50 protein-coding genes and 2 pseudogenes (1 of these 52 cut by a window edge) are annotated in these 57,487 nt (G+C 69.0%); 32 read left to right on the top strand and 20 right to left on the bottom strand.

Annotated elements, in window-relative coordinates:
• The 4 genes from purH to AB0F44_RS20765 all read left to right on the top strand — a co-directional run.
• Window positions 1-26, top strand: the 3' portion of a protein-coding gene (gene purH / locus AB0F44_RS20780; protein WP_357358596.1) for a bifunctional phosphoribosylaminoimidazolecarboxamide formyltransferase/IMP cyclohydrolase. Its footprint begins 1,552 nt before the window's first position; only the last 26 of its 1,578 coding nucleotides appear in the window; its start codon lies beyond the left edge, outside the window; the stop codon is at window positions 24-26.
• Between the two features lie 174 nt (window positions 27-200).
• A complete protein-coding gene (locus AB0F44_RS20775) occupies window positions 201-998 on the top strand; it encodes a calcium-binding protein (protein ID WP_357358594.1) in 798 nt (265 codons plus the stop codon).
• A 51-nt stretch (window positions 999-1,049) separates the two neighbouring features.
• Complete coding sequence (locus AB0F44_RS20770; RefSeq protein ID WP_357358592.1) at window positions 1,050-1,901, top strand: bifunctional methylenetetrahydrofolate dehydrogenase/methenyltetrahydrofolate cyclohydrolase; 852 nt, start codon at window positions 1,050-1,052, stop codon at window positions 1,899-1,901.
• Between the two features lie 4 nt (window positions 1,902-1,905).
• Window positions 1,906-2,268 carry a DUF3017 domain-containing protein gene (locus AB0F44_RS20765; protein ID WP_357358590.1) on the top strand — a complete coding sequence of 121 codons (363 nt, stop codon included), beginning with the start codon at window positions 1,906-1,908 and terminating at the stop codon, window positions 2,266-2,268.
• 57 nt (window positions 2,269-2,325) lie between these two features.
• Here the strand turns inward: AB0F44_RS20765 and AB0F44_RS20760 are convergent, their stop codons facing one another.
• Window positions 2,326-3,417, bottom strand: a complete 1,092-nt coding sequence (locus AB0F44_RS20760) for an MIP family channel protein (protein ID WP_357358589.1) — start codon at window positions 3,415-3,417, stop codon at window positions 2,326-2,328.
• 261 nt (window positions 3,418-3,678) lie between these two features.
• Between AB0F44_RS20760 and AB0F44_RS20755 the strand changes: the two genes are divergently transcribed.
• Together AB0F44_RS20755 and AB0F44_RS20750 are read left to right on the top strand one after the other, a co-directional pair.
• The gene (locus AB0F44_RS20755) at window positions 3,679-5,871 is read left to right on the top strand and encodes an NADP-dependent isocitrate dehydrogenase (protein ID WP_357358587.1); all 2,193 of its coding nucleotides are present in this window, start codon (window positions 3,679-3,681) and stop codon (window positions 5,869-5,871) included.
• A gap of 198 nt (window positions 5,872-6,069) precedes the next feature.
• On the top strand, window positions 6,070-9,630 hold the full coding sequence (locus AB0F44_RS20750) for an ABC transporter ATP-binding protein (RefSeq protein ID WP_357358585.1): 3,561 nt from the start codon (window positions 6,070-6,072) through the stop codon (window positions 9,628-9,630).
• A 61-nt stretch (window positions 9,631-9,691) separates the two neighbouring features.
• Here the strand turns inward: AB0F44_RS20750 and AB0F44_RS20745 are convergent.
• The 3 genes and pseudogenes from AB0F44_RS20745 to AB0F44_RS20735 all read right to left on the bottom strand — a co-directional run.
• Window positions 9,692-9,979 (bottom strand): annotated as a pseudogene (locus AB0F44_RS20745) (Clp protease N-terminal domain-containing protein); the annotation flags it as partial.
• 36 nt (window positions 9,980-10,015) lie between these two features.
• Window positions 10,016-10,201, bottom strand: a pseudogene (locus tag AB0F44_RS20740) (Clp protease N-terminal domain-containing protein); the annotation flags it as partial.
• Window positions 10,201-10,413: a helix-turn-helix domain-containing protein gene (locus tag AB0F44_RS20735; protein WP_141802873.1), complete on the bottom strand. Its 213-nt coding sequence runs from the start codon at window positions 10,411-10,413 to the stop codon at window positions 10,201-10,203. The pseudogene AB0F44_RS20740 and the gene AB0F44_RS20735, both read right to left, overlap by 1 nt.
• A gap of 121 nt (window positions 10,414-10,534) precedes the next feature.
• Here AB0F44_RS20735 and AB0F44_RS20730 point away from each other — a divergent pair, with 121 nt between their 5' ends.
• Window positions 10,535-11,737, top strand: coding sequence for an MFS transporter (locus AB0F44_RS20730; protein WP_357358583.1), 1,203 nt, complete (start codon window positions 10,535-10,537; stop codon window positions 11,735-11,737).
• Here the strand turns inward: AB0F44_RS20730 and ggpS are convergent.
• Entirely contained in the window at window positions 11,734-14,016 is a 2,283-nt protein-coding gene (gene ggpS, locus AB0F44_RS20725; protein ID WP_357358581.1) for a glucosylglycerol-phosphate synthase, read from the bottom strand. The genes AB0F44_RS20730 and ggpS overlap by 4 nt on opposite strands.
• A 441-nt stretch (window positions 14,017-14,457) precedes the next feature.
• Here ggpS and trpS point away from each other — a divergent pair, with 441 nt between their 5' ends.
• The 5 genes from trpS to AB0F44_RS20700 are packed head-to-tail and all read left to right on the top strand — an operon-like array spanning window position 14,458 to window position 18,120.
• Window positions 14,458-15,495: a tryptophan--tRNA ligase gene (gene trpS / locus AB0F44_RS20720; RefSeq protein ID WP_357358579.1), complete on the top strand. Its 1,038-nt coding sequence runs from the start codon at window positions 14,458-14,460 to the stop codon at window positions 15,493-15,495.
• 12 nt (window positions 15,496-15,507) lie between these two features.
• Window positions 15,508-16,032, top strand: a complete 525-nt coding sequence (locus AB0F44_RS20715; RefSeq protein WP_350665729.1) for a 2'-5' RNA ligase family protein — start codon at window positions 15,508-15,510, stop codon at window positions 16,030-16,032.
• Window positions 16,033-16,076: 44 nt separating this feature from the next.
• Window positions 16,077-16,955, top strand: a complete 879-nt coding sequence (locus AB0F44_RS20710) for a YihY/virulence factor BrkB family protein (RefSeq protein ID WP_357358577.1) — start codon at window positions 16,077-16,079, stop codon at window positions 16,953-16,955.
• Window positions 16,955-17,857 (top strand): phosphotransferase, encoded by a 903-nt coding sequence (locus AB0F44_RS20705; protein WP_357358575.1) that lies wholly within the window; start codon window positions 16,955-16,957, stop codon window positions 17,855-17,857. Before AB0F44_RS20710 ends, AB0F44_RS20705 begins: the two co-directional genes overlap by 1 nt.
• Window positions 17,858-17,895: 38 nt before the next feature.
• Window positions 17,896-18,120, top strand: a complete 225-nt coding sequence (locus AB0F44_RS20700) for an SCO4848 family membrane protein (RefSeq protein ID WP_091052819.1) — start codon at window positions 17,896-17,898, stop codon at window positions 18,118-18,120.
• Window positions 18,121-18,123: 3 nt separating this feature from the next.
• Here the strand turns inward: AB0F44_RS20700 and AB0F44_RS20695 are convergent, their stop codons facing one another.
• Window positions 18,124-18,579: a MarR family transcriptional regulator gene (locus AB0F44_RS20695; protein ID WP_357358573.1), complete on the bottom strand. Its 456-nt coding sequence runs from the start codon at window positions 18,577-18,579 to the stop codon at window positions 18,124-18,126.
• Window positions 18,580-18,633: 54 nt separating this feature from the next.
• On the opposite strand from AB0F44_RS20695, the gene AB0F44_RS20690 reads away from it, so the two are divergent.
• On the top strand, window positions 18,634-19,050 hold the full coding sequence (locus AB0F44_RS20690) for an organic hydroperoxide resistance protein (RefSeq protein ID WP_355019696.1): 417 nt from the start codon (window positions 18,634-18,636) through the stop codon (window positions 19,048-19,050).
• Between the two features lie 210 nt (window positions 19,051-19,260).
• Window positions 19,261-19,809, top strand: coding sequence for a hypothetical protein (locus AB0F44_RS20685; RefSeq protein WP_357358571.1), 549 nt, complete (start codon window positions 19,261-19,263; stop codon window positions 19,807-19,809).
• An 80-nt stretch (window positions 19,810-19,889) separates the two neighbouring features.
• On the opposite strand, the gene AB0F44_RS20680 is transcribed toward AB0F44_RS20685, so the two are convergent.
• The 4 genes from AB0F44_RS20680 to AB0F44_RS20665 all read right to left on the bottom strand — a co-directional run bounded on the left by AB0F44_RS20680 (window position 19,890) and on the right by AB0F44_RS20665 (window position 24,626).
• Window positions 19,890-20,630, bottom strand: a complete 741-nt coding sequence (locus AB0F44_RS20680; protein WP_350665740.1) for a succinate dehydrogenase/fumarate reductase iron-sulfur subunit — start codon at window positions 20,628-20,630, stop codon at window positions 19,890-19,892.
• Entirely contained in the window at window positions 20,627-22,681 is a 2,055-nt protein-coding gene (locus tag AB0F44_RS20675) for a fumarate reductase/succinate dehydrogenase flavoprotein subunit (RefSeq protein WP_357358569.1), read from the bottom strand. Before AB0F44_RS20675 ends, AB0F44_RS20680 begins: the two co-directional genes overlap by 4 nt.
• 13 nt (window positions 22,682-22,694) lie before the next feature.
• Entirely contained in the window at window positions 22,695-23,414 is a 720-nt protein-coding gene (locus AB0F44_RS20670) for a succinate dehydrogenase cytochrome b subunit (RefSeq protein ID WP_357358567.1), read from the bottom strand.
• A 108-nt stretch (window positions 23,415-23,522) separates the two neighbouring features.
• Window positions 23,523-24,626 carry a glycosyltransferase gene (locus tag AB0F44_RS20665; protein ID WP_357358565.1) on the bottom strand — a complete coding sequence of 368 codons (1,104 nt, stop codon included), beginning with the start codon at window positions 24,624-24,626 and terminating at the stop codon, window positions 23,523-23,525.
• Between the two features lie 104 nt (window positions 24,627-24,730).
• Here AB0F44_RS20665 and AB0F44_RS20660 point away from each other — a divergent pair, with 104 nt between their 5' ends.
• The 6 genes from AB0F44_RS20660 to AB0F44_RS20635 all read left to right on the top strand — a co-directional run bounded on the left by AB0F44_RS20660 (window position 24,731) and on the right by AB0F44_RS20635 (window position 32,972).
• On the top strand, window positions 24,731-26,314 hold the full coding sequence (locus AB0F44_RS20660) for a sulfatase-like hydrolase/transferase (protein WP_357358563.1): 1,584 nt from the start codon (window positions 24,731-24,733) through the stop codon (window positions 26,312-26,314).
• 231 nt (window positions 26,315-26,545) lie between these two features.
• Window positions 26,546-28,891 carry a hypothetical protein gene (locus tag AB0F44_RS20655; protein ID WP_357358561.1) on the top strand — a complete coding sequence of 782 codons (2,346 nt, stop codon included), beginning with the start codon at window positions 26,546-26,548 and terminating at the stop codon, window positions 28,889-28,891.
• Window positions 28,892-28,958: 67 nt separating this feature from the next.
• Complete coding sequence (locus AB0F44_RS20650; RefSeq protein ID WP_357358560.1) at window positions 28,959-30,278, top strand: HupE/UreJ family protein; 1,320 nt, start codon at window positions 28,959-28,961, stop codon at window positions 30,276-30,278.
• Window positions 30,279-30,300: 22 nt separating this feature from the next.
• Complete coding sequence (locus tag AB0F44_RS20645) at window positions 30,301-31,062, top strand: GntR family transcriptional regulator (RefSeq protein ID WP_357358558.1); 762 nt, start codon at window positions 30,301-30,303, stop codon at window positions 31,060-31,062.
• A gap of 30 nt (window positions 31,063-31,092) precedes the next feature.
• A complete protein-coding gene (locus tag AB0F44_RS20640; RefSeq protein ID WP_357358556.1) occupies window positions 31,093-32,637 on the top strand; it encodes a sulfatase-like hydrolase/transferase in 1,545 nt (514 codons plus the stop codon).
• Window positions 32,634-32,972, top strand: coding sequence for a DUF1707 domain-containing protein (locus AB0F44_RS20635; RefSeq protein WP_357358555.1), 339 nt, complete (start codon window positions 32,634-32,636; stop codon window positions 32,970-32,972). The genes AB0F44_RS20640 and AB0F44_RS20635 overlap by 4 nt, the downstream gene beginning before the upstream one ends.
• Here the strand turns inward: AB0F44_RS20635 and AB0F44_RS20630 are convergent.
• Window positions 32,969-33,400, bottom strand: a complete 432-nt coding sequence (locus AB0F44_RS20630) for a hypothetical protein (protein WP_357358553.1) — start codon at window positions 33,398-33,400, stop codon at window positions 32,969-32,971. The two genes, AB0F44_RS20635 and AB0F44_RS20630, sit on opposite strands and share 4 nt — an antisense overlap.
• An 89-nt stretch (window positions 33,401-33,489) precedes the next feature.
• On the opposite strand from AB0F44_RS20630, the gene AB0F44_RS20625 reads away from it, so the two are divergent.
• From AB0F44_RS20625 to AB0F44_RS20615, 3 genes are read left to right on the top strand one after another with little or no spacing between them, the layout of a single operon-like run.
• A complete protein-coding gene (locus tag AB0F44_RS20625) occupies window positions 33,490-35,280 on the top strand; it encodes a methylmalonyl-CoA mutase family protein (RefSeq protein ID WP_357358551.1) in 1,791 nt (596 codons plus the stop codon).
• Window positions 35,277-37,454 (top strand): methylmalonyl-CoA mutase, encoded by a 2,178-nt coding sequence (gene scpA / locus AB0F44_RS20620; RefSeq protein ID WP_357358549.1) that lies wholly within the window; start codon window positions 35,277-35,279, stop codon window positions 37,452-37,454. Before AB0F44_RS20625 ends, scpA begins: the two co-directional genes overlap by 4 nt.
• Window positions 37,455-37,514: 60 nt before the next feature.
• Entirely contained in the window at window positions 37,515-39,221 is a 1,707-nt protein-coding gene (locus tag AB0F44_RS20615) for a serine/threonine-protein kinase (protein ID WP_357358547.1), read from the top strand.
• A gap of 93 nt (window positions 39,222-39,314) precedes the next feature.
• On the opposite strand, the gene AB0F44_RS20610 is transcribed toward AB0F44_RS20615, so the two are convergent.
• Window positions 39,315-40,148 (bottom strand): SDR family oxidoreductase, encoded by an 834-nt coding sequence (locus AB0F44_RS20610; RefSeq protein WP_357358546.1) that lies wholly within the window; start codon window positions 40,146-40,148, stop codon window positions 39,315-39,317.
• On the opposite strand from AB0F44_RS20610, the gene meaB reads away from it, so the two are divergent.
• Window positions 40,147-41,151, top strand: a complete 1,005-nt coding sequence (meaB, locus tag AB0F44_RS20605) for a methylmalonyl Co-A mutase-associated GTPase MeaB (RefSeq protein ID WP_357358544.1) — start codon at window positions 40,147-40,149, stop codon at window positions 41,149-41,151. The genes AB0F44_RS20610 and meaB overlap by 2 nt on opposite strands.
• 12 nt (window positions 41,152-41,163) lie before the next feature.
• On the top strand, window positions 41,164-42,348 hold the full coding sequence (locus AB0F44_RS20600; RefSeq protein ID WP_357358542.1) for an amidohydrolase: 1,185 nt from the start codon (window positions 41,164-41,166) through the stop codon (window positions 42,346-42,348).
• 7 nt (window positions 42,349-42,355) lie between these two features.
• On the opposite strand, the gene AB0F44_RS20595 is transcribed toward AB0F44_RS20600, so the two are convergent.
• The 4 genes from AB0F44_RS20595 to AB0F44_RS20580 all read right to left on the bottom strand — a co-directional run bounded on the left by AB0F44_RS20595 (window position 42,356) and on the right by AB0F44_RS20580 (window position 47,639).
• Window positions 42,356-43,639, bottom strand: coding sequence for an ABC transporter permease (locus AB0F44_RS20595; RefSeq protein ID WP_357358540.1), 1,284 nt, complete (start codon window positions 43,637-43,639; stop codon window positions 42,356-42,358).
• Between the two features lie 2 nt (window positions 43,640-43,641).
• The gene (locus AB0F44_RS20590) at window positions 43,642-44,925 is read right to left on the bottom strand and encodes an ABC transporter permease (protein ID WP_357358538.1); all 1,284 of its coding nucleotides are present in this window, start codon (window positions 44,923-44,925) and stop codon (window positions 43,642-43,644) included.
• Window positions 44,922-46,436, bottom strand: a complete 1,515-nt coding sequence (locus AB0F44_RS20585) for an ABC transporter ATP-binding protein (RefSeq protein WP_357358537.1) — start codon at window positions 46,434-46,436, stop codon at window positions 44,922-44,924. Before AB0F44_RS20585 ends, AB0F44_RS20590 begins: the two co-directional genes overlap by 4 nt.
• A gap of 114 nt (window positions 46,437-46,550) precedes the next feature.
• Window positions 46,551-47,639 (bottom strand): BMP family ABC transporter substrate-binding protein, encoded by a 1,089-nt coding sequence (locus tag AB0F44_RS20580; RefSeq protein WP_357358535.1) that lies wholly within the window; start codon window positions 47,637-47,639, stop codon window positions 46,551-46,553.
• 179 nt (window positions 47,640-47,818) lie between these two features.
• Between AB0F44_RS20580 and AB0F44_RS20575 the strand changes: the two genes are divergently transcribed.
• The 5 genes from AB0F44_RS20575 to AB0F44_RS20555 all read left to right on the top strand — a co-directional run bounded on the left by AB0F44_RS20575 (window position 47,819) and on the right by AB0F44_RS20555 (window position 52,189).
• Complete coding sequence (locus tag AB0F44_RS20575; protein ID WP_350666577.1) at window positions 47,819-48,232, top strand: cytidine deaminase; 414 nt, start codon at window positions 47,819-47,821, stop codon at window positions 48,230-48,232.
• A gap of 48 nt (window positions 48,233-48,280) precedes the next feature.
• Window positions 48,281-48,901 (top strand): hypothetical protein, encoded by a 621-nt coding sequence (locus AB0F44_RS20570; RefSeq protein ID WP_357358533.1) that lies wholly within the window; start codon window positions 48,281-48,283, stop codon window positions 48,899-48,901.
• Window positions 48,898-49,536: a hypothetical protein gene (locus tag AB0F44_RS20565; RefSeq protein WP_357358531.1), complete on the top strand. Its 639-nt coding sequence runs from the start codon at window positions 48,898-48,900 to the stop codon at window positions 49,534-49,536. The genes AB0F44_RS20570 and AB0F44_RS20565 overlap by 4 nt, the downstream gene beginning before the upstream one ends.
• A 138-nt stretch (window positions 49,537-49,674) precedes the next feature.
• A complete protein-coding gene (locus AB0F44_RS20560; protein WP_357358529.1) occupies window positions 49,675-50,958 on the top strand; it encodes a thymidine phosphorylase in 1,284 nt (427 codons plus the stop codon).
• A gap of 187 nt (window positions 50,959-51,145) precedes the next feature.
• Complete coding sequence (locus tag AB0F44_RS20555; RefSeq protein WP_357358528.1) at window positions 51,146-52,189, top strand: S66 peptidase family protein; 1,044 nt, start codon at window positions 51,146-51,148, stop codon at window positions 52,187-52,189.
• A 7-nt stretch (window positions 52,190-52,196) separates the two neighbouring features.
• On the opposite strand, the gene AB0F44_RS20550 is transcribed toward AB0F44_RS20555, so the two are convergent.
• The gene (locus AB0F44_RS20550) at window positions 52,197-52,652 is read right to left on the bottom strand and encodes a MaoC family dehydratase (protein ID WP_357358526.1); all 456 of its coding nucleotides are present in this window, start codon (window positions 52,650-52,652) and stop codon (window positions 52,197-52,199) included.
• 35 nt (window positions 52,653-52,687) lie between these two features.
• Between AB0F44_RS20550 and AB0F44_RS20545 the strand changes: the two genes are divergently transcribed.
• A complete protein-coding gene (locus AB0F44_RS20545; protein ID WP_357358524.1) occupies window positions 52,688-53,767 on the top strand; it encodes an adenosine deaminase in 1,080 nt (359 codons plus the stop codon).
• On the opposite strand, the gene AB0F44_RS20540 is transcribed toward AB0F44_RS20545, so the two are convergent.
• Window positions 53,742-54,353, bottom strand: coding sequence for an ATP-binding protein (locus AB0F44_RS20540; protein ID WP_357358522.1), 612 nt, complete (start codon window positions 54,351-54,353; stop codon window positions 53,742-53,744). The genes AB0F44_RS20545 and AB0F44_RS20540 overlap by 26 nt on opposite strands.
• Before the next feature lie 30 nt (window positions 54,354-54,383).
• Complete coding sequence (gene deoC / locus AB0F44_RS20535; protein WP_357358520.1) at window positions 54,384-55,058, bottom strand: deoxyribose-phosphate aldolase; 675 nt, start codon at window positions 55,056-55,058, stop codon at window positions 54,384-54,386.
• A 45-nt stretch (window positions 55,059-55,103) separates the two neighbouring features.
• Here deoC and AB0F44_RS20530 point away from each other — a divergent pair, with 45 nt between their 5' ends.
• On the top strand, window positions 55,104-55,673 hold the full coding sequence (locus AB0F44_RS20530) for a hypothetical protein (RefSeq protein ID WP_357358518.1): 570 nt from the start codon (window positions 55,104-55,106) through the stop codon (window positions 55,671-55,673).
• Window positions 55,674-55,693: 20 nt separating this feature from the next.
• Here AB0F44_RS20530 and AB0F44_RS20525 read toward each other — a convergent pair whose 3' ends face one another.
• Window positions 55,694-57,343, bottom strand: coding sequence for a phospho-sugar mutase (locus AB0F44_RS20525; protein WP_357358516.1), 1,650 nt, complete (start codon window positions 57,341-57,343; stop codon window positions 55,694-55,696).
• Window positions 57,344-57,487 lie beyond the last annotated feature (144 nt).

The raw sequence follows: 57,487 nt of genomic DNA, 5'->3' as shown, positions 1-57,487 counted from the left end.
CCGGTACGCGTCATTTCTTCCACTGATCATCGCTACGCAGCCGATCCCGTAACCGCCGAGTAACACGGCACGGGATCGGCTGCGTGCATACACCCCCGGGTTTACTGTCGGGCCTGCCTCAGACTTCTGAAAGAGAGACCCGACGAATGATCCGCCGTGCCGCCGTAGTCGTCACCCTCGCAGCCGCGACCGCCATCCCCGTGGGCTTCGCGCTCAATTCGGCGAGTGCCGCCGCGACCTGCGACGGGAAGGTCGCCACCATCGTCGGAACCAGTTCCGCGGACAGACTGGTCGGCACCTCTGGGGTGGACGTGATCGTCGGTGGCGCCGGCAACGACGTCATTCTCGGCAAAGCTGGCAATGACATTGTGTGTGGTGGTTCAGGCGACGACACGATCAGCGGAAACCTCGGCAAGGATCGGATCTTCGGCGGACTCGGGGCAGACAAGATCGACGACGCGAGGGGCCACGAGGGCGTCGACCGCCTCTTTGGTGGTCCGGGTGACGACACGGTGTTCGGCCAGACGGTGGGCGATGTCGTCTATGGCGGCGACGGCCGTGACTGGATCCATCTGTGGGGCGGCGTCGGCCACGGTGGTCCGGGTGCTGATGGGATCGGTGTCGCAAAGGGGACGGGCTACGGCGACGGGGGCAACGACATCCTCTCGCCCTACGGTGACGGCATTCGAATGGTCGGCGGCACGGGAGCGGACAAGCTCGCCCTCGGCGGCGCGGATACCGGTGGTGCTCGCGTCGATCTCGCCGCCGGCACCGGGCGCACACTGGTGATGCCCGGAACGACCGAATACGGCGCGTACGACTTCACCTTCACCGGCATCGAGAACTTCAACGGCACGGTCTACCGCGACATCGTCTACGGGACGGCCGGCGGCAACGTGCTCGACGGCGGCGGTGGCCGGGACACGGTCTACGGGCGCGCGGGCACCGACGCCTGCCGGGCCGAGGTCAAGTACGGCTGCGAGCGGCTGATCCCCTGACGCGCGTGGGCCTTCGCAAGCCTTGACTCGGGCGAGCCTAGGATGGTCACTGTGACTGCACAGAAGCTGGATGGCACCGCCACCCTCAAGACGATCAAGGCCGAGCTGGCCGACCGGGTGGAGAAGCTGAAGGCCTCGGGCGTGACGCCCGGCCTCGGCACCGTGCTGGTCGGCGACGACCCCGGCTCGCGGTGGTACGTCAACGCCAAGCACAAGGACTGCGCCGAGATCGGCATCGAGTCGATCCGGGTGGACCTGCCGGGGACGTCGACCCAGGAAGAGGTCGAGGCGGAGATCGACCGCCTCAACGCCGACCCGGCGTGCACGGGGTTCCTGGTGCAGCAGCCGACGGGACTGGACGAGTTCGCGCTGCTCTCCCGGGTCGCTCCGGAGAAGGACGTCGACGGGCTGCACCCCTACAACCTCGGCAAGCTGGTCCTCGGTGAGGACGGGCCGTTGCCGTGCACCCCGGTGGGCTGCATCGAGCTGCTGCGTCGCCACGGTGTCGAGATCAAGGGCGCCGAGGTGGTCGTGGTCGGCCGTGGGCTGACCGTCGGGCGTCCGCTGGGCCTGCTGTTCACCCGCCGTAGCGAGAACGCCACGGTCACCCTGTGCCACACCGGCACCCGCGACCTGGCCGCCCACACCCGCAACGCCGACATCGTGGTGGCCGCCGCGGGCGTGCCCGGGATCATCACCAAGGACATGGTCAAGCCCGGCGCGGCGCTGCTGGACGTCGGTGTCTCCCGGGTCGACGGTAAGATCGCAGGAGACCTGGCCGAGGACGTATGGGACGTGGCTGGCTGGGTGTCGCCGAACCCGGGTGGGGTGGGTCCGATGACACGCGCCATGCTGCTCTCCAATATCGTCCTCAGCGCCGAGAAGGCTCTCGAAAGGCTCTGAAATGGTGTCCGTCCACCCCCCGCTCAGCCCCACACCGGAGGCTCCCGCCCCGGTGGTGGCGACACCTGAGCTCGAGAAGACGGACCCCCAGGACGTACGCAGCTTCCCCTCGACCATCGGCGGCTTCGTCTACCTCGGGGTGCTGACGGCGGCGCTCGTCGGTCTCGGGCTGGTCGGCTTCGGCCACTGGCGGGTGGGGATCATCGTCCTCGCCGCCGGGGTGGGGGCCGCGTCGCTGGGGCGTGCGGTGCTGCGTACGAAGGATGCCGGGATGCTGGCGGTGCGCAGCCGCTGGTTCGACGTGGCCCTGCTGGCGCTGACCGCGGGCGCGCTGTGGATCCTCGCGGTGACCGTTCCAGGCGAATAGAAGACGTACAGACAGAACGAAGGCCGCCCCGAGGGGCGGCCTTCGTGCTTCTCGAGACTACTGCTCGATCGGGACCCATTCCTGCTTGGCGTAGTCCCAGCGCCAGCCGTCCTGCTCGTAGACCGGCAGGTCGCCCTCGGCGGCCGGGGTCGGCTGCTGCCACGCCGGCTGGCCGCCGCCGCCGGAGACGATGGTGCGGTCGCCGGTCTCCGCAGCCGGAGGTGTCGGGTTGGCAGCGGGGGCGGCGGGCGCCGCCTGCGCCGCCGCCGCGGGAGCCGCCGGAGCAACGGCCGCGGATGCCGCCGGGGCGACAGCCTGGGAGTCCCAGGCCGGGGCGCTCTGGGCCGGGCTCAGGTTGTCGCCGCCGAAGGCGAGGCCGGCGCCCGCAATCTCGGAGCCGTCCTTCTCGAAGAGCAGCGGGTAGACGAAACCGGCGACCGCACCGCCGAGAGCCGGGACGATCAGGAAGACCGGGAGGTTGGCCAGTGCGTCGGTGCCCGAGAAGAGAGCGGGGCCGAACGATCGGGCGGGGTTGACCGAGGTGCCGGTCAGCGGGATGCCGACGAAGTGGATCGCGGCCAGCGCGAGGCCGATGGCGAGCGGCGCAGCGGTGGCGTTGGTGCCGGCCCGAACGTCGGTGACGCCGAGGATGATGAAGACGAAGATGAAGGTGAGGACCAGCTCGACCAGGATCGCGCCGATGAGGCCGGTGCCGGCTCCGTCGCCGAAGCGGTTGGCGCCGAGGCCGCCGTCGTTCCACGAGTTGTAGTCCGAGGAGAGCGCGACGAGGAACAGCACGATCGCACCGATGGTGGCGCCGACGAACTGTGCGCCGATGTAGGCGCCGGCGTCCTTCCAGCTGATCCGGCCGGCAGTGGCCACACCGAGCGTCACCGCCGGGTTGAAGTGGCCGCCGGAGATGCGGCCGAAGGTGTAGGCGCCGATCACGACGGCGATACCGAACGCCAGGCCGACAGCGGCGACCTCGAGGCCCCAGACCGCATTCTCGGGGCCAGCGTGGGTGGCGCCGGCGACGATTGCGACGACCGAGCCGCACCCGATGAACACCAGGATGAATGTCCCGATGACCTCGGCTGCGAGTTTCTGGATGAAGGTCGGCTCAGCCGCCGACAGTGATTCCTCAGTCATGTCCCCTTAACCCTTCAATGTCTGTTGACGTCGGTCAGACCCATCGACACCCGAGAAGCACTCAGGTATCAGCAGTCACCTGAACAACATGAGGTGTTGACACACAGTAACTCTTTTGCGACGGCACATCGTGGTGCTTAGGTGGGGCGGGGCGGTGTCTCATCACCCTTTCTGTTATCTTGATGTCAAGACACTTTCCTTCGTCCGGGTCCCCGGCCTCAGTCATACGCAGATCGCAACTTGTCAGGAGTAGCCACAGCAATGGCCGCACGAATCATCTACACCCACACCGACGAGGCGCCGCTGCTGGCGACGTACTCCTTCCTTCCGATCGTCTCGGCCTACGCGGCCAAGGCGGGGGTCGAGGTCGAGACGCGTGACATCTCCGTGGCCTCGCGCATCCTGGCCCAGTTCGGCCTGGCCGACGACGCGCTCGGCGAGCTCGGTGACCTGGCGAAGACGCCGGAAGCCAACATCGTCAAGCTGCCCAACATCTCCGCCTCCATCCCGCAGCTGAAGGCCGCGGTCAAGGAGCTGCAGGAGAAGGGCTACCAGATCCCCGACTACCCCGAGGCGCCCAGCACGCCCGAGGAGGAGGAGATCCGGGCCAAGTACGACAAGGTCAAGGGCTCCGCGGTGAACCCGGTCCTGCGTGAGGGCAACTCCGACCGGCGCGCGCCGGGCTCGGTCAAGGCGTACGCCAAGGCCCACCCGCACACCAACAAGCCGTTCTCCGACGACTCCAAGACGACCGTCGCCACGATGGGCTCCCACGACTTCAAGTCCAACGAGAAGTCCGTGACCCTCCCGGCCGACGACACGCTCTCCATCGTGCTCGAGAAGGCCGACGGCGAGACGGTGACGTTGCTCGCCGAGCTGCCGGTGCTCGCGGGCGAGATCGTCGACGCGACGTACATGTCCGTGGCCAACCTGCACGCCTTCCTCGAGAACGCGCTCGCCAAGGCCAAGGCCGACGACGTGCTCTTCTCGCTGCACCTGAAGGCCACGATGATGAAGGTCTCCGACCCGATCATCTTCGGCCACGTCGTGAAGGCCTACTTCACCGACGTCTTCGAGAAGTACGGCGCCGACCTCGAGGCTGCCGGCCTCTCCGCCAACGACGGCCTGGGGGCGATCCTGTCGGGCCTCTCCGGCCTGGAAAAGGGCGCCGAGATCGAGGCCGCCTTCAAGGCCGCCATCGAGGCCGGCCCGCGCCTGTCCTACGTCAACTCCGACAAGGGCATCACCAACCTGCACGTCCCGTCCGACGTCATCATCGACGCCTCGATCCCGGCTCTGGTCCGCAACGGCGGCAAGCTCTGGGGCGTCGACGGCGGCGAGGACGACACCCTCGCGGTGATCCCGGACTCCTCCTACGCCGGCGTCTACCAGACCGTCATCGACGACGTGAAGAAGAACGGCCCGCTCGACCCGGCCACGATCGGCACCGTCCCCAACGTCGGTCTGATGGCGCAGAAGGCCGAGGAGTACGGCTCCCACGACAAGACCTTCCAGATCGAGGCCGCCGGCACCATCCGCGTGCTGAACAAGGCCGGCGACGTGCTGATCGAGCACGACGTCGAGGCCGGCGACATCTGGCGCGCCTGCCAGACCAAGGACATCCCGGTCCGCGACTGGGTCAAGCTCGCCGTCAGCCGCGCCCGTGACTCCAAGACCCCGGCGATCTTCTGGCTCGACGAGTCGCGCGCCCACGACGCCGAGCTGATCAAGAAGGTCACGACCTACCTGACCGAGCACGACACCGAGGGTCTCGAGATCAAGATCCTCTCGCCCGAGCTCGCCACGGCGTACTCCCTCGAGCGCCTGCGCAACGGTGAGGACACCATCTCGGTCACCGGCAACGTGCTGCGTGACTACAACACCGACCTGTTCCCGATCCTCGAGGTCGGTACGTCGGCGAAGATGCTCTCCATCGTCCCGCTGATCGCCGGTGGCGGTCTGTTCGAGACCGGTGCGGGCGGCTCGGCTCCGAAGCACGTGCAGCAGCTGGTCGAGCAGGACTACCTCCGCTGGGACTCGCTGGGTGAGTTCTTCGCGCTGGTGCCCTCGTTCGAGAAGTACGCCGAGCAGGCGTCCGCCCCGGCCGCGAAGGTGCTCGCCGGTGCGCTCGACCGCGCGACCGCGACCTTCCTCGAGAACGACCGCTCCCCGGGTCGCAAGCTCGGCACCACCGACAACCGCGGCTCGCACTTCTACCTGGGTCTCTACTGGGCCCAGGAGCTCGCCGCGCAGACCGAGGACACCGAGCTCGCCGCCGCGTTCAAGGGTCTCGCCGAGACCCTCGCCGCCAAGGAGGCCACGATCGTCGAGGAGCTCCTCGCGGTCCAGGGCAAGCCCGCCGACATCGGCGGCTACTACCTGCCCGACGCCGAGAAGGTCACCGCCGTGATGCGTCCTTCCGCGACGCTCAACGACGCGATCGACTCTCTCTGATCCACCTCACGAAGGCCCGGCACGGACTCCGTGCCGGGCCGTCGTCCCATTTCGGGACACCTTCCCGGCGTACGTGACTTTGCTCTCCAGATCTTTCTTCTGATTCCTATAGATGCAGGTCAGCATGGTGTTTGACGTCGGGTGAGGGCGGAAAACCTTTAGGTAAGTGTCGGTGGTCGCGAATACCGTGATCTTCTGATGACTGCGACGCTTTCGACTCCGCCCGCGCCCACCTCAGGCAAGGCTCTCGGAGTTCCCGCCGACCCTGCCGACCCGAGCCGGCAGGTCGACTGGCGACGCCTGAAGGGGCCCGTGACGGGCGCCGCGCTGATCGCGCTGGCGGTGGCCATGGTGGCCCAGTCGATCGGCACCGTCGTGGCCGGGCGGCTGGCGGAGAACCCGACCGCGAGCCTGGTCGGCTGGCTGGCGCTGTGCGTGATCGGCGCTTCGCTGATCGACTCGACCGCGAAGATCGCGTGGGTCGGGGTCTCCGACCGGGCCGAGGGCAAGCTGCGTGAGGACGTGCTCCAGGCTGCCATGCGACAGCCGCTCTCCGAGCTGAGCGAGCAGGCGGTCGGCGAGATCCTCGACCGGGTCGACGACGACTCTCACGAGGTCGGCAACCTGCTGCGCTGGCAGCTGTGGATGCTGTTCCGCTCGGTCTTCGCGGCGCTGCCGATGTGGATCGTGGCCAGCTTCACCTGGTGGCCGGCGGCGATCCTGTTCCCGCTGCTCGCCGCGGTGACCTGGTTCGTCATCCGTCGGCTGCTGGGCAAGATCTCCGAGCTCAAGGTCATCGAGGAAGCGTCCTGGACCGACCACGCCGCCGTGCTCGAGGAGGGCATCGCGGGACGTGACGACCTGCGTACGAGCCTGGGCCAGGCCCACGTGGTCGCCCGGGTGGCGCGGCTGTCGGCGACGGTGCACGAGAAGTTCCGTGCGGTCGTCACGGTCGAGGCGAAGGTCGGCCGTCGCGCCGGCGTGCTCCTGCACTCTCTGTTGGCCGGCATCGGTCTCGCCGGAGTGGCGCTCGCGTCGAACGACCGCCTCGGGATCAGCGCGCTGGTGACGTTGTTCCTGGTCACGAGCACGTTCGTGGGCCAGATCGCGATGCTCGCCAACCACCTGCCCGACATCCAGGCCGGCCTGGGCGCGGTCATCCGGCTGCGCCAGATGATGGGCTCCGAGCCGGAGCCCGAAGGCGGCGCGCCCGTGCCCGATGACGGGGGCGCACTGGAGGTCGACCTGCGTGACCTGACCTTCTCCTACGCCGAGGGCACCTTCGCCCTCCAGGGCATCTCGCTCACGGTGCCGGCCGGCGACACGATCGCCCTGGTCGGTCGCACCGGCTCGGGCAAGTCCACGCTCGCCTCGCTGCTCTCGCGGGCCGTCGAGCCGCCGCGCGGCTCGGTGTTCCTCGGTGGCGTGGACGTGCGCGACCTCGACCTGCAGCAGCTGCGCGCCTCCGTGGGCGTGGTGACGCAGCGCACCGAGATCCTGGCCGGCACGCTCGCGGAGAACATCGCGCTCTTCGACGACCTGCGCCCACGCGAGGACATCGAGCGGGCGGTCGCTCGGCTCGGGCTCTCGGAGTGGGTCGCCGGCCTGCCCGATGGGCTCGACACCCTGCTCGGCCCTGGCGGCACCTCGCTGTCAGCGGGGGAGGAGCAGCTGGTCGCCTTCGCGCGGCTGCTGGTGCGCGACGTACGGGTGGTCGTCCTCGATGAGGCGACCGCACGGATGGACCCGCTCACCGAGCGCCGGGTGGTCGCGGCCGCCGATCGGCTGCTGACCGGGCGTACGGGCATCCTGATCGCCCACCGGCTCTCCACCATCGAGCGGGCGCCTCACGTGGCCGTGCTCGACCATGGCCGGGTGATCCAGCACGGTCTGCGGGCCTCGCTGGCGACCACGCCGGGGCCGTTCCATGACCTGCTCGAGGCCAGCCGCACCGATCACCACGACTCACCCGCGCCGGCCGTCAAGCCTGTCGACCATTCCACCCTCGACCATGTCGCGGGCAACGTGGGCGGCAGGCGCCGCTCGGGCGCTCCGCCGGACGTCCCCGAGGTCGGCACCGGGCCGTCGCTCGCCCGCGGGATGTTGCACGTCCTGTTCCTGCGCCCCGAGTGGGGCGTCGCGGGTGCGCTGCTCTTCCTGTTCGCCTCGATGACCGGTGCGCAGGGTGCCTTCACCGGCCTCCTGTGGGGTCGGATCGTCGAGTCGCTGCAGGACGGCGGCAGGCCGACGGTGATGTCGGGGCTGCTGGTCGTCAGCCTGCTGGCCGCGCCGCTGATGCTCGCCGACGCCTTCTACCGCTACCCGCGCTGGTGGATCGAGGTCATGCTGCGGGCCCGGATGGCCGTGCTCTACGGCCAGACGAGCCAGCACCGCCTGACGCGTACGCCGCCGGGCGAGGTCGTCGCCCGCTCGATGGACGCGGACCGTTACGCCCGCTACGCCGACCGCTGGGTCGACTTCGTCAACGGCCTCGTCATCGCGACGATCACCGCCCTGCTCGCCGGCACCGCGCTCGCGGGCGCCGTGCTCCTGGTCGTCATGATCGCCTCGGCGCTGGCCTCTGCGGTCGGACGGCCGATCGCCGGCCGTTCGGCCGCGGCCTCCTCCTCCGCCCGTGCGCGATTCGGCCGCGCGGTGGTCTCCGCGCTGGAGTCCGTACGCACCGTGAAGCTGGCCGCGGCCACCCCGCAGGTCCACGCCCACCTGCAGCACGTCGACTCGGGCCGGGTCGAGGCAGCGGTGAAGGAACACCGGGTGCAGGCATTCCTCGACGGGGTTCCCGCGCTCATGGTGCAGTGCGGCGTCGTGGCTGCGTGGGGGATCTACTTCGGCGGCGGCTGGGGTCTGGCCACCGCGCTGCTGGTCGCCAACGCGGTCTCGGGCTTCGACTGGTTCGGTCGGGTGGCCGGCATGGTCGTCACCGAAGCTCCCGGCACGCGTGCGTGGCAGAAGGAGACCAGCCGGTTCGCCGGTGGTCGCGACCTGATGGATCTGCCGCCGGGCGTCGACCTGGTCTCCGGTGACGCGCCGGACCCGGGTCCGGTCGAGCAGGTGCCGCTCGAGTCCCTCGAGCTCTCGGCCCTGTCGGCAGTCCACGACGACGGCACGATCGGTGTCTCCGACGTCTCGCTCACGATCTCGCGCGGCGAGCTGGTCCTGCTCGTGGGTCAGGTCGGCTCAGGTAAGTCGTCCCTGCTGGCGTCCCTGGCCGGCCTCATCGAGCACACCGGCACGATCCGGTGGAACGACGAGCTGGTCCTGGACCCGCAGTCGTTCCTGAGGCCGGGGCAGGTGGCGTACGTCGCCCAGGTGCCGCGGGTGCTCTCCGGCACCTTCGCCGACAACATCCGCCTGGGCCACGACCGTCCCTTCGACAGCCCGGTCGCCGACGCGCGGCTCGAGCTCGACGTCAAGGAGGCGGGCGGCGCGGACGCGATCGTCGGTCACCGTGGCGTACGCCTCTCCGGGGGACAGGTCCAGCGCCTTGCCCTGGCGCGAGCGCTTGCCGCCGACACCGAGCTGCTCCTGGCAGACGACGTCTCCAGCGCGCTCGACGCGGCCACGGAGATCGAGCTCTGGCAGGCGCTGCGTGACCGGCACACGACGGTCATCGGAGCCACCTCGAAGCGAGCCGCGCTGGCTCAGGCTGACCGGGTCGTCGTCATGGTCGACGGCGAGATCGCGGCAGTGGGTCCGTGGACCGAGCTGGCTCCGGCCTGGTCCCACCTGGCCGGCTGACCCCGCCTCCTCGGGAGGCGGGGGTGACGCCTCAGGCGGCCTCGCCGTGCTCGAGCGTGCGGCGCAGCGCAGCAGCATCCACGCCGAGGGCCTGTAGTGCAGCATGTCCTTCCCCCTCCGCCCGCAGGATGCCGAGCAGGATGTGCTCGGTGCCGATCGAGCGGTCCTTGAGCCGGATCGCTTCGCGCAGCGAGAGCTCGAGGACCTTCTTCGCGTCCTTGGTGAAGGGGATGTGCCCGCCGAGCCGGCGGCGTGGCTTCCCGCTGTCCAGGGCGCCGGCACCGAAGACCTCCTCCACCTTGGAGCGCACCGCGTCCAGGTCGATCCCGAGCGTGGACAGCGCGTCCGCGTCGTCGTTGCCGAGGCGCCCGTGGGCCCGCTCGATCTCCGCCCGCAGCGCAGCCGGGTCGACCCCGGCCTCAGTGAGCGCCCGGGCGGCGGACGAACCGGCGCTGGAGCCGATCGCCAACAGCAGGTGGTCGTCGCCGATGCGCTCGTGACCGAGCTCGGTGCCGTACGTCTGTGCGGCGACCACCGCATCGCGGGCCGGCTTGGTGAACCTCTCGAACATCACATCTCCTTCGCGTACTTCTTGTGGACCGCCTGGCGGCTGACTTCCAGCGCGTCGGCGATCTCCTGCCAGGCCCATCCCTGTCGGCGGGCGTTCGCCACCTGCAGCCGCTCCAGCGAGTCGGCGAGGCGGCGCAGTGCGAGCGCGGCTCGCAAGCCAGTGCTCGGGTCGGCGCTCGCGGCCGACTCGGCAAGGTCCTTCGCATCCGTCATGCTGTCAATATAGGTTGACACCGACCTCGTGTCAACCAGAGTTGACGAAACCGTGGGGCGCCGGGACCCGCGTCACACCGATTCACGGAATAGCCCACAAATCGCCGAAGGTTAGGCAGTAGTGACCGACACCGCCAGCACCGAGACCGCCGTCCGACCGGTCACCACCGTCCAGTTCGTGATCGCCATGCTCGCCCTCGCGACGGGTGGGTTCGCGATCGGTACGACCGAGTTCGTCACCATGGGCGTGCTGCCCGAGATCGCCGAGGGCGTCGGCGTCGGAACCTCCACGGCAGGCCACCTGATCAGCGCCTACGCGGTAGGGGTGGTGGTCGGCGTACCGATCCTCTCGTTCTTCGTCGCCCACCTTCCGCGCAAGGGTCTGCTGCTGTCGCTGATGGCGGCGTACGCGCTGTTCAACCTGCTCAGCGCCGTCGCCGTCGACTACCAGATGCTGCTGATCGCGAGGTTCCTCGACGGGCTCCCGCACGGCGCCTACTACGGCGTCGCGACCATCGTCGCTACCTCGATGGCCGCACCTAAGCACCGCGGGCGAGCGGTCGCTCTGGTGATGCTCGGGCTCTCGGTCGCCAACGTGATCGGTGTCCCGTTCGCGACCTGGCTCGGCCAGACGGCCGGCTGGCGGGCACCGTACGCAGCCGCGGCAGGCCTCGCCCTGCTGACCGTGGTCCTGGTGCAGCTCTCGGTGCCACACTTCCCGGGCGACCCGAACGCGACCGGCCGCAGCGAGGCGAACCGGTTCTTCACCAACAAGCAGGTCTGGCTGACGATGCTCGCGGGCGCGATCGGGTTCGGCGGCATGTTCGCGGCCTACTCCTACATCGCCCCGATCGTCACAAACACCGCCGGCCTGGCCGAGGGCGCCGTGCCGTGGTTCGTCTTCGCGTTCGGTGCCGGGATGGTCGTCGGCACCTGGGTCGCGGGGGAGCTGGCTCGCTGGTCGGTGATGGGCTCACTGCTCGCGAGCAGCCTCGGCATGGTGGCGGTGCTGACGCTCTTCTGGGCGGTCGCCCCGGCCGGGTGGTGGCTCGCGCCGGTCGCCTTCCTGACCACCGCGGTGGCGTCCGTGCTGGTGATCAACCTGCAGGTGCGCCTGATGGACGTCGCCGACGACGCGGTGACGCTCGGCGCGGCGATGAACCACGCGAGCCTCAACATCGCCAACGCCCTCGGCGCCTTCGCCGGTGGCCTGGCCCTCGACGTCTGGAGCGTCCGCGAGGCGCCGTTGGTCGGCGCCGGCCTGGCCGCCGCCGGGATGCTGGTGCTGCTGTGGAGCACCAGCATCCACCGGCGTCGGGCCTAGATGGCTTCTTCGTTGCCGTCCGTGGCGGTGGCTGCCTCGACCGCCGCCAGGAACCCGTCGGCCCAGGCCTTGGAGTCGTGGTGGCGGATGGTGTCCCACAGCCCGCGCATCCGGTCCTTGGCCTCGGCCTCGTCCATGTCGACGGCCTGCAGGAAGACCCGGACCATGTCGGAGACGTCGTGTGGGTTGGTCAGCACCGCGCCGCGCAGCTCGGCGGCCGCCCCGGCGAACTCGGAGAGCACCAGCGTGCCGCTCGTGCCGAGGAGACCGTGGACCGCGGCGTACTCCTTCGCGACCAGGTTGAGGCCGTCGCGCAGCGGCGTGATCCACATGACGTCGGCGTTGGCGTAGTAGGCCAGCAGCTCCTCGAACGGGATCGGCCGGAAGTAGAAGTGCACCGGCATCCAGCCCATCCGCGAGAACCGGCCGTTGATCCGCCCGACCGCCTGCTCGATCTGGTTCTGCAGGGTCTTGTAGACGGTCATCTCGCCGGCCGCGGGCACGCACACGAGCACCAGCGACAGCTCACCCAGCAACGACGGGTCCTCGAGCAGCGCCCGCTCGAAGGCCTCGAGCTGCTGCAGCACGCCCTTGGTGTAGTCGAGCCGCGAGACGGCCAGCGCGATCCGCTGACCCTCGAACTCCTCCTTGACCCGAGCGATCGAGCTCTGCACCGCCGGGGAAGCCAGGGTCTGCTCGATCCGCGTCGTGTCGACGCTGACCGGGTTGGCACCCAGGTGCACCCGACGGCCACCGACGTCGATCACCGAGGGCATGGTGTCCAGGCCGAGGGCGAAGCCGTACGTCCGGAACCTAGGCGCCGAGTCCTCGGTCTCGATGACCTCGACCGGGGCCACGCCGCGGGCCACGTCGACGAAGTTCTCGACCTGGCGGGGGATGTGGAACGAGATGTAGTCGCACTGCAGCAGCGAGCCGATGATCTCGCGGCGCCACGGCACCACGTTGAACACGTCCGCGCCGGGGAAGTGAGTGTGATGCAGGAACGCGATCTTCACGTCCGGCCGCATCTCCCTCAGGTAGGCCGGCACCATCCACAGGTTGTAGTCGTGGATCCAGACGATGCCTCCGTACGCCGCCTCGGCCGCCGCCTGCTCGGCGAAGGCCCGGTTGACCCGGCAGTAGACCTTCCAGTCCTCCTCCTTGAACTTCGCCCGTTCCCAGAAGGTGTGCAGCAGCGGCCAGAACGCTTCCTTGGAGAAGCGTTTGTAGAAGACGTCCACGTCCTTCTTCGACAGCGGCAGCCGGGAGGCGACCAGGCCCGGGTAGAGCTTGGGGTCGACGACCGTGTGGGTGGCGAACTTGCCGCGCTTGGGGTCGTCGATGGACCAGGCGACCCAGGATCCGGTGCGCTCGGTGAAGAAGGAGAGCAGCGTCGGGATGATGCCGTTGGGTGACTTCGGGCGGCGGCGCTTGACCTCTCCGTCCTCGATCACCTCGTCATAGGGGAGCCGGTGGTAGACCATGACGAGGTCGGACTTCCCCGGGTCGTCGGCGTCGTTCTCCGGGTCGTAGATGTGCTCGTCGTCGAGCAGGTTGAAGTGCCTGATCGCCTGCAGGATCCCGCCGGTGCCAGGAGCGGTGGCGTGGAACGTACGCTCCTTGTCGCGGGTCGCGTCCAGCAGCAGATCCTCGGCCTCGCCGACGCAGACGCCCGGGAACCCGATGTCGTACATCGACAGGTCGTTGAGGGTGTCGCCGGCGACCAGCACACGGTCCTTCGGGATGCCGAGGTGCTCGACGAGCTTCGTGACGGTGTGGCCCTTGTTGATCCCGCCGGGCAGCACGTCGAGGTAGTGGCTGGCGGAGTAGAGCAGGTCGCAGCCGATCTGCGCGACCAGCGGGGCGAGGTCGTCGGTGACGGCCTCGGGGTCGCAGAAGTAGGAGACCCGGCGGTCCTGGGGCACGTTCTGCCGCACCAGTCCCGGCCGGTCGCCGATCTTCTCGAGCACCGTGAGCTCGCCGGGCCATTTGGCCGCGATCTCCTGCTGGATGGGCTCGACGGCGAGCAGGTCGTGCCCGGTCACGATGGTGGCGCCGACGTCGCAGATGATGAAGTCGGGCGTCGGGATGGTCGGGTCGGCGAGCAGCGGCAGCACCGACTCCAGCCCACGACCGGTGACGAAGGACAGCAGTACGTCCTCGCGGCGGCTCAGCGTCTGGTACAGCTTGACCTTCGCCTCGGGGTCGCCGGCTAGGAAGGTTCCGTCCAGATCGGTCGCAAGCAGCATGCGTGCGTTGGCAGCGGACGTGTCGTTCACAAGTCTCCTCGAGGGTCGCCTGGCCTCGAGGCCGATTCGGCAGCTGGCCCGAGGCTGCGGACCCCTTGGAGGATCCGCGGGTCGACCAAACAGGCTAACAGGGGCATGTGTCGGGCGGGAAAAGGGCATTTGACGGGCCATCGAATCCGCACTGAGTAGAGCCTCTCAGGAGGTCCACAAACTCGTAAGAAATTGGATGCACCTGTTCGATAACTCCGTCGAGAATCCGTCGTTGATGGGTCATGCGGATCCTGCCCGCGGCCTTCAAGAAGACCGCGGGCGACCACGGTCCTCGACGTTGATCACGGGGGGCGCCGAGGCCCATGGCCGGCACGCAGGTCGGTGCCGCGGGCAGGGTCCACAGCTCGTACGGATCGGTTCTCGATCCTCTTCCTCCCACCATTTCGAGCCTTTCGGCGGGTGGCTGACAGAATGCGGCACATGACCGGCAGTACTGCTCCCACGACTCGTCCCAGAGTCCTCTCCGGCATCCAGCCGACCGCCGACTCCTACCACCTCGGCAACTACCTCGGCGCGGTCCGTCAGTGGGTCAATCTGCAGGAGGAGCACGAGCCGTTCTTCTTCATCGCCGACCTGCACGCGATCACGGTCGAGCAGGACCCGAAGGTGCTCCGGGAGCGTACGCGGCGGGCCGCCGCCCAGCTCCTGGCCGCCGGCGTCGACCCGGAGCGGTCAGCGATCTTCGTCCAGTCCCACCTTCCCGAGCACGCTCAGCTCGGCTGGGTGATGCAGTGCATCACCTCGTTCGGTGAGGCCCGGCGGATGACCCAGTTCAAGGACAAGTCCGCCAAGGGTGGCGAGGGCGCCGCCTCGGTCGGCCTCTTCTCCTACCCGATGCTGATGGCCGCCGACATCCTGCTCTACCGCCCGGCGTACGTCCCGGTCGGCGAGGACCAGCGGCAGCACCTCGAGCTGACCCGCGACCTCGCGCAGCGGTTCAACAGCCGCTACAAGAAGACGTTCCGGCTCCCCGAGCCCTACATCCTCAAGGAGGTCGCGAAGATCTACGACCTCCAGGACCCGACGATCAAGATGTCCAAGTCGGCCTCTTCGCCGACCGGATTGATCGACATGCTCGATGACCCGAAGGTCTCGGCGAAGAAGATCCGCTCGGCGGTCACCGACTCGGAGATGGAGATCCGCTTCGACGAGGAGGCCAAGCCGGGCGTCTCGAACCTGCTCCGGATCTACTCCGCGCTGACCGGCTCCGAGATCGACACCCTGGTCGGCAAGTACGCCGGCAAGGGCTACGGCGATCTGAAGAAGGATCTCGCCGAGGTCGTCGTCGACTACGTCACCCCGTTCCGGGAGAAGACCTTCGAGGTCCTCGAGGACCGGGCGTACCTCGACGGCATCCTCCAGCAGGGTGCGGAGAAGGCTGGCGTGGTCGCCCGCAAGACTCTGGCCGGCGTCTACGAGCGGGTTGGCTTTGTGCCCCCCGCGTCGCCTCTCGGCTAGTAAGGTCGGCGCATGCGCACCATCGGTGTTGCCATCGCTATCCCGGAGCCATGGGCAAGTCAGCTCCAGGACTACCGGACGTCTCTCGGGGACGCGACGGCGACCATGATCCCGACGCACATCACACTTGTGCCACCGACGGAGATCCACGACGACCTCCTGCCGGACGTCGAGAGCCATCTCGAGTCCGCTGCCTCGCGGGTCGCCCCTTTCAGCGTGCACCTGCGTGGCACCGGCACCTTCCGGCCGGTCTCGCCCGTGGTGTTCGTGGCAGTGGTGCAGGGCATCTCGGGCTGCGAGCAGCTGGCCAACGCGGTCCGGCAGGGTCCGCTCGACCAGAAGCTCACGTTTCCCTATCACCCGCATGTCACGATCGCTCACGACCTTCCCGACGCTAGCCTCGACAAGGCTTTCGGTGAGCTGGCCGACTTCGAGTGCGAGTGGTCGGTCGAGGAGTTCCACCTCTATGTCCACGACGACACGGATGGCTGGCGCCCGACGCGGGAGTTCGCGCTGAGAGCAGCACTGACCGGTTGAGGCGGGCTCGGGTCCGCCCACGAAAGACGGATGGGGACCTCGGGATGAAGGAAAAGGTCAAGGCAAAGATCGCCGAGCTGCGTGCGCGCTTCCCGGCGCTGGACCGGGTGATCCGCACCCAGGAGCACTACGGCGACGTGGGCGCCGCCCAGCAGGCCGGCGCGATCACCTACTTCGGCTTCTTGTCGACCTTCCCGATCCTCGCGCTCGCGTTCTTCGCGGTCGGCCAGATCGCCAAGGTCTACTCCGGAGCGGAGAGCGACCTCGTCGAGGCGATCGACCAGGTCCTGCCCGGGCTGGTCGGCGACGAGGCCGGGCAATTGAAGATCTCCGACATCGAGAGTGCGGCCGGCACCGTCGGGATCATCGGTGTCATCGGTCTGCTCTACGCCGGGCTCGGCTTCATCGACGGGCTGCGCAAGGCGCTCGAGGCGGTCTTCCTGGTGCCCGACGAGGAGCAGCCGGGGTTCCTGGCGGCCAAGGCCCGCGACCTGGTCGCACTGATCGTGCTCGGCCTGATCCTGCTGGTGGCGGTGGCGTTCACCGGCCTCGTACGCACCTTCTCGGTCAACGTCCTGGAGTGGATCGGTCTCGGCGAAGGCTTCGGCTGGTTGATCGTCCTCCTCACCCTGGTGCTCGGCCTCGCGGCCAACACCGTGCTCTTCTTCGCGATGTTCCACCTGGCTCCCCAGAACGACACCCCGAAGGCGCCTCTGTGGGCCGGCGCCGTGCTCGGCGCGATCGGGTTCGAGATCCTCAAGCAGGCCTCGACCCTGCTGCTCGAGGCCACCCAGGGGCAGCCCGCCTTCCAGGCCTTCGGCATCGCCCTCATCCTGGTCGTCTGGATCCACTACACCTCGATGGTGATCCTGTACGCCGCCTGCAATGCCCACGTGAGGGCGACCCCGGCCGAACCGAACTGATGGTCGCAACGCCTCGCCCGGTCATCGACTCGGTGGTGCGATCGATCTGCGGGCGCGACGTCGAGCGGCTCGCGCCCCTTGCCGGCGGCGGGATGAACGAGACATACCGCGCCGATCTTGGCGGGGATGTCGCAGTGGTCGTCCGGATCGCACGGCACCCGACGCCGTGGTTCGTCGACGAGGCGTACCTGATGGAGCGGGCGCGTGCGGTCGGTGTGCCCACGCCGGAGATCCTCGGCCTGGAGCATCTCGATGACGACGACGAGGTGCTCTCGTTCTCGGTTCAGCAGCATCTACCGGGGCGGTCGCTCGAGGACCTCGTCGGTCAGCTGTCCGCAGCAGATCTCGAGCGCTGCATCATCGGCGCCGGTGAGCTGATGGCACTGGTTCACAGCGTGGAGCCGGACCTCGATCGCGGCGTACGTCACGAGCTGCGCTGGCCCGAAGAGCGTGAGGTCAGCAGGATCGCGCGCATCGTGGCACAGACACTCGACCCGACTGCTGCCGCTGTTCTCGAACGTGGTGCTGACTTCCTACGCCAAGAGATCACGAGCCGTCCCACCGTCTCGTTCGTGCTCGCCCAAGGCGACTTCATGCCCGGAAACCTCCTGATCCACGAAGGAGAGATCGTCGGCGTGATCGACTGGGAGTTCGCCGGGCCCGCCACGCCGGCCTTCGACGTCGGTCGCTGGGAGGTGTCGGCTGGTACGCCTTTCGCGGACCGCTTGGATCTGCTTCGTGAGGGTTACGCCCGAGTCGCCGATCCCGAGTCCTCGGAGGCGGGTCTCACGCCAGCCTTCGCTATCGACTGGATTCTCGAGATGCTCGCCTGGAGAAATCCGGCCACGCCCGACCAGTTCCGACGCTGCATCGACGTGATCGCCCGATATTCGGGCTGCTGACGATCGGGCCTTGGCCGACGGATGAGAGAGTCGTACCCATGAAGCTCGAGAAGACTGACGGCGCGCTCCTCCTGGTCATCGGGGTCTGGACGATCGCGATCTGGACCAACTTCGGCCGCAACCTCGTCAAGACCGCCAAGGACCCGGAGCAGACCCGTCCGAAGCCCTACTACATCGCCCACGCCGTGCTTGTGGTCGTCGATGTTCTCCTCGGCGGCCTGCTGATCAAACTGGGCGTGCAGCGGCTGCTGACCAGGGGGTAGCCCTCAGGGGGACTCGGCCGTGTCGAGGTGGTCGACCAGCTCGGTGAGCTGATCGCGCAGCGCGAGCGCCTCGTCACGAGTGATCCCCATCGACGCACCGAGCTCCTGCGGCACGCCGGAGACCTGCTCCTCCAGGGCCTGGCCGTCCTCGGTCAGGCTGACCAGCACCCGGCGCTCGTCGCTGGGGTCGCGGTCGCGCCGCACCAGCCCAGCGGTCTCGAGCCGCTTGAGCAGCGGCGTCAGGGTGCCCGAGTCGAGCCGCAGCCGCTGGCCGAGGGAGGTCACCGAGAGCGGCTCCTCGCTCTCCCAGAGCACCAGCATCACCAGATACTGCGGATAGGTCAGCCCGGTCCCCTTGAGCAGCGTCACATAGCGCTTCGTGACGGCCCTGGTCGCTGCGTACAGCGGGAAGCAGAGCTGAAGGTCGAGCGAGAGCTGCGGATAGGTACGTCCGGACACATCAATCAGTCTACTCCCTTGCGCTATTAAGTTGTGCGCAATATAGTTGTGCACATGACACCGATCTACACAGCCACCGCAGTCAGCACCGGCGACGCCCGTAACGGCCACGTCCAGTCCTCCGACGGCCTCATCGACGCCGACGTCCGCATCCCCAAGGAGATGGGTGGCGCCGGCGGTGCCACCAACCCCGAGCAGCTCTTCGCCGCCGGCTACGCCGCCTGCTTCCACTCGGCGCTCAAGCTCGTCGCAGGCAAGGCCAAGGTCGACATGACCGACTCCGAGGTCGTCGCCGACGTGAGCATCGGTGAGAACGGCCAGGGCGGCTTCGGCCTCGCCGTACAGCTCGAGGTGACCATCCCCGGAGCCGACGCCGCGACCGCCCAGCAGCTCGCCGAGCAGGCCCACCAGGTCTGCCCCTACTCCAACGCCACCCGCGGCAACATCGAGGTCAAGCTCACGGTCGTCTGAGCTGGTTCCTCCAGCAAGGTATGCAGGCGAAGGGACACATCCCATGCGGAGCTCCGCACGGGATGTGTCCCTTTTGCTGCATACCTTGACGTCAGAACGTGGTTCACCGGCTCGCTCGCCTGTCTGATCCCGGTTCAACATCAGGGGGCGGCCGCAGCGGGGGCAATCGGTGCACCTGAACATGTCGCCGTCGATATCCTTCGGCATGAGATGACCTCAGCGACGAAACCCCATGAAGAGCGTCCCGCAGTCTTTGCCTGGAGGAGCCCGCACAGCCTCTTGATCAGGGGAAGGCGGGTTGACGAGGTCATCGAGGTCCTCGACGGGCAGCGGATTGGATCGTGGTGGTCCGCTGGACTGCGGATCCGGCGCAGGGGCCACCGCGTCTCTGCGCGAATCATCGAGACCGGGCGGTACGGCAGCCATCATCCGGTGTTCAAGGCGCGCATCGAGCCGTATGGACGTGGGTGTCGACTGGTCGGCCACATCGGTTGGGGCACGCTGAATTTGCAGTCCATGGTCTTCGCGGCATTACCAGTTGTGGGACTCGGGGTGACTATGTCCACGATCGGCACGGCGCTTGGCCGGGACAAGTTGATCGATTGGCTCTTCGTACTCGCGTTCATTGGTGTGACGGCGATGTTCGGCCAGCTGGCCTGGATGCTCGGGATCGAGCGCCTGCTACCTGCATCTCGAGTCGTTGAGATCGAAGACCTGGATGAAGAGCTTCGCAACGCGCTTGGTGCGCGACGGTACTGATCCTGTCCACACCGATGCTCAGTGACGACGAAGGGCCGCCCTCACGCGGGAGGGCGGCCCTTCGGTTGGAACCCAGACGGTCAGCCGAGGATCAGCGACTTGCGCAGGTCCTTGTTGAGCTGGGAGATCACGTCGAGCGGGATCTCCTTGGGGCACGCGGAGGCGCACTCACCGATGTTGGTGCAGCCACCGAAGCCCTCGGCGTCGTGCTGGCCGACCATGGACTGCACGCGGGAGTAGCGCTCCGGCTGGCCCTGCGGCAGCTCACCGAGGTGGGTGATCTTCGCGCCGAGGAACAGTGAGGCGGAGCCGTTGGGGCAGGCGGCGACGCACGCGCCGCAGCCGATGCAGGTGGCCGTGTTGAACGCCCGCATGGCCTTGTCGCGCGGGGCCGGCACCGAGTTGGCCTCCGGGGCCGAGCCGGTGTTGGCCGAGATGTAGCCGCCGTTCTGGATGATCCGGTCGAACGCGGAGCGGTCGACGATCAGGTCCTTGACGATCGGGAAGGACGAGGCGCGCCACGGCTCGATGGTGATGGTGTCACCGTCGTTGAAGGAGCGCATGTGCAGCTGGCAGGTCGTGGTGACCTCCGGGCCGTGCGCCTCGCCGTTGATCATCAGCGAACACATGCCGCAGATGCCCTCGCGACAGTCCGAGTCGAATGCGACCGGCTCCTCGTCGTTGTGCAGGAGCTGCTCGTTGAGCAGGTCGAGCATCTCAAGGAAGGACATGTCCTGCGAGACGCCGTCCAGCTCGTACGTCTTGAGCGCACCCTTCTCGGACGCGTCGGCCTGCCGCCAGATCTTGAGGGTGAGCTTCACTTGTACGACCTCTGCTTCATCTCGATGGCGGTGTAAATCAGGTCCTCCTTGTGGAGGATCGGGGCGCCGTCCTCGCCACCGAACTCCCAGGCCGCGACGTAGGCGAACTCGTCGTCGTGACGCATCGCCTCGCCGTCCTCGGTCTGCGACTCGCCTCGGAAGTGGCCGCCGCAGGACTCGCGCCGGTTGAGCGCGTCGATGCACATGAGCTCACCGAGCTCGATGAAGTCGGCGACACGGCCGGCCTTCTCGAGGTCCTGGTTGAGGGAGTCGGCCGAGCCGAGGACCTTGACGTTGGTCCAGAACTCCTTCTTGAGCTCGCGGATCAGGCCGATGGCCTTCTTGAGGCCCTCCTCGGTCCGCTCCATGCCGCAGTACTCCCACATGATCAGGCCGAGCTCCTTGTGGATCGACTCGACCGAGCGGGAGCCGTTGATCGACATGAACTTGTCGATCCGCTCCTGGACCGACTGCTTCGCCTCGACGACCGCCGGGTGCTCCTCGGAGATGGGCTCGAACGGGCCGTCGGCGAGGTACTCGCGGATGGTGTTCGGGAGCACGAAGTAGCCGTCGGCCAGACCCTGCATCAGCGCCGAGGCGCCGAGGCGGTTCGCGCCGTGGTCGGAGAAGTTGGCCTCACCGGTGCAGTAGAGACCCTCGATGTTGGTCGAGAGCTCGTAGTCGACCCACAGGCCGCCCATGACGTAGTGGACGGCGGGGTAGATGCGCATCGGCAGCTCGTAGGGGTTCTCACCCGTGATCCGCTCGTACATGTCGAGGAGGTTGTCGTACTTCTCCTCGATCGCGGCCTTGCCGAGGCGCTCGATCGCGGCACCCAGGTCGAGGTAGACGCCGCGGCGGAACTTCTTCACCGTGCCGTCGGGCTGGGTCTCCTCGACCTCCGGACCGACACCGCGGCCCTCGTCGCACATGTACTTCGCGGCACGCGAGGCGATGTCGCGGGGGACCAGGTTTCCGAAGGAGGGGTAGATCCGCTCCAGGAAGTAGTCGCGGTCCTCCTCGGGGATCTCGCGCGGGTCCTTGGCGCAGTCCTCGGCGTTCTTGGGCACCCAGATGCGGCCGTCGTTACGCAGCGACTCCGACATCAGGGTCAGCTTCGACTGGTGGGCGCCGGTCACCGGGATGCAGGTCGGGTGGATCTGCGTGTAGCAGGGGTTGGCCATGTAGGCGCCCTTGCGGTGCGCACGCCACGTGGCGGTGACGTTGGACCCCATCGCGTTGGTCGAGAGGTAGAAGACGTTGCCGTAGCCGCCGGTGGCGAGCACGACCACGTCGGCCAGGTGGGTCTCGATCTCGCCGGTGACCATGTCGCGGGCGATGATGCCGCGGGCCTTGCCGTCGGCGACGATCAGCTCGAGCATCTCGTGACGCGTGAACTGCTCCACGGTGCCGGCGGCGACCTGGCGCTCCATGGCCTGGTAGGCGCCGATGAGGAGCTGCTGCCCCGTCTGGCCGCGAGCGTAGAACGTACGCGACACCTGCACGCCACCGAAGGAGCGGTTGTCGAGCAGACCGCCGTACTCGCGGGCGAAGGGCACGCCCTGGGCCACGCACTGGTCGATGATGTTCACCGACTCCTCGGCGAGGCGGTAGACGTTGGACTCGCGGGCGCGGTAGTCGCCGCCCTTGACCGTGTCGTAGAAGAGCCGGTAGGCCGAGTCGCCGTCGCCCTTGTAGTTCTTGGCGGCGTTGATGCCGCCCTGGGCGGCGATCGAGTGGGCGCGACGCGGGGAGTCCTGGTAGCAGAACGACTTCACGTTGTAGCCGGCCTCGCCGAGCGTGGCGGCAGCGGCGCCGCCGGCCAGGCCGGTGCCGACGATGATGATCGACAGCTTGCGGCGGTTGGCCGGGTTGACCAGGCGGTTCTCGAACTTGCGGGTCGTCCAGCGCTCCGCGATCGGACCGGTCGGAGCCTTCGGGTCGACCAGCTTGTCGCCGAGCACGTAGTAGCCCGCGGCGTCGTCGGATTTCTGGACCGGTGCCTCGTTGGTCGGAGTGAGGCCGGACAGGTAGTGGGTTCCAGCAGCCATGTGTCAGATGTCCTTACGAGATGACGCCGAAGACGGTGAACAGGGGGACCAGCGAGAAGCCGCCGGCGATCACGATCGCGACGACCCAGCCGGCGACGCGGGCCCTGGCACGCGACTCAGCGGTGTTGGTGAACCCGAGCGTCTGGATGGCGCTGAAGGTGCCGTGGTGCAGGTGGAACGCGAGCGCGAGCATCGCGAAGAGGTAGATGGCGACCATCCACCACTGCTCCGGCAGGAAGGAGTTCACCAGGAGCCGGTAGGGGTTCTCGGTGATCTCCGCAGCCTGCCCGCCCGTGCCCACGTTGATCTTCGCGATGGTGAAGTGGAGCAGGTGCCAGATGATGAAGACGAGCAGGGTCACGCCGCCCCAGCGCATGGTGCGCGAGGAGAGCGACGAAGCCTTGTTCTTCTTCACCGCGTACTTGACGGGCCGCTGAGCGTGCGCACGCATGGAGAGCGCCACCGCGGCGCCGACGTGCGCGATCAGCGAGCCCAGGAGCACCACCCGGAGGATCCAGAGGAGACCGCCGTACGGAAGGTACGGCTCCCCGAACGTACGCAGGTGCTCGGCGTACTCGTTGTAGGCCATCTCGCCGCTGAAGGCTTTGAGGTTGCCGTACATGTGCACCAGCACAAACAGGATGAAGACGATGCCGCTGGCCGCCATAAGGAGCTTCAGGGCGATCGTCGAGCGCGTCGACCGCGCGCCTTTGATCAGAGTCGTGGTTGCCACGGCACGCACGCTACTACCCCTCATACCCGAACTTGTACGCAGGGAGTATGTGACATTTTCGTCGCTGCGTGGGCGGGCGGGGTTACTGGCGAGTATCGGGGTGACGGGTTAGGCAAGCCTAACAGCAGGGTGTGCATTCTCCGAGGCGATGGCGTGAGATTGTGAGGACCGATCCTCGCTCAGCGCGACCAGGCGGGCCAGCAGCTCGTCGACCGCATCGGTCCACGGACGGGTCGCGACCAGCTCCCGGCCGCGGTCACCGAGCAGGTGCCGCCGGGGGTCGGAGACCACCGAGGCGACCGCGTCGGCGAGCTCGCGAGCGCGGGCCGGGTTGTAGAGTAAGCCGGTCTCCATGTGCTGGACGATCTCGGCGGCCGCACCGGCGCGCGGGGCGACCACCGGGAGGGCGCTGGCCGCGGCCTCACGCAGGATGTGGCCACATCCCTCCTCCTCGCCGGGGTGGACGAGAACGTCGAGCGACGCCAGGGCGATGGCCAGGTCGCCGGTGCCCAGCGGGCCGGTCAGCTTCGCCTGCGGGACCCGCTGCTTGAGCCAGCCGCGCTGGGGTCCGTCGCCGATGATGACGAGGCGGATCCCGGGCACCGCGGTGAGCTCGGCGAGGCGGCGTACGCCATGGCTCTTGGCGAGGTTGCCGGCGTAGCCGACCACGACCAGCGGGGTGGGCCGAGACTTCGCCTTGGACCAGCGGCGGTGGAGCCAGTCGTCGCGCAGACTGGGCGAGAAGGCGGCCGTGTCGACCCCCGGCTCCCACACCTCGGCGGCGACGTCGATCGCCGCGAGCATGCGGCGCAGATATTCGCTTGTGACAAAGATCTCATCGGCGTACGCGGCGATCGAGGTGCTCCAGGTGAGCGCCGCCTTCGGGGAGAGAGGGGACTGCTGGACGACCAGCGTGGTCGCGGCGGCCGCGGTCGGGGACGACAGCGCCTTGCGGCCCAGGCGGCCCGGGTCGAAGGTGACCACGACGTCCGGCTCGAAGGACTCCAGCGCGTTGCGTACCTGGCGACCGGTCTTGGCGATCGGCGAGACCCGGACGACCCGGCTGTTGCGGTAGACCGAGAGTCCGGGGCCGGGCGCGATGAACCGCACCTCGTGGCCGGACTCGATCATGCGGTCGGCGATGGCCTTCACCGTGGTTGTGACACCATCGATGGTAGGAAAGAAGCTCTCGGTGACCAGCGCCATCTTCATAGGACCAGCGTCCTGCCCGGGGATGGCGAGAGCGCGACGTGTGCGTTGACCTGGGATGAACCATCGGCACGACCAGTAGACGACCAGCGTGATGAGGACAATCAGTGGCGGTATCCAGACGGGTCTGGACGCTTTCGGCAGCAGCACTCGCGGTGGCTGGAGTCGTCGGCGGAGTCATGGGGCTGGCTGGCTGTGGTCAGGCACCGACCCAGCAGCCGTCGCCCGAGCGCGTCTCTGAGCAGCCCGCGACCGCGACGCCGGCCTTCGAGATGCCGGTCGAGAAGCCCAACCTGCTGATGATCACGGTCGACGATCTCTCCTCCCTCGACATGGACTACCTGCCGAGCGTGAAGAAGCTCGTGGGGGACAGCGGTGTCACCTTCACCGACGCGGTCGCGCCGACGCCGATCTGCGTGCCGGCCCGCGCCTCGCTGCTCTCGGGGCAGTACGCCCACAACCACGGCGCCCACACCATCCACGGCCCCGAGGGTGGCTATCCGTCCTTCGACGACTCCGCGACCCTGGCCACCTCGTTGCAGGAGGCGGGCTACTCGACGGTGTTCACCGGGAAGTACCTCAACGAGTACGGCGAGGCGGGGACCGAGCGCGACCTGCCTCCGGGCTGGGACGAGTGGCGCGCGACCGTGGACCCCTCGACCTACAACTATCTGGGTGCGAAGTTCAACGTCAACGGGCGCCTGGTGAAGCCGGAGGGCTACTCGACCACCGTCATCACCCAGCAGGCGAAGGCGGCGCTGACAGACGCCAAGAAGAAGGCCGGGGCCGAGGAGAAGCCGTGGTTCCAGTGGGTCAACTACGTGGCACCGCACATCGGTGGGCCGACGGAGAAGGGTGACCCCAAGCAGCGCTTCCCGGGCACCAAGGGCGCGATCGGCGTACCGGTGCCGGACAGGCAGGACCGGGACAAGTACGCCGACAAGCCGATCCCGCAGCAGCCCAACCTGTTCCCGGAGGCGCGCAAGAAGTTCCCGAAGGGGTCCCCGTCGCGGAAGAACCCCTCCCAGATCGAGAAGGACGCCTACCGGCTCTCCTATCAGCGCCGGATCGAGTCGGCGCGCAGCCTGGACCGCAACATCGCCTCCCTGCTCGGTGGGCTCAAGAAGAGCGGCGACCTGGCGCGCACGCTGGTCGTGTTCACCTCCGACAACGGATTCTCGAGCGGCTACCACAACTTCAACGGCAAGCTCTGGTACTACGAGGAGTCGCTGCGGATCCCGGTGCTGATGAGCGGGCCCGGCGTACCGAAGGGGCGCGAGGTCGGGACCACGCTCACCAACCCGGACATCGCCACGACGCTGCTCGCGGCGGCCGGCGCCGACGATCCGCACGAGCCCGACGGCATCGACATCCTGCCGTGGCTGAGTGCGCCCGAGCAGACCCGCGTCGTCCCGATCGAGGCGTGGCCGACGTCCGACGGCACCTCGCGGCTCTGGTCCGGGGTGCGCGTGGGGCGGTGGACCTACGTCGAGCTGACGACCGGTGAGGCCGAGCTCTACGACCGCACCAACGATCCGTACGAGATGAAGAATCTCGCCGACGACCCGGCCCACGCCAAGACGGTCTCGCGGCTGGCCGATCTGACCGAGAAGTACCGCGACTGCGCCGGCGACAGCTGTCCCAAGAAGATGTACGCCGCCGACCGGCCGCTCGACCTCGACGGTCTCTAACCGCTCCCGCGGTGGCCCTGATGTAGCAACCGCGCCGGATTGCCGCATCGCGTCACGGATATTTCATCTGTCTGCCGTGGTTTCGGGCTGCAGCCGGACAGTCACGCGCCACCTCGTCCCGGTGGACTTGTCCAGACAAGTTCCCGGTGCCCGAGCACCGTGACCGAGACGAGGAGACCGATGATTCCCATCAGACGATCGTGGGGTGCGCGCCTTGTTGCCGGCGGCCTCGTGACTGTTGCGATCGCGGGCGGCGGCACTGTCGTCGCCCAGGAACGCGCCGAGGCCGACGGCCCGGCCTTCGCGCTGCTCGCGGAGCAGGTGCGGTTGCAGGATGCCCCCAAGTCCAAGGCCGCGGTCGGCGAGAGCTTCCGCATCCCGGAGCCCGTCCCGACCGAGGAGAGCAGCACGTTCCGGACCGGCGACTACGTCGTGTCGGTGACCTCGCCCGACGGCGTCACCGCGGAGATCTCCCCGACCGGCTCCGCGAAGGACCCGGTCTACGAGTTCACCCCGCAGACCGCAGGTGACTACCGGATCAGCTACTCCGCCGTCGGTGAGAACGGCACCGTTGACTTCGAGGAGTTCCAGGTCGTCGCCGGGGACGACGCCGAGGTCGAGGAGGCCCGCGCCGCCGCAGAGCGTCGCACCGCCAACGACAACCAGCCGCAGGTGACCTTCGGTTCGATCGGCGACATCCACAACGAGTGGGGCGACCTTGACAAGGCGTTCGACCTCTACCACGCCGAGAACCTCGACGCGACGCTGTTCGTCGGCGACCTGACGAACAACGCCACCGCGGGCGAGTACGCCGGCCTGAAGGACGTCCTGGACCGCCGCCTCGACGACAACGGTGACGGCACCGATGACATCTCCCTGGTGGCGGCCCTGGGCAACCACGACGTCGGCTCGGGCATGACGGGCTACGACCTCTTCACCCAGTCGACCGGCGGGCAGCGGCCCAACGCCGACTACCTGATCAACGGCTACCACTTCATCACGGTCTCGCCCGGTGCCGGCGAGCTCGACGAGGAGACGGGCCGGCCGACCCAGCGCAGCACCGGCAACTACGCCTACGCGCGCGACTGGCTCCACACCCGCCTGGCCGCAGACACCGCCGAGCACCCCGACCGCCCGGTGTTCGTGCTCGTGCACCACCCCCTCAAGTGCACGCACTACGTCTCGAACGAGTGGTACGGCGCAGGTCTCTCGGAGGGCTGCGGCGACACGTTCAAGTCGGTCTTCGACAACTTCCCCCAGGCGGTCGTCTGGGGCGGGCACATCCACACGCCCAACAACATCTCGACCTCGATCTGGCAGGACGGCGGCTTCACGACCGTCAACGCCCCGCCGCTGGCGTACTTCGAGATGGAGAGCGGCGTCGACAACGACACGACGCCGAACGACGCGGGCGACAATGCCCAGACCGCGGTCGTCGAGGTCGAAGGCAGCGTCGTCAAGGTGAAGAACTACGACCTGCAGGCCGGCGAGTGGATCGACCAGACCTGGACCTGGGACGTCGAGCAAGCGGTCAAGAACCCGCAGCGCAACTTCCCCTACACCGACCGCCGTGCCGCGAAGACCGCCGGGCCCAAGTGGCCCGCCGGGTCGGCGGTGACCGTGTCCGACATCAAGGAGGAGACCGCGCAGGTCTCCTTCCCGCAGGCGAAGCCGGCAGCCAACGACGTACAGGACATCGTCCACCTCTACCGCTACCAAGTCACTGATAAGGCCACAGGTGCGAGCGTCGCCGACTTCAAGCAGTGGTCGGGCTTCTACATCCTCCCGCTGCCGGCCTCCCGCGGCCACGCCATCCAGGGGCTGAAGGGCGATACGGAGTACGAGGTGCGGGTCACCCCGTACAACACCTGGGGCAAGGCGGGTGGGTCGATCTCGACCAGCTTCAAGACCGCTCCGCCGCCGCCTCCGGTCGACCCGGCCGACTACCTGATCTACCAGGACTTCGAGTCGGTGGCCGGTCAGCTCCAGTACGGCGTGGAGCACAACAGGCCGGCGAACGCGAGCGTCCTCGGCTGGACGAAGACGACACCGGCGGGCTGGACGATCACCAACGCCGCGGACATGCCCACCGGCACCAAGGAGATGAACGGCTGGTCGCTGATGACCAAGGCGTTCTGGCAGAACGGTGACGACCAGGACCGCAGCGGCTTCACCCTGGGCCGCAACGTCGTGGCCGTGGCCGACCCTGACGAGTGGGACGACGTCAACGACCCGGAGAGCCGCGGCCGCTTCGACTCGACGCTCACCACTCCCAGCGCGCCGATCCCGGCGGGCGCCTCGCGTCTCTACCTCGCGTGGGACAACCACTACCGCGAGGAGGAGCCGCAGGAGGCCGAGGTCACCGTCGAGTTCGACACCGGTCAGAAGGTGCAGCTGGTCCACTGGACTCCGGCCAACACCCCCGACCTCAGCCAGGGGAACAAGACCGTCAACCTCCCGGTCGACGTGCCGGCCGGCGCGACCTCGATGAAGGTCAACTTCCGGCTCTTCAACGCGATGAACGACTGGTACTGGGCCATCGACCACGTTCGACTCGACACCGAGCCGATCAGCTGAACCGGGTCAGGGCTCGTCCGGCGCCTGCCGGGCGGGCCCTGACCTCCCGTCTCGATCGAGGATCCTCATGACCGCTTCCCTCCGCATCCGCTGCCTCCTCGCCGCGGCGCTCGCGACGCTGGCGCCGATCCTGCTGACCGTCCCGGCCTCGGCTCACGGCTTCACGTCCACGGTCCATGCCGAGCTGACCCAGCGCCCCGACGGCGTGGTCAGGGCCGAGCTCGAGATGGAGTACGTCCTCCTCGTCAGGTCGGTGGCGAAGGCCGAGGTCGACCCCGAGCTGGAGAGCCGGGCCAAGGCCGCCTTCCAGACTTCCGGCGCCGACCTCGGGCTGATCGAGGAGCACCTGGACGCCGTGCTCGGCTACCTCGGCGACAGGTTCGGCGTCGCCGCCGACGGCGGTCCCTGCACGCCCGCTGCGGCGGACGGGCTCCGGGCGAGCGAGCGCGACGGTGTGCCCCACGTGGTGGTGGCGCTCGACTACACCTGCCCACGGGCCTCGGGCTCGGACGACTTCGCGTACGAGATCTCCAGCGAGCTGTTCCCCGAGTCGGAAGGGTTCGTGGGCAGCACCGAGACGATCCTCGACTACGCGCTGTCGGACGCCTCGGGCAGCGCGGTCCTCTCCGCCGAGGACCCGACCTACTCCACGGACGAGTCCTCCCCGTCCAGGCTGCTGGACTTCTTCGTCCTCGGCGCCGAGCACCTGCTCTTCGGGCTCGACCACATCCTCTTCCTCGTCGCGCTCATCGTCGGCTCCCGCCGTCCACGCGACATCCTGCTGGCCGCGACCGCGTTCACTGCGGCCCACTCGGTGACCTTCATCCTCGCGAGCCTCGGCCTCGTCTCGGTCCCGGCCTCGATCGTCGAACCCGTGATCGCACTGTCGATCGCGGCCGTGGCGGCCTGGCACGTGTGGGGCTCGTGGTGCGAGGGACGTTCCGGCTCCGGATCGGCGCCTCTCGTCCGGCCCGCGGGCCGTGTCGGTCCCTCCTCGAGCCCGGCCGCTCCGGCCGGAGGGGGCGCCGTCGCCCTGGCGACACCCGTGTCCACCGACGCTGAGCCGAGCACTGTCGGATCGCGGGTGTCGGGGGAGAAGGTCCGGCTCGCCGTGGTCTTCGGGTTCGGTCTGATCCACGGCCTGGGCTTCGCGGGTGCCCTCGGGATCGACGAACCGTTCTCGTGGCGGCTGCTGGGCTCGCTCCTCGTCTTCAACCTCGGCATCGAGGCCGTGCAGCTGGTGATCGTCGCGCTGGTCTTCCCGGTGCTCCTGGTCCTGCGTCGCCGTCAGCCGCAGATCGGCTGGTGGCTCGGCATCGTCGCGGCCACGGCTGTGGCGGTCGTCGGCCTCTTCTGGTTCGTCCAGCGAGTCCTCGGGCTCGGGTGAGCTGATGCTGGGGGAGGGCCTGGTGCCCGAGCAGTCCGTCGGCGTGGCCTGGCGGTCGTCGCGTCGCTACCAGGCCGTCGCGGCCACGCTGGAGGCGCGGATCCGGGCCGGCGAGTATCCGGCAGGGCGGCCGCTGCCCACGGTGTCCTGCCTGGCGCGGGAGTTCGGGGTCGCGCGAGGAACCGTGGAACGCGCGCTCGCGCGGCTGGAGAACGACACTCGTCTCGTCTCCCTGCATGGTCAGCGCTGGTACGCGCACGTCGCCACGCGCCTGCAGAGCCTCGGGGTGCGTTCGTTCGCGCAGTGGGCCGTGGCCTCCGGCCTGAGGCCAGGAGGCCGGTTCGTCGACGTGTCGCGCGGTCGCGCCACGACCGTGGAGGCGCGCGAGCTCGGCGAGCGGCCGGGGAGCCCGGTGCTGCGGGTGGTGCGGGTCCGATCGCTCGACGGATCACCCGCGATGGTCGAGCACACGGTGTTTCCCGGCTGGCTCGCCGGGGCCATCGAGTCCCTGCCGTCCGATGCTCCCTCGATCGTCCAGGTCGTCGAGGAGGCGCTCGGTGTCGCCCTCGGACATGCCGAGCACCGGATCGAGGCGATCGCCGCCTCGGCCATGGACGGCCGCCTGCTCGGCGTACGGCGTGGCAGCCCGCTGCTGCGGGTCGTCCGCACCGCGCGGTTCGCCGACGGCCGCACCTTCGAGTTCAGCGACGACCGCTACCTCCCCGGCGTGGTGTCTTTCTCCCTGGTGACCAGCTCGTCACCGATTGGAGTTAAAGTAGACTAAATAACTCGTCTTACTTGGGAGTGCTTGGTCATGCCGGTCGGCAACCTGTTCACGCGTCGCAAGCGCGCGGCTGTAGCGACGGTGGCGATGAGCGCCCTCGCGGTGACCGGCCTGGTGCACGAGCCGGCCGCCATGGCGGCGGCCCCGACGCGTACGCCTGCTCTGGAACGGCCCGCGGAGAAGCCGAACCTGCTGATGGTCACGGTCGACGACCTCTCCGCCCTGGACATGGACTACCTGCCGCGGGTGCGGAAGCTGGTCGAGCGGACCGGGGCCTCCTTCTCCGACGGGATCGCGCCGACGCCGATCTGCGTGCCGGCGCGGGCCTCGCTGCTGACCGGGCAGTACGCCCACAACCACGGTGCGCGCACGATCGAGGGGCCGTACGGCGGGTATCAGGCCTTCGACGACTCCTCGACGGTCGCCACCTCGCTGCAGGACGCGGGCTACTCGACGATCCTCGCGGGGAAGTACCTCAACGGCTACGGCGAGGGTGCGACCCGTGGCGAGGTGCCGCCCGGGTGGGACCAGTGGCGCGCGACCGTCGACCCGTCGACGTACAACTTCCGGTCGCCGAAGTTCAACGTCAACGGCGAGATCATCAAGTCCAAGGGCTACTCCTCGACCGTCATCACCGATCACGCGAAGGCCGGGATCGCGGCCGAACGCCCGAGCGGGAAGCCCTGGTTCACCTGGGTCAACTACGTGGCGCCGCACCACGGCGCGCCGTCGGGGCCCGGTGATCCCAAGAAGGTCTATCCGGGCACCGACGCCGCTCTGTCGGTGACCGTGCCCGACACCCAGGACCGCGGGTTCTACGACAACGCGCAGATCCCGGCGCGGCCGAACCTCTTTCCCGAGGACACCTCCGGCTATGCGAAGGGCTCGCCCGGGCGTGGGAAGTTCAACCCGCGGAAGAAGGACGCGCTCCGGATCGCCTACCAGCGCCGCCTCGAGGCCATCCGCAGCCTGGATCGCAACATCGCCTCGCTGATCGGCTCGCTCAAGCGGAGCGGTGAGCTGAAGCGGACGCTGGTCGTGTTCACCTCCGACAACGGCTTCTCGAACGGCTACCACAACCTCAACGGCAAGCTGTGGCACTACGACGAGTCGCTGCGGATCCCGGTCCTGATGAGCGGTCCCGGGGTGCCGCGCGGCCGGACGGTGCGGACCCCGGTCACCAACCCGGATCTCGCCGCGACCCTGCTCGCGGCGGCCGGGGCTCGGCCACCTCGGGCGCCGGATGGGATCGACATCATGCCGTGGCTGACCGCACCCGAGCAGGTCCGCGCCATCCCGATCAGCGGCTGGCGGGTCACCGACGGGAGCAGGCAGCTGTGGTCCGGCGTCCGGATCGGCTCCTGGACCTACGCCCGCCTGCACACCGGCCAGGTCGAGGTCTACGACCGCTCCTCGGACCCCTATGAGCAGCACAACCTCGCCGCCGACCCGTCCGTCGCAGAGACCGTCAAGGCGCTCGCGAGGCTCGCCGACCGCTATCAGGACTGCGCCGCCTCGACCTGCCCCAAGGACCTGTACGCCTCCGGCCGGGCGCTCGATCTGGAGGCGCTGTGACGAGGATCGGTGACCTCGAGCGCGAGGCCGCGCGGGCGCGGCTCGTCGAGGCGTACGCCGCGGGGAGGATCGACGCGCTCGAGCTGGAGTCGCGTGCCGAGACGGTGTGGGGTGCGGCCCGGTCCGCCGAGCTCGCCGCGGTGGTCGATGACTTGGGCGAGGATCCCGCCCCGCGTGGTGGGGCGGGTCCTCGTCTCGTACGCGATCTTCTGGTGTTCCTGATCTGCGGCGCGATCGCCGTCCTGGTCTGGCACCTCACCGGCCGCGGCTTCTTCTGGCCGGTCTGGGTGCTGGTCTACACGGGCCTGCCGCTGCTGCGCCTCTGGTGGGACTAGGACTGCTTGGCGAGGGTGTCCGCGGGGACGTTGCCCGACTCGATCTCTCGCGCCAGCTCGGTGATGCGTACGCCGCTGGCGGTCCAGTTGCCCGCGCGCTCCTCGTGGATGGGGGTGAAGGCGCGGCGTACCTCGACGGTCCAGTGGCGGCCGAAGACGACCCGGGCGCCGATGGCGAAGGGGAGGATCGCGAGCAGGAGGAGGAGCTCGATGCTGGTCAGCAGCATGACTGCGACGACCACGACGAGGATCGGCAGCGCGATGACTAGCCAGACCACCATGAGGATCATGCTGATCGGATCGTCGCCGGAAGGCGCGCCGATAGGGACCTCTAATGCGTCGAGACTCAGGCGGCGCGACTTCCGCTGCCATGGGACCCAGCGCCGGGTGATCCGATAGACCTGTCCGGCCGGAGTGCGTACCTTCACGGCGGTCAACCTAACGGCGCGTCTCAGTTAGCGGTTGTAAACCTCACACTTTGTGGTCACCGCCACTTCATCGGCCTAAGGTTCGACCCATGAACGACGCCGCTCGCGACGACTCGTTGCGCCTTGCCCAGCCGGCGGATGCCCATTCCCAGACAGAGTGGGAGGCGGCGACTGCTGCCGTCCTCCGCAAGGGCGGTCGGCTGACGGCCGACGACGCCGACTCGCTCGTCTGGGACAAGCTGACCCGCACCTCCCTCGACGGACTCCGGATCGCCCCGCTCGGGCTGCCGGGCACGTCCTTCGCCGACGCGGCCCGTCCCGCGCGCGCCGGCGCCTGGGACATCCGCTCGCTCGTCTCCGGTCTGTCCGGCCTGGACGCCAAGGCGGCCAACGAGGCCGCTCTGGTGGACCTGGACGGCGGGGTCTCCTCGCTCTGGGTGGCTGCCGACGAGACCACCGACCTCGCGGTGCTCCTCGACAAGGTGCTCCTCGACCTGGCGCCGATCGTGCTCGACGCGCCGATCGGTGCGGTCAAGGTCGCCCAGAACCTGCTCGCGCTGATCGCCGAGCGTGGCGCTGGGCTGCACGCTGCGACCAACCTGGGTGCCGACCCGATGGGCGCGCTGCTGCGCGACCTGCCGTTGGCGCCCGACGAGGCGTTCGCCGAGCTGGTCGACCTCGCTCGTCTTGCGCAGGGGATCGGCGTGCGGGCGATCGTTGTGGATGCCACGGCTGCGCATGATCTGGGCGCCTCCGACGTCCAGGAGCTCGGCTGGTCGATCGCGGTCGGGGTCGCCTACCTGCGCGCGCTGACCGAGGCGGGCTTCTCGCCCGCCGTGGCGGCGAGCCTGATCGAGTTCCGGTACGCGGCCACCGACGAGCAGTTCCCGACGATCGCCAAGCTGCGGGCCGCCCGGCAGCTGTGGGCACGGGTCCTCGAGCTCTCCGCAGCCGAGGGCGTGGAGATGCGCATCCACGCGGTGAGCTCGCGGCCGATGCTGTCGAAGTACGACCCCTACGTGAACATGCTGCGCGGCACCGTCGCCGCCTTTGCCGCCGGTGTCGGCGGTGCGGACGCGGTGACCGTGCTTCCCTTCGACTCCGCCAACGGCGTGCCGGACGGGTTCGGGCGCCGGATCGCCCGCAACGTGTCCCACCTGCTGATCGACGAGTCCCACGTCGCGGCCGTCGCCGACCCCGCCGGTGGTTCCTTCGCCGTCGAGCAGCTGACCGCCGACATGGCCGCCGCCGGCTGGGAGGCGTTCATCCAGCTCGAGGAGGAGTGGACCGGGGCCAACGCCGTCGGAGGCCACGACTTCTCGCCCTTCCGCGACCGGATCGCCGCGGTCTCCGCGCAGCGAGAGAAGGCGATCGCGCGGCGGAAGCGTCCGATCACCGGGCTCACCGAGTTCCCCAACCTCGCCGAGACGCTCCCCGAGCGGCCGGTCGACCCGCTGAACGAGCGGGTGGTGCGCTACGGCGCCTCCTTCGAGGCCCTGCGCGACACTCCCGCCACCGCCAAGGTCTTCCTGGCCACCATCGGCACGGTCGCGCAGCACACCGCCCGGGCGACCTTCGCGACCAACCTCCTCGCCGCCGGTGGCATCGGCGTCGAGGTCGCGGGGGCGACCAGCGACGCCGAGGACCTCACCGGAAAGTACCGCGCTGCCGGTTCGCCGGCGGTCGTCTGCCTGGCCGGGTCGGACAAGACGTACGCCGAGTGGGGCGCGGCCGCGATCGCGGCCCTCCGCGAGGCGGGCGCCACGCACGTGATCATCGCCGGGAAGCCCGACGCCGTCGACGCCGAGGTGGACGACGCCGCCTCGATGGGTGTCGACGCACTCGCCTTCCTGACCGCTACGAGGGAGAAGCTCTCATGACGATTCCCGGCTCCTTCAAGGGGATCCCGCTGAACGGTGACGGGGTCCCGAACGGCCCGACCGAGGTGACCGGTGAGGGCTGGCTGAGCCCTGAGGGCATCGAGATCCAGCCGGCGTACGGGCCTGCGGATCTCGAGGGTCTCGACGCGCTCGACACCTTCCCCGGCCTGAGCCCGTTCCTACGCGGGCCCTATCCGACGATGTACACGACCCAGCCGTGGACGATCCGGCAGTACGCCGGCTTCTCGACCGCGGAGGAGTCCAACGCGTTCTACCGCCGCAACCTGGCGGCCGGTCAGAAGGGCCTCTCGGTCGCCTTCGACCTGGCCACTCACCGTGGCTATGACTCCGACCACCCGCGCGTGCGCGGCGATGTCGGCATGGCCGGCGTCGCGATCGACTCCATCTACGACACCAGGACGCTGTTCGACGGCATCCCGCTGGACCAGATGTCGGTCTCGATGACCATGAACGGTGCAGTGCTGCCGGTGCTGGCGCTCTACATCGTGGCTGCTGAGGAGCAGGGTGTCCCGCCCGAGAAGCTGGCCGGGACCATCCAGAACGACATCCTCAAGGAGTTCATGGTCCGCAACACCTACATCTACCCGCCGGTGGCGTCGATGCGGATCATCGGCGACATCTTCTCCTACACCGCCGCGAAGATGCCTCGGTTCAACTCGATCTCGATCTCCGGCTATCACATGCAGGAGGCCGGGGCGACGGCTGATCTGGAGCTCGCCTACACGCTGGCCGACGGCGTCGAGTATCTGCGGACCGGTCTGGCCGCGGGCCTCGACGTCGACGCGTTCGCACCGCGGCTGAGCTTCTTCTGGGCGATCGGGATGAACTTCTTCATGGAGGTCGCCAAGATGCGCGCGGCCCGCGCGCTGTGGTCGCGTCTGGTGTCGCAGTTCGACCCGTCCAACCCGAAGTCGCTCTCCCTGCGGACCCACTCGCAGACCTCCGGCTGGTCGCTGACCGCCCAGGACGTCTTCAACAACGTCGGCCGCACCGCGATCGAGGCGATGGCCGCGACCCAGGGCCACACCCAGTCGTTGCACACGAACGCTCTCGACGAGGCCATCGCGCTGCCGACCGACTTCTCGGCCCGCATCGCCCGCAACACCCAGCTGCTCCTGCAGCAGGAGAGCGGTACGAACGAGATCATCGACCCGTGGGGCGGCTCCTACTACGTCGAGAAGCTCACCCACGACCTCGCCGAGCGCGCCTGGGCCCACATCCAGGAGGCCGAGGCGGCCGGCGGGATGGCCAAGGCGATCGAGCAGGGCATCCCGAAGATGCGCATCGAGGAGGCGGCCGCGCGCACCCAGGCGCGCCTCGACTCGGGTGCCCAGAAGCTGATCGGCGTCAACACGTTCCGGCTCCCCTCCGAGGACCCGCTCGACGTGCTCAGGGTCGACAACGACCAGGTCTACAAGCAGCAGGTCGCCAAGCTGGAGCGGCTGCGCGCGGAGCGCGACGACGAGGACGTACGCCGTGCCCTGGAGGCCATCACGAACGCGGCCGGTTCGACGAGCGAGCCCAGCGGCACCGGCAACCTGGACGGCAACCTGCTCAAGCTGGCCGTCGACGCGGCCCGCGCGAAGGCGACCGTCGGCGAGATCTCCGACGCGATGGAGAAGGCGTGGGGACGGCACCAGGCCGTCATCCGTACCATCTCCGGTGTGTATCGGGACGAGGCGACGACGTCGGGTGACTCAAAGGTCACCGAGGTGCTGAAGGCGACCAAGGAGTTCGAGGAGGCCGAGGGGCGCCGCCCGCGGATCCTGGTCGCGAAGATGGGCCAGGACGGTCACGACCGTGGCCAGAAGGTCGTGGTCTCGGCCTTCGCCGACCTCGGCTTCGACGTCGACGTAGGCCCGCTGTTCTCCACGCCCGAGGAGGTCGCGCAGCAGGCGGTCGACGCCGACGTACACATCGTCGGGGTCTCGTCGCTGGCTGCCGGTCACCTCGCGCTGCTCCCCGCGCTGAAGGCGGCGCTGGAGGAGCAGGGACGCCCGGACATCATGATCGTCATCGGCGGGGTCATCCCGCCCGACGACGTGGCCACGCTCGAGCAGATGGGCGCCGCCGCGGTCTTCCTGCCGGGCACCGTCATCGCCGACTCCGCGATCGACCTGCTCGGTCGTCTGCGGGAGCAGCTCGATCACTGATCACTGACCGTTCCGAGTATGTCCTCGCCGGGGGCGTCGGGCTCGTCTAGCCTCAGAGCTGTGACGGACCTACGCCCCGGGCGGGCATCCGGGGACGGGCTGATGAGGGTCGGCGCCTACGAGATCCTCAACAAGCTCGGTGAGGGCGGCATGGGTGTCGTCCACCTCGCTCGCCACGAGGAGACCGGCGAGCGGGTGGCGCTGAAGGTGCTGCGTACGCATGTCGTGGGGGACGAGGAGACCCGCGCCCGGCTGGAGCGCGAGGTGCGGTCGCTGCGGCAGGTGCGCAGCCCCTGGATCGCCGAGATCGTCGACGCCGACCCCTACGCGGATCTTCCCTACGTCGCGACCCGCTACGTGCCGGGCCCGACGCTGCACGACCGGATCAAGGACGACGGACCCGTCGTCGGCGAGGACCGGTTCTGGCTGGCACGGTGCCTGGCCGGCGGCGTCGCCGCCTGCCACGACGCCGGCGTGCTGCACCGTGACGTGAAGCCCTCCAACGTCGTGATGGAGGGACGTACGCCGGTGCTCATCGACTTCGGGCTGGCCCGGGTCGCCGACGATCCCAAGATCACTCTCACCGGGTGGCTGGTCGGCACCCCGGGCTACCTGGCGCCGGAGATCCTGGAGGGAACGCCCTCCTCGCCGGCCAGCGACGTCCACTCCTGGGCCGCCACGACCGCCTATGCGCTGCTGGGCCGACCTCCGTTCGGGACCGGTCCGTCGATGGCCGTCCTGGATCGGGTACGCCGTGGCCAGCACGATCTCGACGGCATCGAGGGGTCGATGCGGGAGGTCCTCATCGCGGCGCTGGCGACGGATCCCGCGGACCGGCCGGGCCTGGAGGAGCTGCGGGAGTGGCTGATGGAGCCCGAGGTGCCGTGGCCCGGAGCCGATTCGACGGTCACCAAGGTGCTGCCGGTGACGATGCCGCTGGCCGCCGCACCGGTGGGCGCCGAGGTGAAGCCGACGCTGGTGGACCCGGACGCCGCCGGTGATGCCGTGACGGAGGTGGCGACTCCCGCGGTCGAGGAGGTGGCGCCGACCGCGGTCACTGTCGCCGACGCCCCGGTCGATCCTCTGGTGGTGCGCCGGTTCGACCCGCAGGAGCCACCTCCGCGGGCGCCGCAGCCCGAGCCCGGGTGGAGCCCGGCACGCGCACACTCGAGCCTCAAGCGATGGCCGGGTCCCCGGCACCTCCTCATCCTGGTCGCGCTGGGCGCGATCCTCAGCGGAGTGGTGGCGATCGTTCCGGTCCTGGGCGCTGCCGTGCTCGGCCTCGGGATCTGGCTGCTGCGGACCGCGTCGATGGCCGCCGACCACCTCTCCAAGCGGCGCGAGGCACGGGGCCGGAAGTGGTACGACACCGTCCAGGCCCTGGTCCGGTCGCCCTTGGATCTGGTGCGCGCGATGCCCGGGACAGTGACGCTGTCGGTGTTGGCGGGTGTGATCGCGGCCGCCGTCGGCGTGGGCTTTCTGGCCCTGGAACTGCCTCTGACCGGTGCGCTCTATAGCGCAGCGATGACGTTCATGTCCGCAGCCTGGCTCGCTTCGCAGCGGGTTCGCGACATTGTCAGCCCTGTCATCCGGGCCGCGTCCTCACCGGTCCAGCGCTGGATCGTCGCCGTCGTCGGGCTGGCGGTCATCTCTGCCGCAGTCGCCTGGGCGGCTGCAGCGTCGGGCACCTCCTGGGTCCCGCTGGACCAAGTGCGGTCGGGGCAGGTTCCTGGCGTCGTACGCGATCTGATGCACCGGCTCCGCTGACCTTTTGCTAGACGATGACACTTTGTGAAGGTCTTCACGAAGTGTCATCGTCTAGCAAAAGAAGCGGTCGGTGGATCTTCTACCGCCCGGCCCTCAGAGGCGCGCCAAGACTGCGCCGCCGTGGATCCCGACGACCTGACCCGTGGTGAAGCCTGCCTCGGGCGCGGTGAGATGCGCGACCAGGGCGGCGACCTCGCCGGGCCTGCCGGGGCGACCCACCGGGATCCGGGAGGTGCGCTCCTCGATCAGTTCGGGGCTGCGGCGGGAGTCCCAGAACTCGGTGTCCGGGACGAAGCCGGGCGCGACAGCGTTGGCGGTGATGCCGTCCGCCGCGACCTCGGCCGCGAGACCGGTGATCCAGGTGTTGATGGCGCCCTTGGAGGCTCCGTATGACCCATGGCCGCGCAGTGCCGAGATCGAGCTCATCGCGACGATCCGGCCGCCGGGCCGGGCCATCCTGGGCAACAGCACTTCGACCGGGAGCACAGCGGTGAGAACGTTGAGCCGGTAGTCGGCCGCCCAGTCGCGCGCCAGCGCTTCCAGGTCGTCGCCGGTCGCGGGGGCGTTTCCGCCGGCGTTGAGGACGAGCACGTCCAGGCGGTCCGGGCAGGCATCGGCCAGGGCGCGTACGTCGCCCGGATCGGCGCAGTCGGCGACGACGTACGTCACCCGGGCGACGCCGATGGCGGCGTTGATCTCCTTGGTCGCGGTCTCGAGCGCCTCCGCCCGGCGCCCGACGATGGTCACCTCGAGCCCGTCCGTCGCCAGCCGATCGGCGATGGCGCGTCCCAGTCCGGTTCCGCCGCCTGTCACCACCGCTGTTCTTGTCATCTCGGTCACGTCGGTCGAGCGTACCGGCGCTCGCCAGGCTCCGCTGGTCGAGCCGGGCCGCGCGGTGCCGGGTGTTTTGGCTAAGGTGCTGGCCATGCCAGGGCCCGACGTACAAGACCTTCTCGACGGCATCAGCGACGGCAAGCGGGCGGCGGTGTCACGGGCGATCACCTTGGTGGAGTCGACCAAGCCCCAGCACCGTGACATCGCCCGCGAGCTGCTCACCAAGCTCCCGGCGGCCCGCGGCGAAGCCGCAGATGAACACAGAACCGTCCGGGTCGGGATCTCCGGAGTCCCGGGAGTCGGCAAGTCGACCTTCATCGAGGCGCTCGGAAGCCGGCTGACCGCCAACGGCCTCAAGGTGGGGGTGCTGGCGGTCGACCCGTCGTCGGTACGCACCGGCGGCTCCGTCCTGGGCGACAAGACGCGCATGCAGCGGCTCTCCGTGGACCCCAACGCCTTCATCCGGCCGTCCCCGTCCGCCGGGACGCTCGGCGGGGTCGCCAGGGCCACCGTGCAGGCGATGGCGGTGCTGGAGGCGGCCGGTTACGACGTGGTGCTGGTCGAGACGGTCGGCGTCGGGCAGTCCGAGGTGACCGTGGCGGGGATGGTGGACACGTTCCTGTTCCTCACCATCGCGCGCACCGGTGACCAGCTGCAGGGGATCAAGAAGGGCATCCTGGAGATCTCCGACGTGATCGCGGTCAACAAGGCCGACCCGAACGACCCCCACCGCGCCCAGGAGGCGCGCGCGGCCGCCCGCGAGCTCGCCGGCGCGCTCCGGCTGGTGCGCTCGCGCGAGGAGTGGGCGCCGCCGGTGGTCACCGCCTCGGCGCTCCACGACGACGGGGTCGACTCGGTCTGGGAGCAGGTGATGGCCCACCGCACCCATCTCGGCAAGGACGGGCTGCGTACCAAGCGCGCCGAGCAGCAGCTCGACTTCACCTGGGCGCTCGTTCGCGACGAGCTCGACCAGCGGCTCAAGCACTCTGCGGGCGTCAAGGCGATCCGTGACGAGGTGCGTGCCGAGGTGCTCTCCGGGGAGCTTCCGGCGACTGTAGCCGCGGACAGGATCCTGGCCGCCTACGACAAGGATTAGTCTGACGGGACCATGCTGGAGCCTGCTGCCTTCCTCGCCGAGCGAGTCGATGCCTACGACGCCGAGCTGACCGACCTGCGCCGGGACATCCACGCGCACCCTGAGCTCTCCTGGCAAGAGCATCGCACCACCGAGCTGGTCGCCGAGCGGTTGGAGAAGGCGGGGTGGCAGGTCGACCGGCCGTCAGCGACCGGCCTGATCGCCGATCTCGGCGGAGATGGCAAGAACTCGAGGGTCGTCGCGCTGCGCGGCGACATGGACGCCCTGCCCGTCGACGACGTCACCACCGACATCTGGACGAGCACCGTCCCCGGTGTCGCGCACGCCTGCGGCCACGACGTACACACCACGGCACTGCTCGGCGCCGGCCTCGCGCTGGCCGACCTGCATCGCGAGACACCGCTGCCCGGTGGCGTACGCCTGCTGTTCCAGCCCGCCGAGGAGGTCATGCCGGGCGGAGCGCTTCACCTGATGAGCCTGGGTGCGCTCGACGACGTGGAGCGGATCTTCGCGCTGCACTGCGACCCGACCGTCGACGTCGGCCGCGTCGGGATCCGTTCCGGCGCGCTGACCAGCGCGGCCGACCTGATCGACGTACACCTCAGCGGCACCGGCGGGCACACCTCGCGCCCGCACCTGACCGGCGACCTGGTCTTCGCGCTCGCCAAGGTGACCACCGAGCTGCCGGTGATCCTGAGCCGGCGGATGGACCCCCGGGCCGGCGTGAGCGTGGTCTGGGGCAAGGTCACCGCCGGCCAGATCCACAACGTGATCCCCGCGCATGGTTCCGTCGGAGGCACCGTACGGATCCTCGACAGCGACGCCTGGAGCGAGGTCGAGCACGTCGTACGCGAGGTCGTCGCCGAGATCATCGCGCCCTACGGCGTGACGGCCGCCGTCGACTACACCCGGGGCGTCCCGCCGGTGAGCAACGACGAGGAGTCCCACCAGATCCTCGTCGAGAGCGTCCGCGAGGTTCTGGGGGAGCGGGGTGCCGTCGTCTCCGCGCAGAGCCTCGGTGGCGAGGACTTCGGCTGGTACCAGGAGCAGGTCGCGGGCTCGATGTTCCGGCTCGGCGTACGCACCCCCGGCGGCCCCACCTACGACCTCCACCAGGGCGACCTGCGCATCGACGAACGCGCGGTGGGCGTCGGCGCCAAGGTCCTGGCCGCCGCCGCCCACCGCGCGCTGGTCTGACTCGGGGCTATTCCTTTCGGTACGGCACGCCGTCGGCGGCTGGGGCACGCGAGTGCCCGACGAGCCCGGCGACGGCGAAGATCGTCACGACGTACGGCAGCATCAGCATGAACTGCGACGGCACCGGCGAGCCGATCACCGAGAGCACGGACTCGACGTTGGAAGCGAAGCCGAAGAGCAGCGCCGCCAGGGTCGCCTTGATCGGGTCCCACTTGCCGAAGATCACCGCGGCCAGCGCGATATAGCCCGCGCCGCCGGTCATCTCACGCCCGAAGGACGGCACCGAGACGAGCGTGTAGGTGGCGCCGCCGATGCCCGCGATCGCGCCGGCCAGCACGATGGTGCGGTAGCGGGTGGCGATCACGTTGATGCCGACCGTGTCAGCCGCCTTCGGGTGCTCGCCGACCGCGCGCACGCGCAGGCCCCACTTGGACCGGTAGAGGGCCCAGGCGACGAGGAAGACGGCGGCGTACATCAGGTAGACCAGCACCGTCTGGCGGAAGAAGATCGGGCCGAGGACCGGGATGCCGGACAGCAGCGGGATCTCCAGGCGCGGGAAGTGGGGCGGGTTGTTGAGCGCCCCGGCGTTCTCCGAGAGGACCTGGGAGAACATGAAGCTGGTGAAGCCGATCACGAGCACGTTGAGGACGACACCGACGATGACCTGTTCGACCCAGTAGGTGATCGCGAACAGGCCCAGGAGCAGCGCGACCAGCATCCCCGCGACCATCGCGGCCACCAGGCCCGCCCACGGGCTGCCGGTGAGCGAGGCGACGATCGCCGCGCCGAAGGCGCCGAAGAGCAGCTGGCCGTCGATGGCGATGTTGACGACGCCCGCCCGCTCACCGAGTACGCCGCCGAGCGCACCGAACACGAGCGGCACCGCCAGCGCCAGCGCGCCGGCGAGCAGGCCGACCACGGGAAGCGTCTTGCCCGCGACCGCCCAGGCCAGGAACCCGGACACCGCGATCACGGCGAATGCCGCGACCAGCACCAGCGGAGTCTTGCGGCCGGCGCGAGCGTTCCACGCGGCGTACGCCGTGCACAGCAGGCACAGGACCACGGCCGTCCACACGACGCCGTCGGCCGGCAGCGTGATGTCGGGGATGGCGAACCAGTCACCGTCGCGGCTCCACCTGAAGGTGGAGTCGCCGGTGCGGGGAGCCACGATGACCAGCAGCGCCACCAGCACGGTGAACACAGCCATGACGATGGGCGTCTTCCACAGGCCCGGGATGCGCTCGGCGACGACTGGTGCGTCGGAGTTGACCGAAAGATCGACAGCGGACACGGTCAGGCCTCCTTCGTGGGGAGTCGGAAGATCGCCTTCACCAGAGGTGGCGCGGCGAGGAACAGCACGATCAGGGACTGGATGACCAGCACGATGTCGACCGGGATGCCTTCGGAGGCCTGCATGAAGAAGCCGCCGGACTTGAACGCGCCGAACAGGATCCCGGCGGCCAGGATGCCGAACGGGCGCGACCGTCCCAGCAGCGCGACGGTGATCGCGTCGAAGCCGATGCCGGCGTCGAGGCCGCTGGTCGCGCCGTCGGTCACCGAGCCGAGCACCTGGTTGACCCCGGCCAGGCCGACGAGGGCCCCGGAGATCAGGAACGCGCTGAGGTAGGCGACCCCGACGTTGATGCCGGCAGCCTTCGCGGCCGAGGGGTTCTCGCCCACCGCACGGAACCGGTAGCCGAGCGAGGAGCGGTTGAGGATCCACCAGACCAGGACCGTCGCCAACACCGCGAGCAGGAACCCGGCATGCAGGTTGAACTGCTGCCCGAGCAGGTCCGGCAGGACTGCCGACTCCGGCATCGGCGAGGACTTCGGGTTGCCAGACCCAGGCGCCTGGAGCAGCGACTTGCGGGTCAGGGCGTAGAAGACCAGGTAGTAGCCGACGTAGTTGAGCATGATCGTCACGATCACCTCATGCGCACCGGTGAGTGCCTTGAGAAGGCCGGCGATCCCACCCCACAGGGCGGCGGCCAGAGCTCCGACGAGGATCGCCAGCGGCAGGTGCACGATCATCGGCAGGTCGAGCCTGACCGCCACGAACGCGGCCGCGGCGCCGCCGAGCAGCATCTGGCCACGGCCACCGATGTTGAAGAGCCCGGCGCGGAAGGTCAGACCGATGCCGAGCCCGGCCAGCGTCAGCGGCGCGGCGAACTTCAGCGTCTCGGTGATCGGCTTGATCTGCTGGGTGAACGTGCTGCCCAGGTCGTTGTAGACCGCACCCCGCCACAGCGAGACATACGCCCCCGAGATGGCCTCCCACGCGTAGAAGAACGTGTCGGAGGGACGGGCGAAGAAGTAGGAGAGCCCGTAGCGGACGTCCTCGTCGGTGAAGAGGATCATCAGCGACCCGAAGAACATCGCGAGCAGCACCGAGAGCACCGCGACCAGCGCGTTGCCGGTGGTGATCTCGCGCATCGCCACGTGCCAACGGCTCGCCTCGGGCACCCGGTCGGCGTCGGAGGTCGCCGTCGTCGTGCCCTCAGCCTGCCCGGTGGGCTCGGTCGGCTCGGTGGGCTCAGTCGTCTCGGCCGGCTCGTTCTCCGGCCCCTTCTCGCTCACGCGTCGCTCCCTTCAGGAGACTCGCCGGCCATCATCAGGCCGAGGGTGTCGCGGGAGGTGTCGGCGGGAACGATGCCCACGACCCGCCCGCGGTAGAGGACCATGATCCGGTCGGCGAGGGCGGCGATCTCGTCGAGCTCGGTGGAGACCACGAGCACCGGGACACCGGTGTCACGCGCGGCCACGATCTGCTGATGGATGAACTCGATCGAGCCGACATCGACGCCGCGCGTCGGCTGCGCCGCGACGAGAAGTCGCAGGTCACGAGAGAGTTCACGGGCCACGACGACCTTCTGCTGGTTGCCGCCCGACAGCTGCCCGGCCAGGGTCGAGACCCCGGGGGCGCGTACGTCGTACTCGGCCAGCTTCTCCTTGGCGAAGATGTCGAGCTTCTTGAGGTTCAGCGATCCGCGGGAGACGAAGGGCTCCTGATAGCTGCGGTTGAGCATGAGGTTCTCGGCGATGGTGAAGTTGCTGACCAGGCCGTCGACCTGGCGGTCCTCGGGGATGAACCCGATCCCCGCCTCGAGCGCCCTGCGCACCGAGCGGCCCACGATCTCGCGCCCGTCGAGGTTGATCGAGCCCTCGACGTGCGGAGCCAGGCCGACCATGGCCTCGGTGAGCTCGGTCTGTCCGTTGCCCTGGACCCCGGCTACGGCGAGGATCTCACCGGCGTCGATGTGGAAGCTGATCGAGTCGACGTGGACACGCCCGTCCTCGTCGGCCACCGTGAGGTCGGAGACGACGAGTGCGCGCTCGCCCGGCTGCGCCGGGTCCTTGTGCACCTTGAGCTCGACCGGACGCCCGACCATCAGGGCCGCGAGCTCGGCGTTGGAGGCCTCCGGTGAGGCCTCGCCGACGACCGTGCCGCGGCGGATGACCGTGATCCGGTCGGCCACCTCGCGCACCTCGCGAAGCTTGTGGGTGATGAACACGATGCCGGTGCCGGACTCCTTGAGCTGGCGCATGATCGCCATCAGCTCGTCGGTCTCCTGCGGCGTCAGCACGGCGGTCGGCTCGTCGAAGACGAGCACCTCGGCGTCACGAGAGAGCGCCTTGATGATCTCGACCCGCTGCTGCACGCCGACGGGGAGGTCCTCGACGAGCGCGTCGGGGTCCACCTGGAAGCCGAAGCGGTCGGAGATCTCCCGGACGCGCTTGCGGGCGGCGTCGAGGTCGAGGCTGCCGGCGAACCCGGTCGCCTCGTGGCCGAGCATGACGTTCTCTGCGACGGTGAAGACAGGGATGAGCATGAAGTGCTGGTGCACCATGCCGATGCCGGCGGCCATCGCGTCGCCGGGACCCTTGAAGCGCTGCGGCTCGTCGTCGATGACGATCTCGCCCTCGTCGGCCTGGTAGAGGCCGTAGAGGACGTTCATCAGCGTGGACTTGCCCGCGCCGTTCTCACCGAGCAGGCAGTGGATCTCGCCCGGCTCGACGGTCAGGGAGATGTGGTCGTTGGCGACCAGGGAGCCGAAGCGCTTGGTGATGTCGCGAAGCGCGAGTCTCATGGCACGGATCATTCCTTGCAGGGGTGGAGAAATTCCGGAAGTACGTGGCGAGGGGGCCGGGTGCATCCGGCCCCCTCGTCGTGGTGGTCCCGACGGGCGGGACCACCGGGTGGGTCACTTCGCGAGGTAGGAGTTGACCTTGATCGAGCCGTCCTTGATGCCGGCGGTGACTTCCTCGATCTCGTCGGGGAGAGTCTCCGACACCTTCGACTCGAAGTTGTGGAACGGCGCCAGGCCGACCCCGTCGTTCTCGAGCGTGCCGACGTACGGCGTCGCGTCGAACTTGTCCTCACCCGCGGCGAGGATGACATCCGTGGTGGAGGTCTTCATGTTCTTCAGGATGGAGGTCAGAACGACGTCCTGGGTGTTCGGGTCGGTCTCGTAGAAGTCGGCGTCGACACCGATCAGCGCGACCTCCTTGCCGGAGTCCTCGATCGCGGTGAGCGCGCCCTGGTAGATCGGGCCGCCGACCGGCAGGATCACGTCGGCGTTCTGGTCGATGATCTGGCGGGCGGTGTTGGTGGCCTTCTCGTTGGCGACGAACTCACCGGTGAAGGAGCCCTTCTCGCCACCCTCGTAGCCGACGACCTTGACGTCCTTGTTCTTGGTCTTCGCGTAGTACTCGACGCCCTGCTTGAACCCGTCCATGAAGATCGTCACGGTCGGGAACGGCTGGCCACCGTAGGTGCCCACGACACCGGTCTTGGTGTAGTCGGCGGCGACGTAGCCGGCCAGGAACGCGGCCTGAGCGGTGTCGTAGAGGATCGGCTTGATGTTCTCCGCGTCGGTCTTGCCGTCGAAGTCGGCGTCGGCCGCGTCGTCGATCAGGACGTACTCGGTCTCGGGGTTGGCCTTGGCGGACTCGATGGTCGCGGCCGAGAGTGCGAAGCCGACGGTCACGATGGTGTCGCAGCTCTGGCCGACCAGGCCCTCCAGGTTGGAGGTGTAGTCGTTGGGGCTGTTGGACTCGACGTCCTTGAACTTCGAGCCCAGCTCGTCCGCGGCTTCCTTCACGCCCTCGTAGCTGAGCTGGTTGAACGACTTGTCGTCGAACCCGCCCTCGTCGGAGACGATGCAGGGAAGGTAATCACTGTTCCCCTCCCCAGCGCGCTCGGCCGGCGCCTCTCCGCACGCGGCGAGCGCGGCAGCGGTCAGGACCGCGGCGAAGCCGCCGGTGGCGGCCTTCTTGATGTTGTTCTTCACTGGTGCCTCCAGGTCGTTGCTCCGCGAAGCGCGTAGCAAAGGACATTCATGTCCGAACGTTCTCCCCAAAGACCGAGCAATACCAGGGATTACGCGAACGGTTACCAACTTTTGATCTCGACGAAGCCTAAGCCTCGTACCTTGTGCTTGGTTGTCCGGACAGGCTTTAAGGTCGAACCATGACCGAGAAGCAGACGTACGCCGCAGAGGGCTTTGACTGGGAAGGCCTGCGTGCGCAAGCGGTGGAGGCCGCAAAACATGCGTACGCGCCCTACTCCAACTACCCCGTCGGAGTGGCCGGATATGCAGACGACGGACGCCTGCTGCATGGGTGCAACGTGGAGAACGCCGCCTACGGCGTGACGCTGTGTGCCGAGTGCGGGCTCGTCTCCTCCCTGCACATGACCGGCGGCGGACGCCTCACCCACGTCGTCTGCGTCAACGGCTCCGGCGAGGTCATCATGCCCTGCGGCCGCTGCCGTCAGCTGCTCTGGGAGAACGGCGGCCCCGAGCTTCTGCTGATGACCGTCTCGGGCGTGAGGCCGATGTCCGAGGTCCTTCCCGACGCCTTCGGTCCGGAGAATCTCGCGTAACCGAACTGCGTGCTGCCAGGTTGAACGGCCACATTCTCGGAGGTCACCATGACGTACGCAACGCCCGCCCATCCACCGCCGACTCGGCCGCAGTCGCCCGCGCCGAAACGGTGGGTCTGGTTCGTCGTCGGCATCGCCGGTGGCCTGGTCGTCGGTCTGATCGGAGCCGGGATCTTCACGCTCGCGCGCGCGGCGAGCGGTGGCAGCGATGACGAGCGGCCGAACATCGAGGCGCTGGTCGGTGAGAACTACTGCTACCGGATCGCCGAGAAGCTCGGCATGGACTACGTCGGCGACGACCTGTCGGGCGACGCCTTCGGTCTGGACTACGGAGGCACCTGCACTCTCACCGAGGCGAACCCTCCCTCTGAGGACTTCGGGCACAGGTCCGAGGCGAGCTTCGAGGTCGAGCTGCGGAATCTCCATCCCCTCATCGACTGGGTGCGCGACTGTCATGACGGCCAGCACGCGGCGGGCGTTGTGATTCTGCCGGGTGAGCAGGACGATGACACCTGTGTCGTGACGGCATCCAGGAGCAGGATCGGGTGGGCCGGCCGGATGCTCTCGGACTCGCTCAGTCTCACGGTGAGCCCTGACGGGAGTGAGCATCCACGTCTCGATGTACGCCTGGTCGAGATCCTCGACGCCGCAGAGAGCGAGCTGTCATGACCGCGGGTAGCTCTGCGATGTCACGGGTCGTGCTTCCGCTGATCGGTGGAGCAGCGGTCGCCATCGCTGTGGTCGCTGGTGTTGTCAGTGGCGCGTTCGCCCTGCTCGGACCGGACGAGAGCGAGGCCGCGACTCCTCCGCCCGACGTCTGTTCGACAACGTCTGACGTGCTGCCGCCGGAGGTCAGCCAGGTCGGCGACGTACGACGTACGGACTCGGTCGACGGCGTCGTGCTGTGTTCGTTCCGGGGCGCCACCTCGGCAGGGGACACCTCGGTTCTCGTCAGCCTCACGACGATCGGCGAGACCGGGCCGGCCGCGCGGATGGAGGAGGACCCGGAGCGCTTCGTATCGCTCCGCTGCGGTGCGCTGGAAGGTTTCGCGATGATGCCGCAGGCCCCCGGTATCCCGGAGGGGAGCTACGACGAAGTGCCCGACAAGTGGTGTGCGGCCACCGAGGTCCGGGCCGGTGAGAACGACAGTGCCGAGGCCGAGGCCGGGGCGGGCGCCATTCACAACAGAGTGGAGCACATCGGGGGCAGTTCGTATGTGCAGGTGACCATCCTCCGGTCCGGTGTCGAGATCGAGGGACTGGAAGAGCTCGGAGCCGACGTCGTCGAGGCGCTACAGACCTGAAGCTCCGAGGAGAAGTGGTCAATTTGGGCCGTCTTCGTGGGCTCGAGGAGGCCCAAAGTGACCACTTCTCCGGGCGGTCGTGGGTGAGGGACGTCGTCCGGTAGCGGACCTGTGTCAGTCGCGCCTTACGCTGTCCGCATGGCGGAACATGATGCGGTCGAGGTGATCCTCGCCAAGCGCGACGGTGGCGAGCTGAGCGACTCCCAGATCGACTGGATGATCGCGGCCTACACGGCCGGGGTCGTGGCTGAGGAGCAGATGTCGGCGCTCAACATGGCGATCCTGCTCAACGGGATGTCGCGGCGCGAGATCGCGCGGTGGACGGCGGCGATGATCGCCTCGGGCGAGCGGATGTCGTTCTCCTCCCTGGACAGGCCGACCGCCGACAAGCACTCCACCGGAGGCGTGGGCGACAAGATCACGCTGCCGTTGGCGCCGCTGGTCGCCGCGTGCGGGGTGGCGGTGCCGCAGCTGTCCGGGCGCGGGCTCGGCCACACCGGTGGCACGCTCGACAAGCTCGAGTCGATCCCCGGGTGGCGCGCCTCGCTCTCCAACGAGGAGATGCTGGCCCAGCTCGGGTCGGTCGGCGCGGTGATCTGCGCGGCCGGTGAGGGGCTGGCCCCGGCCGACCGCAAGCTGTACGCGCTGCGCGACGTCACCGGCACCGTCGAGTCGATCCCGCTGATCGCCTCCTCGATCATGTCCAAGAAGATCGCCGAGGGCACCGGGGCGCTGGTGCTCGACGTCAAGGTCGGCGCCGGGGCGTTCATGAAGACGCTCGCCTCCGCGCAGGAGCTGGCGCGCACCATGGTCGACCTCGGCACCGACGCGGGCGTCAACACGGTCGCGCTGGTGACCGACATGGCCACCCCGCTCGGCCTGACCGCCGGCAACGCGATCGAGGTCACCGAGTCCGTCGAGGTCCTCGCCGGCGGCGGGCCCGCCGACGTCGTCGAGCTCACCGTCGCGCTGGCCCGGGAGATGCTGGCCGCTGCCGGCGTGTCCGGCCCGGACCCCGCCGACGTACTCGCCTCCGGCAAGGCCATGGACGCCTGGCGGGCGATGATCTCGGCCCAGGGTGGCGACCCCTCAGCGCCGCTGCCGGTCGCCCGCGAGACCCACGTGGTCACCGCGCCGGCGTCCGGTGTCCTCACCCGGCTCGACGCGATGGCCGTCGGGCTCGCCGCCTGGCGCCTCGGCGCCGGGCGGGAGCGGAAGGAGGACGCCGTCCAGGCCGGGGCCGGGGTCACCTGGCACGCGCGCCCGGGCGACTCGATCGCTGCCGGCGCGCCGCTCTTCACGCTCCACACCGATACGCCTGAGCGCTTCGCCCGTGCGCTGGCCGCGCTGGAGGGTGGCTACGAGATCGAGGACGGGGCTGCGTACGAGGCGACGCCGCTGATCCTCGACCGCATCGGCTGATCGCCCACCGCTGGTCGAGCCCGCGAGCGCCAGCGAGCGGTGTCGAGACCAACACGGTCCCCTGTCGCGCTCGATGGGACCGTGTTGGTCTCGACACGGATTCGTTCGTTCCTCACGAATCCGGCTCGACCAGCGCGGGAGAGATAACCGGTCGCGCCGCGCCCGAGCGGGGAGCCAGACTTCACCCATGAAGATCGTCAAGCCACCCAAGGCCGTCGCGGGCGACAAGGTCGCCGTGCTGTCACCCTCGTTCGCCGCGCCCGGGGTGGCACCGGCGATCCACGAGCAAGCGCTGACGCGGTTGACCGAGGTGACCGGGCTGGTGCCGGTGGAGTATCCGACGACGCGGAAGGTCGGCGCGACTCCGCAGGAGCGGGCGGCCGACCTGAACGCCGCGTTCGGCGATCCGGAGATCCGGGCGGTGCTGGCGACCATCGGCGGCGAGGACCAGATCACCGTGATCTCGCACCTCGACGCCGACCTGGTGCGGGCCGACCCGAAGCCGTTCCTCGGCTACAGCGACAACACCAACCTGCTCAACTGGCTGTGGACCAACGGCGTCGCCGCGTTCCACGGTGGTTCGACGCAGGTCCACCTGGGGCCGGGACCGGGGCTCGACCCCGTCCACGAGGCCTCGCTCAAGGCCGCGCTCCTCACCGGCGAAACCCTCGAGATCACCGAGCCGGGAGAGTCGGAGGACATCGGGCGCGACTGGCAGGACCCGCGCGCGCTGACCGAATACGGTGAGCGTGAGGCGACCGAGCCTTGGACCTGGACTGGTCCCGAAAGGAAGATCACCGGCCGCACCTGGGGCGGCTGCATCGAGATCCTCCAGTGGGCGCTCACCGCCGGGCGCTTCCCGGCCGACCCTGGGGTGCTGGAGGGCGGCGTACTCCTCCTGGAGACCTCCGAGGAGCTCATCCCGGCGCGGGAGTTCGGCTGGATCACGCGGTCGCTGGGCGAACGTGGGCTGCTCGAGGCGATCGACGCGGTGGTCGTCGCCCGCCCGCCGACGTCGGACTTCGAACGCCGCCCCAGCGCCGAGGAGCGTGCCGCCAAGCGCGCCGAGCAGCGCGACGTGGCGATCGAGACCGTCGCCCGCTACAACCCTGACGCGGTGGTCGTCGTCGGGCCGCCGTTCGGGCACACCCGACCGCAGTGGATCGTGCCGTACGGCGGCGAGATGACCGTCGACGGCACGGCCCAGCGGCTGTGGGCCGACTACTCCTGAGCCGGGCTCAGGCCTCCAGGAGCAGGACGACCGACTCCGCGACGCATGCGGGCTTGGCGGAGCCCTCGATCTCGATCGTCGTCTTCACGACGAGCTGGAGGCCGGTGGGGAGCTTGGTGACTTCGCCGAAGGTGATGATTGGGCGGATGCGGGAGCCGACCAGGACCGGCATGGGGAAGCGGACCTTGTTGAGGCCGTAGTTGAGCTTCGCGCCGGGGGTCTCCAGCGAGTAGACGCTCACGCCGAGGTAGGGGATCAGCGACAGCGTCAGGTAGCCGTGGGCGATGGTGCCCCCGAAGGGACCCTCCTTGGCCCGTTCCTCGTCGATGTGGATCCACTGGTGGTCGCCGGTGGCGTCAGCGAAGGCGTTGACCCGGTCTTGGTCGACCAGGAGCCATTCGCCGGTGCCGATCTCGGTGCCTGCGGCGTCGGAGACTTCTTCGAGAGTGGTGAATGTGCGCACACCCGGAATCTAGCGGCATACGGAATGATGGGCCCATGGAACCGTCCGACATGCAGATCAAGGCCGCCCCGAAGGTGCTGCTCCACGACCACCTCGATGGTGGCGTACGTCCCTTGACCCTCGTCGAGCTCGCCGCTGAGGTGGGTCACCAGCTGCCGGAGGGGACCCAGGACGATCCGGTCGCGCTGGAGGAGTGGTTCGTGACCAGCGCGGACTCGGGGTCGCTGGAGCGCTACCTCGACACCTTCGCGCACACGCTGGCGGTCATGCAGACGCTGCCCGCGCTGACCAGGGTGGCTCGGGAGTGTGTCGAGGACCTGGCCGAGGACGGCGTCGTCTACGCCGAGGTCCGCTGGGCGCCGGAGCTCCATCTGGCCAACGGTCGCGAGCTGGACGAGGTCGTCGCGGCCGTCCAGACCGGGTTCGACGAGGGCATGGCGGCGGTCGCGGCGTCCGGTCGGAAGATCGTCGTACGTCAGCTGCTCACCGCCATGCGGCAGGCCGCCCGCGCCGCCGAGATCGCCGAGCTCGCGGTGACCTGGCGCGACCGCGGGGTCGCCGGGTTCGACATCGCCGGGCCGGAGAAGGGCTTCCCCCCGAGCCGGTTCCTGGCGGCGTTCGAGCAGCTCGCCGCCGACAACATGCGCTTCACGATCCACGCGGGCGAAGGCTTCGGGCTGCCCTCGATCTGGGAGGCGGTGCACCCCTGTGGCTGCGACCGGCTCGGTCACGGCGTACGCATCGTCGACGACATCACCCTCGAGGAGGGCGAGGCGCCGCGGCTGGGCCGGCTGGCTGCGTACGTCCGGGACCGGCGGATCCCGCTCGAGCTCTGCCCGCGTTCCAACGTGCAGACCGGGGCGGCGAAGTCGATCGCCGAGCACCCCATCGGGCTGCTCTACGACCTCGGGTTCCGGGTCACCATCAACACCGACAACCGGCTGATGTCACGCACCTCGATGTCGGCGGAGATGGCCGGCATCGTGGAGGCCTTCGGCTGGGGGCTGCCCGAGCTCCAGCGGCTGACGACCAACGCGATGAAGTCCGCGTTCCTGCCCTACGACGAGCGGGTCGACCTGATCCACGAGATCAAGGACGCGTACGCGGCCCTGTGAGCCGTTCGATGGCGACGTAGCCGTGCTTCGGGTAGACCGCGGTGCAGCCTTTCGCGACCGCGTCCGCGACGACCTGCGGCTGCGCGCGCCTCAGCGCCAGGCCCCGCTTGACCAGCACGAACGGTGGTTTGCGGTGCTCGCGAAGGTCGCGGGTGAGCCGGCGCCAGAAGGTCACCGTCGGTGACTGGGTGACGCAGTAGGCGGCGGCCAGCAGCCCCGCGTCGCGGCACGAGGCCACGATGTCCTGGGCGAAGATCCCCTCGGCGACGAAGAACGGCTCGTCGCCGAGGGTCAGCGACTGCCAGCCGGTGCGGCCGTCGTGGGCGATGTCATAGACGGGTACGTCGGCGGTGCCCGTCTCGCAGAGCGCCGTGATCGCCTTCATCGCGTCGTCGGGATGCCAGGAGTCGGGGTGGTCCCAGTCGACCAGCCCCGCGTTGGGACCCTCGGTGATCCGGGGGAGCGAGGGGTCGGAGCCGTCCTTGTAGAAGTCGTCCAGCCTCAGAACCGGCAGCCCGAGCCGCTCGGCCAGGCGGGATTTCCCGGCGCCCGAGGGGCCGGCGAGGACGATGACCTGAGCATGCACCGGAGCATTCTCGCCTGTGCCGGGCCGAAGTCAGTAGCCGGCGCCGGTCGACCCCGTCGACCCGGCCAGCAGCGCACGCGAGCCCGAGACGCCGAGCCTGGTCGCCCCGGCGGCGATCATCTGCTCGGCCTGCTCCATCGTCCGCACCCCGCCCGAGGCCTTGACCCCGACGTCGAGGCCGACGGTCTGGCGCATGAGCTCCACCGCGTGGACGCTGGCGCCACCGGCGGGGTGGAAGCCGGTGGAGGTCTTCACGAAGTCCGCGCCGGCGCGTACCGCCGCCTGGCACACACCGACGATCTCGTCGTCGTCGAGCGCCGCGGACTCGATGATCACCTTCAGCACGGTCGGGGCGGGAACGGCCGCACGGACGGCGGCGATGTCGGCCTCCACGTCGGTGAACCGCTTCTCCTTCGCGGCCCCGACGTCGATCACCATGTCGACCTCGTCCGCACCTGCCGCGACCGCGGCACTGGCCTCGGCGGCCTTGATCGAGGAGATGTGCTTGCCGCTCGGGAAACCGCACACGACCGCGATCTTGAGCTCGGCTGGCGCGTTGACCGGGAGCATCGAGGGAGAGACGCACACCGAGTAGGTGCCGAGCTCGGCGGCCTCCAGGATCAGCGCCTCGACGTCGGCGTGGGTCGCCTCGGGCTTGAGGAGGGTGTGGTCGATCAGCTTCGCGATGTCAGCGGGGGTAGGCACGGGCTCAGCATATGCATCTAGCCCCGGAGGGCTAAGGTTTGCGCCGTGAATGACGTTCAGCCCGAGGAGTGGTTCCGCAACTCCAGCAGCACCGTGTGGGGATTCCTCGCGGCAGGGGCCGCGGTCGCGGTCGTCGTGGTCGACGCGGTCACCGGCTGGCACCCCGAGACGACGGCCGGCGGGGTGCTCTTCGCGCTGGTGGCGTACGCCGCGTTCATCCGCACCAAGGTCGGGGTCAGCGAGGGCGACTTCGTGCTCCACCACCTCTACTCGACGGTCCGCTTCCCGATGGCCGCTCTCGAGAGCGTCTCGGTCGGCCGCACCCTCGGCGCCTATGCCGGCGGCCGCACCTACGTCAGCGGTGCCGTCGGGCGTCCGATGCGGGAGGCGGTCAAGGGCGCCAAGCGCGACCACAAACCGCTGAGCAACCACGCCGACTTCATCGAGGACCGGCTCAACGGGCTGGCCCAGGACGCCCGCGACCGGCGCCGGATCAAGCGTGACTCCGACGAGCAGTTCGCCCTCGCCGAGGACGTACGCCGCAGCTGGGACTGGCCGCTGATCGCCATCACGGGCGTCGTGGCCGTCGTCTTTGTCGTCCTGCTCGTGATCTAGTCCTTCAGACTCGGCAGGGGCTAGACGCCGAGTGCGGCGCGGATGTCGACCTTGAGCGCGCCGAGGGCGATCTCGGCGTCGGTCCGGGCCTGTGCGAGCGCCTCCGGTGAGTCGACCGGCTCGACGACCTCGAGGTAGCACTTGATCTTGGGCTCGGTGCCGCTGGGCCGCACGATCACCCGTGACCCACCGGCCAGCTGGTAGCGGATCCCGTCGGTCGGCGGCAGACCGCCGATCCCGGTGGTGAGGTCGTCGAGCTGCTGCACAGCGGCGCCGGCCAGAGCGGTCACCGGCCGGTCGCGGAGGCGCTGCATCGCGCCCGCGATCTGGGCCGGGTCCTCGAGCCGGATGGAGAGCTGGGTGGTGGCGTGCAGGCCGTGCTCGACCGCGAGCTCGTCGAGCAGGTCGGCCAGGTCACGACCCTCCGCCTTCAGCGACGCGGCCAGCTCGCACAGGAGGAGCAGCGCCGAGATGCCGTCCTTGTCGCGTACGTGCTCGGGGTCGACGCAGTAGCCCAGCGCCTCCTCGTAGCCGAACGCGAGCCCGGGTGCGCGTGAGATCCACTTGAAGCCGGTGAGCGTCTCGGCATAGGCCTGCCCTGCGGCTGCGGCGATCTTGCCGAGCAGCGAGGAGGAGACGATCGAGGCGGCGTACGTCCCAGTCACGCCCTTGCGGATCAGGTGGGTCGCGAGCAGTGCGCCGACCTCGTCACCGGTGAGCATCCGCCACTTCTTGCCGACGGGGATGGCGGCGGCGCAGCGATCGGCGTCGGGGTCGTTGGCGATGACCAGGTCGGCGCCCTTCTTGCTCGCCAGCGCCATCGCCCGGTCCATCGCCCCGGGCTCCTCGGGGTTGGGGAAGGCGACGGTCGGGAAGTCGGGGTCGGGCCGCTCCTGCTCCTTGACCACGAACGGCTCGGGGAAGCCGGCGAACTTCATCGCCAGGTTCACCAGGTCGCCGCCGACACCGTGCAGCGGCGTGTAGACCGTGTTGAGATCGCGGGGGCCGCCTTCGTCGAGGAGGCCGACGACCGTGTCGAGATAGCTGTCGACCAGGTCCTCGCTGATCGTGTGGCCGGCCGGGCCCTGCGGGACCGAGCTCACCTTGTCGACCGCCGCGATCCGCTTCGCGATATCGACGTCGGCCGGCGGCACGATCTGCGACCCGTCACCGAGGTAGACCTTGTAGCCGTTGTCCTGCGGCGGGTTGTGACTGGCCGTCACCATCACTCCCGCGCTCGCGCCCAAGGCCTTGACGGCGTACGCCAGCACCGGCGTCGGCAGCGAGCGCGGCATCACCAGCGCGTGGAGGCCAGCTCCGGTCATCACCTCGGCGGTGTCCTGGGCGAAGACGTCGGAGTTGTGCCGCGCGTCGTAGCCGATCACCACCGGCCCCTGCGCACCGGTCGCGAGCAGGTAGCGGGCCAGACCTGCGGCGGCCTTGATCACGACCACCCGGTTCATCCGGTTGGGCCCGGCCCCGAGCGCGCCCCGCAGCCCGGCCGTGCCGAACTGCAGCGTGCCGGAGAACCTGTCGGCCAGCTCCGCTGCGGCCCCCGGGGCCGTGGAGGTCAGGAGGCTCTCGAGCTCTGCTCGGGTCTGTGCATCTGGGTCATCGGCAAGCCATTCCCGGGCTTGGACGACGAGCGCAGATTGATCTGTGGGGACCATGGATCTGACCCTAGGTCATCGGGAGGTCGAAGATGGAAGGGCTTCTGTGTTTTGTGGTTGGGGTTTGCCGCCGACCCTTTCGGGGAGGGTGTTCTCAACGGCTCCCGGAGTAAAGGACGGCCTTCGGCCGCCGGCTTCGCCGGT

It is taken from the genome of Nocardioides sp. NPDC023903 (assembly GCF_040639295.1).
In the GTDB taxonomy this organism is placed as follows: Bacteria; Actinomycetota; Actinomycetes; order Propionibacteriales; family Nocardioidaceae; genus Nocardioides.
This window is presented reverse-complemented; position numbering and strand designations above follow the sequence as displayed.

Bases quoted from the DNA above. Each gene is read 5' to 3' on its own strand.
- AB0F44_RS20710 (WP_357358577.1), top strand. From the start codon at position 16,077: ATGAAGGAAAAGGTCAAGGCAAAGATCGCCGAGCTGCGTGCGCGCTTC.
- AB0F44_RS20640 (WP_357358556.1), top strand. From the start codon at position 31,093: ATGCCGGTCGGCAACCTGTTCACGCGTCGCAAGCGCGCGGCTGTAGCG.
- AB0F44_RS20565 (WP_357358531.1), top strand. From the start codon at position 48,898: ATGACCGCGGGTAGCTCTGCGATGTCACGGGTCGTGCTTCCGCTGATC.
- AB0F44_RS20690 (WP_355019696.1), top strand. From the start codon at position 18,634: ATGACACCGATCTACACAGCCACCGCAGTCAGCACCGGCGACGCCCGT.
- AB0F44_RS20545 (WP_357358524.1), top strand. From the start codon at position 52,688: ATGGAACCGTCCGACATGCAGATCAAGGCCGCCCCGAAGGTGCTGCTC.
- AB0F44_RS20555 (WP_357358528.1), top strand. From the start codon at position 51,146: ATGAAGATCGTCAAGCCACCCAAGGCCGTCGCGGGCGACAAGGTCGCC.
- AB0F44_RS20735 (WP_141802873.1), bottom strand. From the start codon at position 10,413: ATGACGGATGCGAAGGACCTTGCCGAGTCGGCCGCGAGCGCCGACCCG.
- AB0F44_RS20665 (WP_357358565.1), bottom strand. From the start codon at position 24,626: ATGAAGATGGCGCTGGTCACCGAGAGCTTCTTTCCTACCATCGATGGT.
- AB0F44_RS20685 (WP_357358571.1), top strand. From the start codon at position 19,261: ATGACCTCAGCGACGAAACCCCATGAAGAGCGTCCCGCAGTCTTTGCC.
- meaB (WP_357358544.1), top strand. From the start codon at position 40,147: ATGCCAGGGCCCGACGTACAAGACCTTCTCGACGGCATCAGCGACGGC.
- AB0F44_RS20560 (WP_357358529.1), top strand. From the start codon at position 49,675: ATGGCGGAACATGATGCGGTCGAGGTGATCCTCGCCAAGCGCGACGGT.
- AB0F44_RS20760 (WP_357358589.1), bottom strand. From the start codon at position 3,417: ATGACTGAGGAATCACTGTCGGCGGCTGAGCCGACCTTCATCCAGAAA.
- AB0F44_RS20585 (WP_357358537.1), bottom strand. From the start codon at position 46,436: ATGAGACTCGCGCTTCGCGACATCACCAAGCGCTTCGGCTCCCTGGTC.
- AB0F44_RS20600 (WP_357358542.1), top strand. From the start codon at position 41,164: ATGCTGGAGCCTGCTGCCTTCCTCGCCGAGCGAGTCGATGCCTACGAC.
- AB0F44_RS20650 (WP_357358560.1), top strand. From the start codon at position 28,959: ATGACCGCTTCCCTCCGCATCCGCTGCCTCCTCGCCGCGGCGCTCGCG.
- trpS (WP_357358579.1), top strand. From the start codon at position 14,458: ATGACCGGCAGTACTGCTCCCACGACTCGTCCCAGAGTCCTCTCCGGC.
- AB0F44_RS20675 (WP_357358569.1), bottom strand. From the start codon at position 22,681: ATGGCTGCTGGAACCCACTACCTGTCCGGCCTCACTCCGACCAACGAG.
- AB0F44_RS20705 (WP_357358575.1), top strand. From the start codon at position 16,955: ATGGTCGCAACGCCTCGCCCGGTCATCGACTCGGTGGTGCGATCGATC.
- AB0F44_RS20625 (WP_357358551.1), top strand. From the start codon at position 33,490: ATGAACGACGCCGCTCGCGACGACTCGTTGCGCCTTGCCCAGCCGGCG.
- AB0F44_RS20750 (WP_357358585.1), top strand. From the start codon at position 6,070: ATGACTGCGACGCTTTCGACTCCGCCCGCGCCCACCTCAGGCAAGGCT.
- AB0F44_RS20755 (WP_357358587.1), top strand. From the start codon at position 3,679: ATGGCCGCACGAATCATCTACACCCACACCGACGAGGCGCCGCTGCTG.
- scpA (WP_357358549.1), top strand. From the start codon at position 35,277: ATGACGATTCCCGGCTCCTTCAAGGGGATCCCGCTGAACGGTGACGGG.
- AB0F44_RS20715 (WP_350665729.1), top strand. From the start codon at position 15,508: ATGCGCACCATCGGTGTTGCCATCGCTATCCCGGAGCCATGGGCAAGT.
- AB0F44_RS20525 (WP_357358516.1), bottom strand. From the start codon at position 57,343: ATGGTCCCCACAGATCAATCTGCGCTCGTCGTCCAAGCCCGGGAATGG.
- AB0F44_RS20700 (WP_091052819.1), top strand. From the start codon at position 17,896: ATGAAGCTCGAGAAGACTGACGGCGCGCTCCTCCTGGTCATCGGGGTC.
- AB0F44_RS20610 (WP_357358546.1), bottom strand. From the start codon at position 40,148: ATGGCCAGCACCTTAGCCAAAACACCCGGCACCGCGCGGCCCGGCTCG.
- AB0F44_RS20570 (WP_357358533.1), top strand. From the start codon at position 48,281: ATGACGTACGCAACGCCCGCCCATCCACCGCCGACTCGGCCGCAGTCG.
- AB0F44_RS20575 (WP_350666577.1), top strand. From the start codon at position 47,819: ATGACCGAGAAGCAGACGTACGCCGCAGAGGGCTTTGACTGGGAAGGC.